Genomic DNA, 57,244 nt, shown 5'->3' with positions numbered 1-57,244 from the left:
CCAGAACGTTGGAGCATCGGGTTAGAATCGAAGGTTGGTCTGTGGAACGGGCTGCAAAGACACCATTGAGAACAAAGCATGATGAATTCGCGGATATAGCAGAGCGCAACGGCATACCTCGCACAACCTATCAGAAGCGGATTTATAAGCTGAAATGGACTCGTGAAAAAGCGTCCACTGTGCCCGTTAAAAAGCCAATGGTGCGTTGGCCTGAGGTTGCGGAGCAAAATGGAATCTCCAGAAACACATTTTATCAGAGGGTTAGTCGTTACGGTTGGGATGCCGAAAAAGCGGCCACCACGCCAGTAGGATCAATTTAATTAGTCGGGAGGCTTAGCCCTCCATAAGGGGGAGAGACACATGCAGTATGGAGTTTCAGGGTTCTTAGCTCCAGAAGGGACTTTGTATGAATGCAAATATGGGGGACATCGTAAATTAGCCGCCGATCTGGTTCTACAATATGATATTAGATTTTTCGACGGCGACAGCAATAAGATGCCGGATTTTATTAAATTCGGATGTTCTAACGATGCTGAAAAGGAAGGTAACGGTGCTTGCCATGTTTTCATGTGGTCAGAACCTACCAGCGAACAAATATCATGGATGCTTGAAAACTTGGAACGTATGACAGACGTACAGCGGCGATCGGTTTTGAGCCATCTGGATGCGTTCGGAATTGATGTATAAGGGGGTCTATCCCCTATACCAAAGGAGAGATAACACTATGAAATTTGAACTGTACTCAACATATCTTTTTGACGAGGCTCAGCCGCTAATGTGCATTGGGATTGACCATGAAGACGGATTTGCAGTATTGGCGCCGTTTTATGCCGATGACGAGGATTGCCTGCCTGAACTGCATTGTGAGGACGGCGTTATGGTATTCAACACACTGGATAATTACAAAACGTTAAAGCCACTGCGTATGAACGCCAAAGTAACCAAGATTGTAGCCGAATAAGGCCCACCAAAGGAGAGATATACAATGCATAAAAGATTAAGTAGAACAATTCAACGTGTTACAGGATTCCACAAAATACATCACATCTGGTATTCATACGGATACAAGATTCCTTTGGTAAAGCTGGCTTATTTCCGGCAGCACGGATTCAAACGGCTCGAAAAGGATAAGTACCACAACTGCACGATTACGGGCATAAATTGAGGCATAACAGCCTCTTACCCTACCCAATCAAATTAAAAGGAGCGAATAATCATGGCAAAAGAAATTTTGTGGAGCGAAGATCAGGAATTTGCATACGGAATTAAGGCAGAGTTCATCAACAAGGAAGACTTTATAGCTACTGTAAAGGCCGAGCACGAGGACCTGACAGGCGAAGAGTTCGATGTTGTAGATGTTGAGGTATGCACCGGACTGTACACAGATGAGACATTAGAGGCGGAAAAGATTATCCTCCTGAAATACACCAATGTCCAGATCGAAAACTGGTATGTCGGTCGAGTCGAAGAGAAGGAAGTATAGGGGCCTTCTGGCCTCTTACCCTATACCCCTATATACCTTAAAGGAGATGATAAGCAGTTGGCTAAAACAGATGTGACGTTGCAGTTGGAGCGCGATATTTACGCAGCCACGAATAAAATGGGGGTGTTCGGCTGCTTCGAGGTCACCATAGGCTGGTACGGAGAACAAAGAGTAGACTACATGACCTATGACACAAAAGGAGTTTTTCGCTGCTATGAGATAAAGGTTAGCAAGTCAGATTATAAAAGCAATGCACACAATACATTCGTCGGTCACTACAACTACTACGTAATGACCCGCGAACTTTACGATCAGGTTGTGTCTGAAATACCCGCTCATGTTGGTGTTTATGTTTTTGGTTCGTGTATGAAACGGGCAAGAAAGCAGGAATTAGGAGTGGGAGAAGAAATATTGAAAAACTCCTTGATACGCTCCTTGTCGCGGGATGTTGGTAAATTGTTGAAAAGCAATAATCCCGACTATGTGAATCGAATGAATAGGCTAATCAACAATGAGCGCAGAGAAAAGGAAAATTACAGAGAAAAATATTTCAACCTGCTGAGAGAATCAAGAAACTGAACCACTATAAGGAGAGTGAAAGGATATGAGTAAGACATATGAGTTGCAAATGGAGATATTTTAAAAGCTACTAAATTAGCTGGAGAGTTGGTTTTAGGGCTTGAAGGGAGAGTAATTTGCGGAGATAGGGTCATCGGGAGCGTGATTGCTTTGGGTAGATCGCTTGTAAGAGCAATTGTCAGAGAGGGACCGGACAATAGCCTACCTGACCGGGCCGGAGTATGAAGCAAACAAGAAACAGGCCGATAATGATTTGGCAGCCAGCTTGGTTGAAAAACAGGAAGAGGTCCGCAAGCTCAGTAAGGCACTGGAAGAAATAGCATCCGAAGAAATGATGATCGGTAGCGCTCCTGTAAAAATGAAGCACATTGCACAGTGGCATTAGGTAGGGGTTAACCCACTAATACAATACGCTCCTGCACTCTGCCTGAGCGTTGGAAGGATGATAGATATGGGCGATATTTTAGATAATCTTGCTTTTCGGCCAGGAGATAAAGTAAAGCTTACCGATTGGCATGAATTTTCGTGGTATTGGGATGGAACAGATATGGACGAACATCATACAGTGACGTTGGCGCCAGAAACGATACTTGAGATTTATTCATCCGGTCAAAGCGGACATACCCCACCATATTACACCTTTGAAATGTCGCATCCACAGCATGGAGATATATGCATTGATTTTGATACAACAGAGGCTTTGGGTATTTTTAAGCTGCATGAAAGATTTGAGGATTAAGCCTATACAGGGTACAGGGTGTCGGTCACAAAGCAAACATAAGGGAGGATAAATGAGAATGAATGAACTTCAGATAGCGGAAACAAAGGGTCTTGCGGATGTGCATGTGTACCAATTGTGTGAATGTGATGCAGTTGCAGCCTACTCGTTAGAGGAAGCTAAAGAATGGTACAAGAGTTTAACCGGGCTGGAGGACAGTGACCTGTATCCAGATGATGAAGTAGAAATTGTCAGTATGAGCTACCGGGTTTATGAGGATGAAGGCATGGGCGAGATGATAACAGTCCAAGAGATCATTAACAATCGTTGGCAAGGAGAGCCGTTGTTGGCATTCACATCGGGATTTTAAGCAAACAGGGTGTCGGTCACACGGCACCTTCGGGTTTGAAATAATGAACATCATTTAGTGTTTCCTTATAGTAAAGATAGATCGGCGGTTTGGCGTGTGCCGATATGTAAAATCTCGTTGTGCTTCGTCCATCCAAATTAAATCTAGTCGGCATCAAATTTGCTGTAACACCAAAAGCGGCGAAGTCCGTAGGTTCTCCATCTATCACGTTGTCAACCTTTACAGATGTATATTCATCTTTACTAAAATTCATCAACTCTCGTGCTTCTGGGGATACGTATACCCGACCTGTGCGTGTGACCTTTATAAACGCATCTTGCATATATACCAACTCCTTTAACCAAAGGATATACAAGCTGTTAAGGGATGTAAATATTTTAAAAGAGTTGTAGAGATTTAAACATATCGGGGAGGTAAACGGAATGATCAAACGTCAGTACCGCTCAGGCGGACAGATCAAAGAGCAACGCGGGCCCAAAGTTCCTGGTCCAGATGGTTACGATGCTCCTTCAATAGGGCCGGATCTGCTACTAAATAGCTTACAGACACCTTTGCCCAAAGAGACAGTTAAGGAGATTCGCAGATTGGACCGTGCTGGTGTACCTCGTTCGCACATTGCCAAGCTTACGGGATTGTCGAAGCTGCGAGTTGTCCATGAACTGGCTATGATGGGCGTGGTAAAGCCGGACCCTAGTAATAAATATGCTCATAAGAGCAAGCAAAAGGGGTGACCGTCAAGTATGTGGTTTAAGATCCTGCTGGGCTCAATTCTAGTAATCTCTTTCCTCGGAACAGTAGCAGAAGGGGACCGCAATAAAGAGTCTGCTCGCAACATGGCCTGCATCTGTGTTGCATCTATTATAGCGTTGTCGATACTGTTCATTTTCTATAAATAAAAACAACTGAGAGGGGTAACCACCCATGAACGTAACTATTAAAGCTCATTTCAATAAACAGACAAAAGATTCTAAAAAGGAACTTGTGCAGTTCTACGTTAAAGGTGACGACGAGCGCCGCCCAGAACTCAATCAAATGACCCGGGAAGTGGTGGAGCTCACAATATCCAGCCTAGAGGGCGTTAAGCTCACTGCCGAATTCAAAAAATCGGCAAAAGACTCCAAGAAGACTGTGCTAGAGTTCGAGGTTAAAGGTGATTCATCCGCATCACAGACATTTGAATTTTATAAGTTAGCTGGGTCGGATGTTGACTTGACTATCATGGAGTCTCAGATGGATATAGAAGATTTTCACGAGCAGCAAAAAGAGTACAGAGAGGGTAAGCGAGGTACGATCAATCAGGACGGTACAGTGGATGTGGATCAGTCGGACGATCCCAACCAGGCTAGTATTCCGCTAGATGACGACGAAGAAACCGCAGTCGCAGCAATTGCCGCCAGTGCTGCAGGTGGAGATAACCCGGACGACGATTTGCCTTTCTAAGCAGACCGCACTTATACGCTCCCCGGCTTCGGCCGGGGGGATTCAATACAGAGCATGAGGTGATTACAAGGTGGGTCAACAATCATTTGAAGATTTTGAGTTGGAAGAACTTGATCCTAAAAAAACAAAGTCAGCGGTGGAAGGCGTTCTCCAGAAATATAGGATGTACCGTTACCTTGTGTCTGAGGATAGAGAAGCCAGCACAACCGCAGCGTACAGCGATATGCCGCGCAGCAGCCCAACTAATGTGACAAGTGATCAGACAGCAAGTATAGCTATTCACAACGTGGATGCACAATCATTCCGTCGTTCTTTTGTTGAAAGAGTCGAGCGGGCCGTGAACGCATTGCCCAAGACGGAGAGATTCTTAATCCAAAAGCGATACATGAATAATGACGCGGAGTATATAACGGATGGGCACGTTTATAACTTTGAGTTTCAGCCTCCATGTAACAAAGACACTTACGGGAAGATACGCAGGAAAGCATTCTATAGATTAATACTCAAACTGGATGATCTCAAAATATTACGCATATCAGAAATTTTTAATCCCGAATGAAGGACAAGCAGTCTTGAATAAACTATACAACCAAGATCGGAGGGGAGGGAACGATGTTAAGTCCAAAAGGTTATGGCGAATCACACGCGCAAAAAAAAGTGGAAATTGAAAGCAAGGTCACAACGTACATCCAAGGAAAGAATGGACTCATCGGTATCATAGTCCCGCCCTGTGAGGGGCCGACAAGCGCATTAGAAGACCTTCACCGAACGATTGCTGAAATAGCGATCAAACAAGCAATAAAGAAAGAAGCCACTCCAGAATAGGGGCGGCTTCTTTCTTTTTATATAGGTAGCTTATTGAAAAAAGACTGATACAACAACGTTTTTATTTTGGGTGTATCATGTAATAACGTATGAGCTGATCGTTGCTCATACCAATGAATCGGAGTATAAAAGCTTTATCGCAAACAAAAAGAACGAGGCTCTGCAATCACGGATGATCGTGATGCCGATTCCTTACAACCTTAGAGTCTCGGAAGAAGAAAAAATTTACGCCAAGCTCATTGAACAAAGCGACATGAAGCATATTCACATCGCCCCTCATGCGCTGCGGACGGCTGCTATTTTCTCCGTGCTTACCCGCCTGAAGGAGACGAAGAAGCAGGGCATGGATCTGGTCAAAAAGATGCGCATGTATGATGGCGAAGAGGTGGAAGGCTACAAGACAGCCGATCTGAAGGAAATGCAAAGTGAGTTTCTGGAGGAAGGCATGTCCGGGGTAGATCCAAGGTACGTCATCAATCGCATTTCCAGTGCGCTCATTAAGCAAAATGTAGAGTCCATCAATGCACTGGACATTTTACGAGCCATCAAGGATGGTCTGGATCAGCATGCTTCTATTACGAAGGAGGAAAGGGAGCGCTATCTCAATTTCATTTCCGTGGCCCGTAAGGAGTATGACGAGCTGGCGAAAAAAGAAGTCCAGAAAGCCTTTGTGTACTCGTTCGAGGAATCAGCCAAGACGCTGTTCGACAACTATTTGGATAATATCGAAGCCTTCTGCAATTGGGTGAAAATCCGCGACCCGCTTACGGATGAGGAACTCGACCCAGATGAGCGGCTGATGCGTTCGATCGAAGAGCAGATTGGGGTATCGGAAAATGCGAAAAAGGCGTTCCGCGAAGAAATTCTCATCCGGATTTCCGCTTACTCACGCAAGGGACGCAAGTTCGAATATCATCATCATGATCGGCTGAGAGAAGCGATTGAGAAAAAGCTGTTCGCTGATTTGAAGGATATTGTGAAAATTACGACCTCGACCAAAACACCCGATGCTAATCAGCTCAAACGCATGAATGAGGTGATTAAGCGATTGATTGAGGAACACGGTTATACAGGTGCCAGCGCCAACGACCTGCTCAGGTATGTAGGCAGTCTGTTGAATCGATAAAAATCGGTAAGCTTAAGGTAAGCAAAAGCAATAGGCTGGAGTAATGAGTTGTGATGGACGGCGTCGTAGCTGAACAGAGATATCTATCGGCTGCGTAACCTATGAGGAATCCGGTAGTAAGCACTGGGAGTTTCAAGTGCTTGCTATCGGATTCTTTTTTTATCATGAAGGAGTTATTTCAGGTGCTTGTCCATCATTGATATGTGAAAAGTCACAATGAATCCACTAATTTATAACATTTTCCAAAAATGCGCCGAAAAATATGGTAATGTTAAATGGATGTAAACTATTTATTTGGAGGAACCTAATGATTGATGTAGCTGAAAGTAGATTAAAACAGATTCAATATATTGGAATCACGGATGATGATTTGGCTTTATTGCATCTCCATCAGGGTTTGTTCCAATCTATTGTGGATGAGGTGGTTGATCGATTTTATGATCATGTGGAAAAGGTCCCGCATCTCATGTCGATTATCTCCAAATGGTCCAATATTGAACGCTTAAAGGAAACACAACGAGAATATTGGCTTTCTCTGGCAGATGGAAAAATAGATGAGCCGTTTATTGAGCACCGTCTTTTTGTAGGGCAGGTGCATTCACGCATTGGCTTGTCCTCTGACTATTATTTGGGCACATACATAACTTATTTGGACATTGCAGTAGATATTTTGAAGCATTCGGGGATCGACGATTGGTATCCGATTGTTCACGCTCTTTCCAAAATGTTCAATCTGGACTCCCAGCTTGTGCTGGAAGCTTATCAGAAGAAGGAAAAGGAGCAAATTAACGAGCTGGCCGATGAGCAGACACAAGTATTAACCGTTGTTTCCCGAATTGCTCAAAATTTGACTGGTATGATTGCTGAATTGCGTGAAAATACAGATAACATTGCAGATAGTGCACGTACAACAGCCTCTTCGCAGGAACATACGGAAGAATTGGTACAGCAGTTGGGCGATGAGATCAAGCATATTGAGCAGATGAGCGGCACGATTCGCGAGCTGTCGGATCAGACGCATTTGCTGGGGCTGAATGCGGCGATTGAAGCAGCACATGCGCAGGAAGCAGGACGCGGGTTTCAGATTGTGGCACAGGAAGTACGCAAGCTGGCATCCAATTCCAAGCAGGCGCAGGAGCAAATTCAGCGCAAGGTACTGGATATTGCCCATATGCTGAACAGTGTGCAATCCGAAACGGCTGCCACAACAGCCAGCGCCCGACAACAGGCCTCCAGTTCTGAGGAATTGGCTTCCTTTACAAAGCTGATCGAAAATATGGTGAAGGAATTGGAAACGCTTCAGCATTCCAGCGAAATGATGTAGGTGTGAGAGGATAGAATGAGATATCGATACGTTCTTTCTTTGAGCATGACGGGAAAATAACGCTCTCCCTCCGTGGCGGTCCAATCAACGCACCGGAGGAAGAGCGTAATACTTATAAGGAAATGATTGATTTCTTCCATTCAGTATGAGCCGCAAATACCCTTTTCCATAACTCGTCCCGTTCCTGGTGACTATAGTTAACAAGCGGCTCACCAAACACATCTGCCAACACTTCCAGCCACTGCGATTTATGATCCAGCTCTATTTTTTCCAATCCGTTCAGCCCGTGTTTTTTCCAAATGCAGCCTCTTAGTTCATTCGTCTCTAATGCTTGTCTTTGCCGAATCAGAAACAGGTTGAACCATGGAGAATCCGCTGAGCGGCTATAGAAATGATGTTTTGGCATAAACTCTTCCAAATCCCGAACAACCGTAGGGTCATAATCAACGCCAACAAATGAAGCAAGCGAATCATGCTCTAACCGCCAGCCTTTTGCAACAACCCCAGACTCCGTAACCTTATATTGAAGAGGAGCTTGTTCATAAGTGCCCATATGGAGTGGAACAGGCTCATAGGGCATATCGCCTAAACCGACATCAACAATCCATACTTCATCTTCGTGCTGCTCATTTAACAAGTTCACGGTTAACCCAAGATGAAATGAATTGATGCGTGGCTCTGCCCCTAAAGGCTGAACCCCGGCACGATGCAGGCAGACCTTGTAGCCCAGTGAATGTAGTAGTGCGCTGAAGGCACCATTCAGATGAAAACAATAACCGCTTCTTCCCTGTAAAATAAGTTGAACGGATTCTTGAAAACCAATGGCTGCCGGCTTACCTGCAAAAATGTCCACCGTTTGCCACGAAAGAAGTTTCACATGGGCCTTATGCAGCTCAAATAAATAGGATTGGGTAGGAGGCTGAATGTCTTGAATTCCGATCCTGTTTAGATAAGCCTTTATTTCTTCTTTTGTCATGATGTACATGTGCAGTCACCTCTATTGTTAGTTTCTCAATTTATCTTTTCGGAACAAATGATCCCTGAGTCATAGCATCATTGTAGAAGGGGGGCGTATTGATTACAATGCTATAAACTTTTGATTGTACCGGTACAATCAGCAAATGGATTCGGTTCAGTGGCATGTAGATTTCCCATAGATAGTTGTCAGAACATAAAAAACAGACCGTTTCGTTCGGTCTGTTTTCCTGTTTAGTTCCAAGCCGACAGATTATAGCAGCGCTCTAAGTTCACGTCGGTATTTGTTTAACTGCACGAATGATGGAATAACACGTTTGGCAGAACGGATGCCGCCTATTCTGATGTTGCGGACCACATGATAGGGAGAGATCAAAAGTGTGTGAAGCAAATGTAAATCATGGGCGCTCAACGGACGATATCGTTGATAGTAGTCGACCGCGCGCAGCATCTTGGTCCCGTTCCAAAGACAATTTCTATGAAGAAGATGGGACAAGTCTTTCATTCTTACGTGCAGGGAGCAATTTTCAAAATCGATTAAATGAATCTTGAGCTGTCTGTCTTTAATCAGATTGGGATAATTGTAATCGCCATGTATAAATGCGGCAGCTTTTTGCTCCGAGTTAATTGCTTCTCGAACTTTGGGCTGCTGTAGATGCTTCGACGCTTCTTCACAGAGAGCCACGAGATGTGCTGTGCCTTTGTAGGGACTGAGGTGTTTTTTGTATCTAGCTATTTCATCACCCAAGCCTTCGTAACGTATTCTGTCTGCCGGAGCCTCGGTGACAGGAAAGCCTACGGCACTGGAGTGAAATTTGGCTAAGGTGGAAATTCCCTTTTTGAAATCTATTTTTTTTGTAAATTTTGGTCTTTCTCCATCAACCCAATTGGTTAATGTATACGAAATGCCTTCATGGGTCATATAAGCGGTTTGCTGCATTGTCGGATAGACCTTTTGGCTACGGGTAAACCCGCGCTCATCCAGGAAGGACAACACACGTGTAATAAAACGAATTTCATCTTCTGGGAATTTGTAAGGCTTTAAACAATAGGTCATGCCGGCGGTCTCAATCTTGTGTATGTCCTTCTTTTGACGAGTACGTTGAATTTTGATTCCGTACATCTGCTCAACGTTCGATAAAATCGACATTTTAATCCTCACTTTCTTTTATGCATGCACCCATTCCTGCAAAATATGAATGATTTGTAAACGAAGGGGCCACGATTGATCCCAATTGTTCAGGATCTCGCGGTTTCTTGAGCGATTCGGGTGTAGGGAGGCATGCCACGCTTCGCGTGGCAGTTTATACAAGGCTGTAACCATTTTTCGTTCAGTTCGGCTTAGTGGTTTGCGTTTTTGGTATCCCTTCAGCAAGGATTGCACCAATTCAGGATTGAATTGGGTCGTATTCATAAGGGCCTTTGCCAGATCTACATAGACTGAGCCGACCTTAACCCGATCCCAATCAATGATTTTGAGTTGACCATCATCTGAAATAATGACATTGGGGATCGTGATGTCGTTGTGTATTAAAGAGGGGAAACGGTTTTCCTTCTGAAGCAGCTTAACAATGGATGTGTCCTGCAAATCCTTCCATACCCGCTTGGCTAAACGTTTGCAGTCTTTGCCGTGAGCGTTGTACCAGTTGCCATATTCTTTGTCATGACGGCTGATTTGTGTTATTTTTCTTTGAAAAAGACGGTCCTGGTTTTTCCATATCCGCAATTGCTGAAACGTAGGGGATTTACCGCTTCCAATCCGATGCAAGCCAGTGGACGAGGCGTGAAGCGTGGCAAGTGCCCACCCAAGCTTTTCAAAATCTTCAGCATTCTCCAATCCCCGTCCTTTGATCCACTGACTTACATAAAATGGCGTTTCTTGATGTATAGTCCACAGCTTCCCGGAATGTGTTGGAAGCCACGCGGGCATGTAGCTGTACTTTCTCTTTTTCAAAAGCCTGATCATGCTTGCAGCCTGCTCCATCTGTTGGATTGTATTTGAGCGGACCATCTTAGTACGGCTAAAGGGCTTTAATGCATAAGTTCCCTTTTTCGTTTTCACCTGGATCACTGCATTTTTTCGGTACAGTGATGAGACTAAGCTTGATTTTATTGGGATCAGACCGAAACGACTGGTAATTTTGCGAATCTGTGCTTTGGTATAGGATTTCGTCATAAGAACCTCACTTGACTTGTGATTATAGAAAAAGGTAATCCTCTGTTAGTTATCAGTCTATTCATGATGAGGTAAATAGGTGCTGTTTTAAAGGGCTATACGCTTTCCTACTAGATTCATGTTATATTTCTTTACACAATAAAGGGATAAAATGTCATGGTAGCGCTATATATATCGTCTTTTATCCTGTATGCACAATAAACATGCCTTTGTTTTGGTCAGGACGAACATTGTTTATGGAAGGAAAGTTGCAGTAACATAAGTTAAACCTACTCAACAGAGGAAGAAATACATCACATCATGTCTAAGCCACAGGAGGGTCATATGGAAAACGAAAAAGAAAAACGCCACCCGAAAACGTTTTTCGGGAGGAATGCAACGATGGCACTTCAACAGACATTAACCGTATTCGAAGCGCTGGACAGCGCCCCAGGATGTGGCACCGGAGCGAGTCATGAGATTGATATCGCGGCTGCTGTACGTTTTTCCATTGAAACGGCCAAGGAATTTACGAATGGCACTTGTGCATTTTATGACCCGCAGGAATTTGTCAAAATTACCGAATTGTACGGCTCCATGAAGATACTTCAGACAGCAGGCAGTGCGCAAAACCACGGCTGATGCTAAACAGGGCAGGCCACAGGCTTGCCCTTTGCCGTCAGGAGCGTAAAATAAAATGGATGCGAAAGCAGGGGATTAAAGATGGATAAGCTTGGGATGATTACGATTGGGCAAGCTCCCCGGACAGATGTAGCCCCAATTGTGGAACGGGCTTTGGAAGGACGTGCAGAACTGGTACAGGCAGGTGCGCTGGACGGTCTTTCTTTTGCTTATATACAAGAGCATCTCACTCCGTCCCCGGGAGAATATGTATTGACTTCCCGTCTGACGACTGGAGAGTCGGTAGTTATATCACGCGAAAAAATCCAGCCGCTGCTTCAGGAGAAAATCACGCGCATGGAGGAACAGGGCATTCGTACGATTTTATTGCTGTGTACCGGCGTATTTCCGGGATTGCATACCCGAACCGCCTTTTTGATCGAGCCGGACCATGTGCTTCCTCCTGTGATTAAGGCGATGTCCGGCGGACGGCGGGTCGGCCTGATTGGTCCGCTGGAAGAGCAGAAGGACAATCTCAAGCTCAAATTCAATCCTCACGGAATGAATCCCGGGTTTGCGGCGGCCTCGCCATACAGCAGCAGTGAAGAGGAATTTCGCCAGGCTGCCGGGCAGTTCAAGGATCAGGCTGATCTTATCGTGCTGGATTGTATGGGGTATACGGATGTTCACAGAGAACTGGCGGCGCGTTATGCGGGGGTACCCGTAGTATTGTCCAATGCCCTGATCGGCAAGCTGGTATCGGAAATGGTGTAAGTGTATAAGCTGACTGAAAATAGGAGGTAAAGAATATGAGCCAACAACGTGTTGAAATTAGTAAAAATGTATTGCAAAAATGTTTGGGACTTACCGCTGGAGAGACGCTTCTGGTCGTAACGGACGATGATAAAAAGGAATTGGGCGAGTCCATTTATGAAGCTGGCAAGGCGCTGGGCGCAGAAGCTGCTATTTTAACGATGAAGGTACGCTCCAAATCAGGGGAAGAGCCTCCGGCACCTGTGGCCGAAGCCATGCTTCGCTCCAATGTTGTCGTATGTGTCACCCGGTATTCGCTAACCCATACCCATGCCCGCAAGCAAGCCGCAGCCGTTGGAGCGCGTCTGGCGACGATGCCTGGCATGACAGACGACATGTTCATGAACGGGGCGATTGCTGCTGATTATCCGAAGGTCAAGGCGCTGACTGAAGAGGTGACCGCATTATTGACAGCTGCCAAGCAGGTGCGCATCGAGAAGGATGGGTACAGCCTGAGCTTTGCCATTGAGGGTCGCAACGGCGTGCCCAGCACGGGCATGTATCTGAACCCTGGCGAATCCGGCAACCTTCCTTCCGGTGAAGCGTATATTGCTCCGCTGGAGGGGACGGCGCAAGGTCAGATTGTGGTGGACGGTTCTGTTGCAGGAATCGGTGCCTTGAAGGGGCCGCTGTTGCTGACGGTCGAAAACGGCAGGTTGACAGCCGCAGAAGGGGAAGCAGGACAGTCCCTGCTGGAAATGCTGGGCGAAGGTGACGGCAGAATGCTGGCAGAGTTCGGTATCGGAACGAATGATAAAGCACGTATTACGGGTGTCGTACTGGAAGATGAGAAGGTGTACGGCACGATTCATGTGGCTTTTGGCAGCAATAATACTTTTGGTGGGACCATCGCTGCGGGTGTACATATTGACGGTGTCGTTCAGCGACCGGATGTGTATCTGGATGACCGCCTGATTATGAAAGCTGGGCAACTGCTGGAGCGCTAGGTGGATGAGAAACAGCAGGAGCTGTAAAAACGGGGAGGGATTCATCATGCTCGGAATGATCAGAGTGCTTACCATGCAAGACGAAGTAGCTATTGGCCTTCACGGCCGAGTTATCGAGCAGCGCTACGGACTGCCTGTCACCAGTGTGTGTATCCCTGACCAGCCGCAGGGAATCTATGATGATGCAACGGATCGGGAATCGGTGCCTAAAATTGTGGTCGCAGCGCAACAGCTCGTCGAGCAGGGCTGCACGTCCATTGGCATTAGCTGCGCGGCTGATCCGGCACTGGAGGAAACCCGTCAGGCGGTGAATGTACCTGTATACGGCGCAGGCTCCTGCGCGGCGCATCTGGCATTGACAGCGGCTAGTCGTGTCGGTGTGTTAACCATTTTGGAGGAGGCCCCCCTGTTGATCCGCCGTATCTTGGGTGAGTCTTACATCGGCACAGAGCGCCCCGAGGGTGTACGTACGACGCTGGACCTGAACACTCCGCAAGGTAAGGAGGCGGCCATGGCAGCGGCGCTTCGGCTTCAGGAGAAGGGAGCAGAGGCCATCGTGCTGGCCTGTACGGGTTTTGTGACGATGAACTTCGCACCGGAGCTGGAGCGCAGGCTGGGCATCCGTGCCATTGATCCGATTGTGGCGCTCGGCGCAGCCGCATCGGTGCACTGGCAGCGGGAGAATGATGAAGTCCAGGCAGGATAAGCCTGACTTATAAAATAATAGGTTATTGAATTAAACCGCCTTTTCCTGAAAGGGCGGTTTATTTGCGTTCCATCCGGTAAAAGGTTTTGTTTTGTAAACTTTTTTGGTACACTATCCTGAAAATTAAGTTAGGCGAGAACTTTGCAAAATCCTGAATATATGTGCCGTTACCGCAAAATAAATAGCAAGGTGGTCTGTCCATATGAAAATACCGGGTGTAACCGTTCAGGAGCTTATGACAATGCCCGTATTGAAGGAGGCGAAGGTACTAAGCGGAGAGAAGGGATTAAATCGGATTGTCCGTTTTATTGATATTATGGAGGTCCCTGACTTGAAGGGCTGGATCAGGGAAGGCGTATTATTGATGACAACCGCTTATTCCATCCGTCATGAGCCTGAGGTATTGTGTCAAATTATTCAATTATTGCACGAGGGCGGGGCCGCAGCACTTGCGATCAAGCCGACCCGCTTTCTCAAGGGAATTCCCCGCAGTGCGCTGGAGGAAAGCAATGCCTGCGGCCTGCCCGTGATTGAGATTCCGGCCGATATTCCATATACGGATATTACACAACGAGTCATGGATATGGTGTTGAATCGGCAGGCAGAGCTGCTGCGACGCTCGGAAGAAATATATCGGAACTTAACAACAATGGTGCTGGAGAACAGCGGTATACAGGCTGTAAGCGATAATATAGCAGAGCTGCTTAAAGCCCCGGTTGCTTTGATTGATAATGGAGGCCGAGCCATCGTCACTTCACCACAGGAATGGAATTGGATGGAGGCGCAGGATTCCCGCCATTTTCCGATTAATGTCGATAAACGCACGGTTGCCAAGCTGGTCATTGCCCGCAATGAGCTGGATGATATGGAGCAGGTGGGCATTGAGCAGGCACGTCTGGTCATGGCACTGGAATTAATGCGTGAAAAGGCAGTAGAAGATACAGAAAGCCGACTACGGGGTAACTTTATCGACGAGTTGATGACCCCTCCGGTACCTTTGCGACATGAGGTTGAGCGGAGAGGGCGTCAACTGGGATTTAACCCGGCATATGATTGGGAGGTCGCTGTACTGGAAAGTGCTACCGCTCCGCCAGAAGAGATTCTGTCCGGATTGCTGAGTCAGGAATCCACCCGGCGGCGTGTGGTATCCCATATTGAGTTCCGTTCCAATCGGGCGATACTATTTTTACCTACTCTTCATCCGAATGACCACCATGACGGGGCTGGCGCTGATCAGGGACTAACCTGGGCTGAAACGCTAAAGAGCTGGAACAGTGAAAAAGCATTGGGAACGGGCGATTATTATATAGGCATTGGAAGTACCAAAAAGCTGTGGGAGCTGATGCAAAGCTATAATGAGGCACGACGTGCCATCACCGTCTCCCAGCGGCTGTACCCCGATAGACGTGTATGTAAATTCGGAGATATCGAAATGCACTATATGCTTGGAGAAGCAATGAACAAAGAGGAATTTGTCGATTTGTTTGAACGTAAGCTGGGCAAACTCCAGCAGTATGATCGGTCTCATGGCAGCGATTTGCTTAAAACGTTATTTTATTATTTGGAAAATCGGGGCAGTCTGATGGATACAGCGAATTATCTTTTTATACATCGTAATTCGGTCAAATACAGACTGGAACGGATTCGTGATATTGCGGATTTTGATCTCAACGATCCACGCGAGCAGTTCATATGCCATACATGTCTGATTCATTATTATTTGCGAGAACATAAGTAGGCTGAACCGGTTGGTTTTTGGGGCAGGGAGGAAAAGACATGGATAAAAAAATATTAATAGCGGACGATGAACCCAGCATTCGCAATGCGTTGGCCTATGCGTTGCAAAGAGAAGGTTTTTTGGTAGAAACCGCTGTTGACGGGGAGGACGCATTGGAAAAAGTCCGTTTGTTTCACCCCGATGTGCTGGTGCTCGATGTGATGATGCCCAAGCTGGGCGGATATGAGGTGTGCCGCCGTTTGGAAAGTCGGAAGGGCATCGGCATTCTGCTGCTGACTGCCAAAAACGATATCGTGGATAAGGTGCTCGGGCTGGAGCTGGGCGCGGACGATTTTATGAGCAAGCCCTTTGATCTGCGAGAGCTGCTCGCCCGCATCAAGGCGCTGGTACGGAGGCTGGAGCGGGAAGGAGCACCCGCACCGGAAGGATCAGAAACGATACTTGGCCCGTTGCGCGTGCGTCCGTCCAGCAGAACGGCTGAACTGGAGGGAACAACGCTGGATCTGACACCCAAGGAGTTTGATGTGCTGGCGCTTCTGGTGTCACACGCCGGGCGGGTGTACACACGGGACGAGCTGCTGGAGCAGGTATGGGGCTTCGATTATGCAGGTGGAACACGGACGGTGGACATTCACATCCAGCGCTTGCGCAAGAAGCTTGAGCCGCATCAGTCGCTATTGCAGACGGTGTATGGAATTGGCTATAAGGCGGAAAAGATGCTGTGAACGAATGCCAGTTGCTTGGCGCTTGGCCCACCCATTCACCACGTCGATTCTTGATCCAGGCGGACACGAGGTTCATCGTTAACGAGAAAGTCGTACCAGCGGTTGCGAAAACGAACCTGAGGCCCGTCTGCGGGTACGTGCGCCTCCATGCGCAGCGCCTCAGGGATAGGACGCGGATGCTGGCTTTCCACCACGGTTCGATCCTCTTCCAGCACTCTGCTGCTATATCTGGAAAAAATCCGGCTCATACCCGGTACAAATTTGGCAAAATTACGTCCAGCCAGCCCGTAGATGGCGGTCACTTCCTGCTCAATTGGGGTGAAGGTGACGAAATTAATAAACTTGCTGCGTCCCTCCTCAGCGGGAGTCAAAATCCATTGCTGCGGAAAGGTGTATTGCAGTAGCCCGCTTCCGTTTTTCACCCGAATATGATCGTGATCTGCTTCGAACTGGATATGGATGTCGGTAGACGATTTTTTACCAATGGTTTTGTTGTGCACAATCGGCAGGTGGGCGACATCCAGCACGCTTTCCACAACTCTTGTCAGATGCGCCTTCCATACAGAATCGTAGGGTGACATCACAAGATTCGGGTCCTCCAGCTCGGGAAAAAGCTCCAGCGGGGGAGGTGTCAAAGTGGATGCCCAACTCTCTGTACCCGGCCCGGATGCTGGGCCAACAGCCTGAGGATACACCCACAGCAGCCCGGCTTTTTCAATCGCAGGATAGGCGTAGGTATGAGCAAAATCGGGAATAGCACGCCCCGGATGAGCCGGGATATCCACGCACTGCCCATTCTCATCGAAGGACCATGCATGATAAGGACATGTGATGTGCCCGTTTTGGCAAAAGCCGAGCGACAAATCGGCTCCCCGATGCGGACAATACGCATGTATGGCACGTACCTGTCGATGGTTGTCACGGTACAATACGATATCCTTGCCGAGCAGCCGCTTTTTAAGCGGCTTATCCCGCAGTTCCTTAGACCAGCTGATGGCATACCAGGCGATGGGGAATACCTGCTGGTCACTTTCTCGTACTTCACGAAAGCCAGGATGGCTGTTCATCTATATCCACACTCCTGTTCTCATTTGCATATATGAACTTACATACATGACCCACGGGTCATTTCTTCTATAATTATAATACACCCCCCTCATCCGAACTGAAACAAGCGCCCTAAAATTGGAAAGGTTTTTTGGCTTCCATCACATATCGTACATCCCCGTGAATATACTTAATAACCAACAAGGCCAAACTGTGCCGTGTATCCACTTGGGGGGTGCCTAACAATGCCGGAACCACGTCAGCCATATTCATTCGTCGTATCCCGCGAAGATTGGTCGCTGCATCGCAAAGGGTACCAAGACCAGCAGCGTCATCAGCAGAAGGTCAAAGATGTGATTAAGCAAAATCTGCCTGATCTGATTACGGAAGAAAATATTATCATGTCAGACGGTAAGCAGATTATTAAAGTGCCGATTCGTAGTCTGGACGAATATCGCTTCATTTATAATTATCAGAAGCAAAAGCATGTAGGCCAAGGGGACGGCGACAGTCAGGTGGGGGATGTCATCGGACGCGATCCTGCTTCCCAGAAGCCCGGTAAAGGCGAGAAAGCCGGAGACCAGCCCGGACACGATATCATGGAAACGGAAGTCAGCATGGAAGAACTGGAAGATATGCTGTTCGAGGACATGGAATTACCGCATTTGCAGCAGAAAGACAAGGAACAGATTGAGGTTGAATCTATCGTATTTAATGATATACGCAAAAAAGGCATGCAGGCCAACATTGACAAGAAGCGAACCATTCTCGAAAATCTGCGCCGCAACGCCCGCGAGGGCAATCCGGGCATTCATCATATCAGTCCGGACGATCTCCGTTATAAAACATGGGAGGAAAAAACCATCCCCCAATCCAACGCGGTGATCATTGCGATGATGGATACTTCAGGCTCAATGGGATCTTTTGAAAAATATTGCGCCCGCAGCTTCTTTTTCTGGATGACCCGCTTTTTGCGCCGTCAATATGAAAAGGTGGAGATTGTCTTTCTGGCGCATCATACCGAAGCCAAAGAGGTTACGGAGGAAGAATTTTTCACCCGTGGAGAAAGTGGCGGCACCATTTGCTCTTCGGCCTATCTCAAGGCACTGGAGATTATCGACAAGCGCTATCCTCCTTCCAACTATAATATTTATCCCTTCCATTTCTCGGACGGCGACAATCTGACCTCGGACAACGAGCGGTGCGTGAAGTTAATCGAGGAGCTTATGAAGCGCAGCAACATGTTCGGCTATGGAGAAGTGAATCAATATAACCGCAGCAGCACACTGATGTCGGCCTATAAGAACATTAAAATGGATCAGTTTATGTATTACGTTATCAAGGAAAAGGGCGAGGTATACCAAGCCTTACGCACCTTTTTTCGCAAACGGGAAGGGGGAACGGTGGGATGAGCACCGACCAGAAAGAGCTGGAATACGCGATATCAGAAATTATGGAGATTGCAAATGGATTCGGGCTCGATTACTATCCGATGCGGTATGAGATTTGTCCAGCGGATATTGTATACACGTTCGGGGCCTATGGGATGCCAACGCGCTTCAGCCACTGGAGCTTTGGAAAAACATTTCATAAAATGAAGATGCAGTACGATTTTGGCCTGAGCAAAATCTATGAGCTGGTCATCAACTCCAATCCCTGCTACGCCTTCCTGCTGGAGGGAAATTCTTTAGTTCAAAATAAACTGATTGTCGCCCATGTGCTGGCGCACTGTGATTTTTTTTAAGCACAACGCCCGCTTCTCAGCTTCCAACCGCAATATGGTGGAGAGTATGTCCGCCACAGCAGACCGGATTAACGGTTATGAAATGGAATACGGCTCCAAGGCCGTTGAATCTTTCATTGACTCCGTGCTGGCGATACAAGAGCATGTTGATCCACAGCTGATCAAACCGCAGCATCTGGATAAACAGCGATATATGGAGCTTAAAATCCGTGAGCAAAAGGAACCGGGAAAACGGCAGCGCCCAGACGGTCCTTACGATGATCTGTGGTCACTGGACACGGTGAAGCCACAGCCGGATTCGACGGAAAGCGAAGGCATCCAGATACGACAGTTCCCGCCTGAACCGGAGAAGGATGTTGTATGGTTTATTCAGGAATTTTCGGAGGTGCTGGAGGACTGGCAGCGGGATATTATGACGATGCTGCGGGACGAAATGCTGTATTTCTGGCCCCAGATGGAGACCAAAATTATGAATGAAGGCTGGGCCTCCTATTGGCATCAGCGGATTGTCAGGGAAATGGATTTGACCGGGGATGAAACCGTTGAATTTGCACTGCTGAATGCTTCTGTCGTACAGCCTTCCAAGCAAAGCCTGAATCCGTATTATTTGGGGCTTAAAATATTTGAGGATATTGAAAAGCGATGGGATAACCCAACCCGTGAAGAGCAGGAGCGACAAGGACGCAAACCGGGCGAAGGACGCGCTAAAATGTTCGAGGTACGGGAGTTTGACTCAGACACCTCTTTTATACGCAATTACATGACCAAGAAACTGACCGAGGATTTGGATCTGTACGTATTTGAGAAAAGGGGACCGGATTGGAAAATCACAGATAAATCGTGGGAAAACATACGGGACCAGCTTGTGTTCTCCCGTGTGAATGGTGGTTCCCCTTATATTGTCGTTGAGGATGGAGATTATCTGCACACTGGTGAGTTGAAGCTCAAGCATCAGTTTGAAGGAATTGAGCTGGATTTAAAATATATGGAGCGTACGCTTCCGTATGTGTATCAGCTGTGGGGGCGGACCGTTCATTTGGAAACGATGATTGAAGGCAAGCTGGCCTTATTCTCATACGATGGCAAGAAGCATCATCGCAAGTTTGTATAAGGGAGCATGGGAATCGAATGCAATATGAATATCCAAAAAGGTGCAGCCGTAAAACGAGACTGCACCTTTTTTTCTATCCCAGCCATAGCAGCCGAACGACAGCCATACTCACAATACCGACAATAACGGTAGCCAGCAGGTTTTTGCTCCATAAGGCAGTCACTAGTGTAGGAAGGATCGCAATAAGCACTTGCCAATTAAAAGTGACGGAGCCTTCCGTTCGGACGAGCAGATGTTCCATGACGAGCGCCGTAAAAATGCAAATAGGGATGTAGGACAGCCATTGGAGCACTGGTTTGGGCAGAGCCAGCTTTTGCAGTACGACGAAGGGAATGATTCTCGGGATGGCTGTGACGACCATGCCGCCGATAATGATGTACATGACGTTGGGATCAATGTTCATTTGTCGGTTAACACTCCAATCGTTGCGGTCATCACAGTAGCTACAATGACGGCGATATGCGATGGCACCCACCAGGATAAAAGGTACATCAGAACAGCCATACACAGCACGAGCAGCAGACGATGCTTGAGCTTGGAGGTCTGGACGCTTTGCAGCTGGGAAATAAGCAGGGCCAGAAACATTGCTGGCAAGGCAAAGTCCAGACCAAATGCCTCCGGCCGGGAAATCCAGTTCCCGAGAATCCCTCCTGCCACACAGGAGGCAATCCAGACGAGGTAAGCGGTGATATTAAGCCCGTTCATCCAGCGATCGCTTACCTGCCCGCCTTTAGCCAATTTATCCGACGCTACCCCAAAGGATTCGTCTGTCAACAGTACGCCGATGCCTATGTTTTTCCACAATGAATATTTTGAGAAATAAGGAGCCAACGATGCGCTTAACAACAGGTGGCGGGTATTCACAATGAATGTCGTTAAAATAATGACAGAGGGGGGACTGGACGCAGCCAGCATCGAACACATAATAAATTGGGAAGCTCCTGCGTATACAAGTGCTGACATCAGAGCAATTTCCATCGTGCTAACCCCGGATGAGGCCCCCACAATGCCTGCCGCGAAGCCAATACACACATAACCGAGCAACGTAGGGATACAATCCTTGACTCCTTGTAAAAAGTGAAGTGGATCGCGCTCCGTTTCGCTCAACCCCGTAGCTATAGACATTTCAACCTTCCCTCCATTTTAAATTTCATTATAGTATATAACGGAATCACGAAATTGATCAATATATTATACAATTGTATGTTATGATGAACATCATCTATAGCAAACGGGCCTACTTTTGTGTCCGCTGTAATTAGTTTTGTCATTATATAGAATATGTTTTGTCATTAAACTTGAATTAGATGTCAGTGCCTGCGACCTTGATGGTTCAGGCATTTTTTACTTTCAGTTATTTATTTTCTTAATTAACGCTAACTTTTTTCGGCAACAATGGCTTATAAGAATGCAATTAAAACTTGATAATAAAATGTCATTTTAGAGGTGATAGCAGTGAACTGGGTTGGTAAAAGATCATGGTTACATGAGGATGAACTTTATTCACCAAAAAGAAAAGTGAGTAATAAAGGGAGTCGTAAATATACACATATCATAGGGTCATTTCCAAGCATTAAAATGAATCGTCATATTGGTTATGAATCGCTTTGGGGAGAATGTTTATTTTATTACTTTTTAGAACTTGACCCTATGACTATTCGTTATTATCCACAGCCAATTGATATACAACTTCAATTAATTAATAAGGATGTTGTTAAAGTGAAGAAGGAACACGTCCCCGAGGATATTAATTTTTATAATCGACAGCTTAACTTTTTTAGTGAAAATATTGTACAAAAGATTTTTGTTTTAAACCAACTAATAAAAATTTATGAGAAAAATAGAGAGCCTAAAATTAAGTGGTGCTCAGAGACTTATTATTCAAAACAACATGAGGATATTGAAAAAATAACAGATTGAAAGATTATAAGACCAGTGGGTGGTTTCATTTCAGCGTAATTGAAATATGGTTCTACATGAAATAAATAGACAAGCCAAAGCGAAAATATTCAAGAAAAGCAAAATCACAGATGAGTTCCCAGTTTGGGATTTGATTCTGTGATTTTTCTCTTATTTCACGAGCGAAGAAATGTTTGAATATGGAGGTTATTACAAAAAAATATAACGAAAACTACCGCTAGAAGCAGGCTAAATTGCTGCCCAAGAGCCTGTTTCTACAAGTAGTCACCGTAGTTTAGACCTGCAGGAGAAGTCCTCTGAAAAATGAATACGGGAAAGTAATACAGGTGCTGTAAAATGAACTTAAGTTCTGTTCTGAGATATAAAGAATAGATATTAAAACGTTGACTAAATTGAATTTCAAAAGTATAATTCAATTAATCTATTGAATAATTGATAAATTAATTGAGGGGGATTCTATTTATGGGAGCAGTATCTTTAACAAAACAGAATTTTGAATCGAACATTAACAGCGGAGTGACACTAGTCGATTTTTGGGCACCGTGGTGTCCACCTTGTCAAGTGCAACTTCCAATCGTAAATGAGTTAGCTGATGATTTGGCTGGACAAGCAACAGTAGCCAAAGTCAACGTTGATGAAGAAATCGAATTGGCTCAACAATTTGGAGTTAGAAGTATTCCTACGCTACTCTTATTTAAAGATGGTAAATTGGCTGAGACAATGGTGGGGATCGAGCAAAAGCAAGCTCTTAGAGAAAAAATTCTAGGATTGCTTAATTAACAGAGTATTCAACAAATCCATTTTTGTAATAATCATTGAAATACATGTCAAGAGAACGACGGATTTGGATTTTTCTGAACCGTCGTTTTTTTCAATTTATTAATTGAATTTTTGAGCTAGAACCAAAATGAAAGGAAAGTAAATGTTGGATTGCTATTTTATACTTGGACATACTAGTGAGTAATTCGAATGCAGGAAGGCATACCCGAAAATCTAAGGTATTGCAACAAAGAGGAGGTTCCAATGGAAAGTAGATGTCCTGAATCGGATATTAAAGAACGTTTATATCAGCAATTTGCTCGAATTGGAAAATGTTTATCCAGTGACAAAAGACTTGAGATTATGGATCTCTTATCAAACGGACCAAAATCTGTTGAAAGTTTGGCTACACAAACTGGTATGAGTGTTGCGAATGTATCCCGTCACTTACAAATTTTGCTGGAAGCGAAATTGGTTAGATTTCAAAAAAAAGGTACTTTCGTTATATATAATATCAGTGATTCATCTGTAACTCATTTTTTGTCCTCTTTATGGAATTTGTGTGAGGACAGACTCTCTGACATAAAACAGATTAAAGATGAGTTGAAAAGGCAATATATAGGTGTTCAAAGTATCACAAAAAACGACCTATTGGCAAAAATGAAGCAGGATAACATGGTTCTCATAGATCTCCGACCAGTTGAGGAGTATAAAACATCTCATATCCCAGGTGCTATATCTGTACCTTTAGAGCAGTTGGAAGAATACCTAAAAACATTAAATAAAGCTGATGTAGAACTTGCTGCATACTGTCGGGGCCCTTATTGTTCTCTTGCATCTCAAGCTGTTGATTATATTCAAAAACAGGGCTTCACAGCGTATCGAATAGAAGAAGGAGCCCGAGAGTGGAATGCTTACGATGGAGAATGAGGAACGAAATTTTAATAAAATGATTAGACTTAATATGACAGAACGGAATAGATGTAGGATGGAATCCTGAAAAATAGTTTTTTTGCTAATTTACTGGCTAATTCAACATTTTCGCTTCCTTCGCGGTGTAAGATGTTAACTTTAAAATCAAACCCAATCCAGGTGCCTGTTCATATTAAATGGCTTGACATCAAGAGATAGTTCCGATTATGAAAAAGAGCATGTTCTGGGATCCATCAATATTTCCCTAGGGCGATTTCCTTTTATTTGGGGAAAAGATTTGTCTCCAAAAGATAGCGTAATTATATTGACCGATTAATATTTTAAAGGAAAAAAAGCGGCACGTATTTTACGAAAACAGGGATCTCATGATTTGTATTTATTAGTAGATCCAGTTTCTCAATTAATTGAATGGAGTCAGAAAAGTAAATCAGAACAATATTGCATTGAATAATATTGGATCTGGAGCCATTCAGTTCCGAATAACATACAGTAAGGCGGGAGATTAATGATAAATGTCCAAGAAATAACTTCAGTGAATGAAATAGATACGTTTATCCAAAATAACCGATTAAGTATGCTATATGTATCTCAAGAGGATTGTAATGTATGTCATGCAATTTATCCCAAACTAAAAGAATTACTCAACAACTATCCAGAAATAAAACTTGCGCATATAGATGCTAGTCAGGTAGAGGCAGTTGCAGGCAAATTATTGATTTTTACAGTTCCCACGATCATCTTATTTTTTGATCAAAAGGAATATCTTCGTGAAGGACGGTTTGTTCAGTTTGAACAATTAGAAGCACGATTAGAACAGTTGTACAATGCGGTATAAATTCTAAGAAAATAAAACTATTTAATACGATGGAGAAAAGAATGAAGAATCCCGTGATTATTATTGGTGCTGGTTTAAGTGATCTGCGAGCTGCCAATTTACTTACAGAACAAGGAATCTGATGCCCGTCAGCAAAAAAAGTAAGGACTATTATTTATAAAGATTGGTCTGCGGATGTCGATACGGCTATATCCGAAGATCGTATTCCACTTCAAAATTTTCCACATTACGGACCTATACCTGCATCTGGGGAATGGAAAAATAAAATTGCTTTTGCTGGAACAGAAGCAAGTACAGAATTTGGTGACATCTTGAAGGTGCACTTCTGTCAGCTGAACTTTTAGTCTCAAAAATCATCAATCAGATAACAAAAATACAAAACTAACAAGAAGTTGCAACGAATCTATTCATTCGTAATGAAAATAATTAATTCAAACATTCAATTAATTAATTGAATGTTTGACCCGTTTAAACTATACTAATGGAGTTCCATCATTTTAAAACTATGGGGGTCTATTCATGAAGAAGATGAAAGCCATGCAAGTTCCAGCCAAAGGGGAAAAAATGAAACTAGTTGAGGTGCCGGTTCCGCAGCCTGCAGAAGGACAAGTATTGCTCCGTGTTGAAGCTTGCGGTGTATGTAACGGAGACTCGATGGCCATTGGCGGTGCTGCGTCAGCGTATCCCCGCATTCCTGGACATGAAGTGGTTGGAATCGTTGATGAGCTTGGAGCAGGCTCATCAAAGTGGAAAATAGGAGAACGTGTCGGCATTGGATGGCATGGGGGACATAGCCAAGTAACTGGATTAACAATGGACGGTGGATATGCTGAATACATGGTTGCTTATGAGGATAGTTTGTCCAGTATTCCAAATGAAATTTCGGCGTTGGAAGCTGCTCCACTAATGTGTGCTGGAGAAACGACTTTTAGTGCCATCAAAAATAGTAAAGCTCGTCCTGGTGATCTGGTAGCTATTCAGGGAATTGGTGGGCTAGGACACCTTGCCGTTCAGTTTGCAAACAAAGCGGGATATCGCACAGTGGCTATTTCACGAGGAAGTGATAAAGAAACGCTTGTACGGCAACTTGGAGCACATCACTACATTGATTCGGAAAAAGAAGACCCTGCTGAAGCATTACAAGCTTTAGGCGGAGCCAAAGTCATCCTGGCAACTGCGCCTAACGCTAAAGCCATTTCATCTCTGATAAACGGGTTGGGTCAAGACAGCGAACTAATCATTGTGGCGGGTTCTGGTGATCAATTAGAATTGTCAGCGATGGACTTTTTGAAAGGGCCTAACACTGTAAAAGGTACGTTTACAGGCGGAGCGAAAGAAATACAAGCAACGATTAATTTTAGTGTCCTGACTGATACCCGCCCCATGATTGAGACATTCCCATTAGATCGTGCTAGCGAAGCATACGATAAAATGATGTCAGCATCGACTCGATTCCGTGCTGTCCTGAATATTTCTGAGTGAAGATATATTCCTATGGGTGGGTAGCTTACGACTCGCGCGTTAATAGAACCACTTGTTCAATTTGAACAAGTGGTTTTTTTAATGTACTGTAGGATTTACCATACGCCTGTATAAGATACAGCGTTATGTCGATCTTCGCTCAACTAACTTGTATGTTAAAGTGTTTAGCCTGTTTTTGGTGTTATTCAGCTTATTTTGCAAAATGAGAAATGCATTCTCTGCTTGCTGGTCGATAGGATAGTCAATCGTAGTCAAATCGAGCAAGTGAGCCACCTCCGTATTATCGAAGCCCATAATCCCCAAATCTCCCGGAATGGAAAATCCCAATCGACGCAGGGCTGTCATAAGACCAGCCGCCACTTCATCATTGGCACAAAAAATAGCATCAGGTCGGTCTTCCTGCGATACCCACCATTTAGCAAGCTCCTCCCCATCACGAACTAAAGTTTTATCTTCGAAATGAGGAAATGGATACGCCATGAGATTGTGTTTTTTAACGAATTCTGTATGGGCACGAATGCGTTCCTTTGTATTCAGTCCTTTAGACATCGGATATATGCTAAGTATTTTTCGGTAACCTTTGGAATGAAGATATTCAAGACCTGTCCAATAGGCATGAAATTGATCCATAAAGACAGAAGGAAGATTCTCGTTTTGAAGACGTTGCCATATAACAATGGGGCCATACCGGGCATAGGATTCAATGACATCCCATTCATTGGACCGTATCAAACACACGATAGCATCTAATTGCTTCCGTTTTAGCATTTCCAGGGCGATAAGCTCCTTTTCAGGTTCTCCATTCGTGATAAAAAGAGTGATGATAAATCCGTTTTTCTCAGCAAAAAGAGTGAATGCACGAACAAAATTAATAATAATGGGACTAAAGGAGACCGTCATTATTCCAATCTGACGAGTTTTACCTTTTTTTAGAGAGATCGCATTAGCATTGGGGACATAATCAAGCTCCTCGATAATTCCTAAAACTTTTTGTCTGGTTAAATCACTTACGTAGCCGTGTTTATTAATTACTCGTGATACAGTTGCTGTGGATACTCCCGCTAAGCGTGCAATTTCTTGAATATTCGCCACTTCTAACCACCTCTTAAGAGAAATCATATTATGTTTCCTAAGTTTGTCTTAACTAAAAAGGACTTCAGAGCCTAATAATATTGGCCTTGAAGTCTTTTAGTTAAGAATTGGAGAAATTAATTGTTCTTCGTCTGTTCTTAGAAGTCAGCTTAGTGTAACTGAAAATGTTCTTGCCACTCATTCAAGCCCTCTTCCATGCGAAAAGCCCTAAAGCCTTCAGATTGTAATTTCTGTGTTGCCAGAGCTGAGTAGACACACAGTGGGCCTCTGCAGTATGCAATGATTTCTGTGTTTTTCGGTATCTCTCTTATTAATGTATCTAACTCTTCCATCGGCATCGAAATTGCTCCCGCAATATGATCCATGTCATACTCTTCTTTAGGACGTAAATCCACCAAAATTATTGAATCATTATTAATCTTCTCCCTAACCTCATCCATCGTAAGCGTTTGAACGTCATCAAGATTATTTAGGAAATCATCTTTCATTCTACTAATGTCAGGAAGTTGTTTTTCACTGATTCGCCATAAAGAGGAAAGAAATTCGATGATTTCTGGATCAGCCAAAGAATAGATCACATATACTCCTTTTTTTGTGAATTTAACCAGTTTTGCATCGAGCAGAATTTGAAGGTGGCGGGATACATTCGCAATATTCATGTCTGTGCAGGTAGCTATTTTTTCTACGGTTCTAGAACCATTGGATAGCACATTTAAGATCTCAAGGCGCTTATCACTGGATAAACATTTTCCGATTCTAGCCAATTGTTTATAGAGATCTTCCTTAAAAATTTTCGCAGAGTTCAGCATATCTTCCATTATTCTCAACCTCTATTCTAGTCGTATTATAAAACGGGAATCCCCAATTTCAATTCATGCATAGCAGAAGCCTTAGAATACACCTTAAACTATAATCCATAACTGAAGAATCATAATGAGGAAATTAGATACTCAAAAATTGACTCTACTCACGGAATCAAGCTCTTGGTCATTCAATTGAATATTAAAATTTTAACATGAACATCCCGAGTGGAGTCAAGTCAAAAGGATATAACTTGATAAAATTTATAAGAATACCCTATTTAGAAAGTTAAAAAGAAAGCTTTTCTATTTCATGTATCTTATTTTCTTTTATGACCAAGGCCCGCGGTATCGCCGCGGTGGCTGGCAAGCTGCTGCTCGATGACTATTGGGCGTGCAGAACAGCGTCCCGGTAGTCGAATATGTATATAAAAAGAAAATCTTAAATTCTGGATTACATATCCAGCATACAACTCATATGAAACATAAACTCTCACAAAAAAGTTGACACTGCCATTGCGCTCTGTCAGCTTTTTTCATTATGCAAAGATTAGTCAAATATCCGCCCCCAAATATATTTCTGCAATATGTGCCTCATTTGTAGTCATTTTCTATCCGTGTATTGACGAACAGATATCCTAATGCTATAATTCAATTAATCAATTGAATATTAAAAAACACTGTTATAAGCAACTGTAAAAACAATCAAATTTGGAGGGATGAATATGTATAAATCTGTAATTGTCGGAACTGGTCCAGCAGGATTGACCGCAGCGATCTACCTGGCTCGTGCTAATATGAATCCGCTCGTCATTGAAGGACTTGAACCAGGAGGACAGCTTACAACAACAACTGAAATCGAGAATTATCCTGGATTTCCAGAAGGCATCATGGGCCCCGAATTAATGGATAATATGCGTAAACAAGCGGAACGCTTCGGGGCTACATTTCTTAACGGTTGGGTAAAGATGGTAGATTTGGAAAAACGACCGTTTAAACTGGAAGTGGAGGGCAAAGGTGAAATCATTACTGAAACTCTGATCATTTCAACCGGTGCCAGTGCGAAATATTTAGGAATACCAGGCGAAACAGAAAATGTAGGCCGGGGAGTTAGTACTTGTGCCACTTGTGATGGGTTTTTCTTTCGAAATAAGGAACTCATTGTAGTGGGTGGAGGCGATACCGCATTGGAAGAAGCAAACTTTCTAACACGATTCGCTTCCAAAGTTACTGTGGTGCATCGTCGAGAAGAACTGAGAGCCTCAAAAATTATGCAAGATCGCGCTCGTTCAAACCCTAAAATTGAGTGGGCTTTAAGCAGGACCCCGCTTGAAGTTGTTGCGGAAGAGCGTGGAGTGACAGGATTGAAAGTCCGGAACCATATCTCAGGCGAAGAGGAAATCCTACATGCACATGGGGTATTTGTAGCCATCGGCCATCATCCGAATACAGACTTTTTAAATGGTCAAATTGAAACGGATGAGAATGGTTATATCGTCACAGTACCCGGCACATCAATGACAAATATTTCAGGTGTGTTTGCTTGTGGAGATGTACAGGATACTCGCTATCGTCAAGCTATTACAGCAGCAGGAACTGGAGCCATGGCGGCTATGGATAGCGAAAAATTTATCGATTCTTTGGAAAATAATTAAAAACGTGTTAACCGAATAGATCGTTGTGAAATTTTCGGAATCGAAGGATTTTAGTAACAAGTACAAGTGTTGAAATATGGGAAAAGGAGCATATTAAAATGCCGGATCAAAAAGTGAATATGAATACGGTTTGGTTCAAAGACGCGAAAGGTTTTGGTCGCATGAAAGGCGACAATTTACAAACCCAAATTGCTATCCCTGTTCTTAAAGGGGGAAGTGGAGAAGGTGCTAATCCACAACAACTCCTGATGTCCTCTGCCATTGCTTGTTATGCTCTGACACTAGCGTACATGCTCGATCGCAAGAAAGTACCCGTTGCCGGGTTCTTTATGGACACAGAAGGGAACATAGCTAGAGGGAAGCAATTGAGCATTACACATCGTCCGCATGTTGTTTTATCCTCGAGTGCATCAAAGGAAGATATCACTGTGGTCGAAGCATTATTCCTACAAGCAGAAGAAAAATGCCACATTGGTCAGCTACTTGTCAAAGCAGGTGTGCCGGTAGGTACCGAAGGTAAGGTATCGATTGATGCTGGAGATGATCTGACAAGTAACTATATTGAACAACATCAAATAGAATGGTAAACCATCCATTAAAAAAGGAGATATTAAAATGAAAAAAGTTACCTCTAAATCAGAATTTGATACAGCTATCCGTTCCCCCAAAATTACAGTTGCTGTTTTTAAAGCAGACTGGTGCCCGGACTGCAAATTTATTGATCCATTCATGCCTGAAGTTGAAGAAAAATTTGCGAATGATCTGGATCTCATTGAGGTGGATGTAGATCATGTAGGGACTGTAAGTGAAGAACAAAATATTATGGGTATTCCAAGCTTTGTAGCCTATGTCGACGGTAAAGAGCTTACTCGATATGTCAACAAGCTTCATAAATCACGCGAAGAGATTGAACATTTTCTGCAAAGTGCTGTTGAGGTATATAACAGACGTTCATAAGGATTTTTGCGCTATTGCGTATCTATATAAAAACTACTTACATTGGATGAACCAAAGAAAGGTAAGAAATAATGAATAAGAATGAACTATACGAAATCTTAATGAATCACCGATCTATCCGTAGTTACACGGATCAGCCAGTCAGCGAGCAAGAACTGACACTAATCATGAATTCTGTGCAAGCAGCTCCATCCTCTATTAATGGGCAGCAAGTGTCTGTCATAAGTATTGAGGATCGACAAACCAAAGAAAAAATCGCTGAGCTGACTGGAAACCAGCCATGGGTAGCACAAGCTCCAGTGTTCCTATTATTTTGTGCTGATTTTTTTAGAGCGAAACTTGCGGCAGAATTGAACGAAGAACACTTGGTTATCACCGAAAGTATGGAGTCCATCTTAGTAGGAGCGACTGATGTTGGACTGGCAATGGGCAATGCAATTGCTGTAGCTGAATCATTAGAACTAGGTATTGTGCCGATTGGAGGAGTGAGAAACCGGCCGCTTGAATTAATTGAATTACTTGGGCTTCCTGAATATGTATTTCCTGTAAGTGGACTTGTTATTGGACATCCTGCTGATCTCTCTGCGAAGAAGCCACGTTTACCTCAAAAAGCAATCTGGCATAAAGAACGGTACGACACCAACTTAGAAGGCCTCATTAAAGAATATGATCAAACGATCTCTAACTACATGGATAAACGTACAAATGGAAAAGAAACAAGAGGTTGGAGTCAAGAAATATCCTCCTTTTATAACCACATTTATTATCCTGAAGTGAGAAGAATGTTGGAGCAGCAAGGATTTGAATTTAAGTAATTTCATTGATGGAAGAGTGTTTTCCCAAATTACATGAAAATCAATGTCTTAGGTTAAACAAGCCCTAAGCCGAAGGTGGAGCCGATTTGGCTATCTGCTTTAATGGAGGAAAGCTGTCCTATTTAACAAACTTCTGTGGTGGTGCAGCCATAACTTGGTTCTCAGTTCATTTTATAAACGTTAGAACAAGAGTCTTTTTATATGCACTGTTAGGGATTAGATAAGTTGATTTAATTGTTGCTAATATACGAACGTCTACATTATAAAATGACAATAATAAAACTTGGAGGTTTTTATGAATAATTTTCAATCTGTTGAAGCTCTTTTTAAACCATTCGAAATGGGAAATCTCAAACTATCTAATCGTATTGTGATGGCACCTATGACTCGAAATTTTTCTCCAAATGGAGTGCCAGGGGAGGATGTCGCTGTGTATTATCGTCGTAGAGCCGAAAATGGTGTTGGACTTATTCTGACAGAGGGTACATTTATCAACCATCCTGATGTTGCATCCGAGGTGCCAGCATGGCAGGAGGACGTACCACACTTATACGGAGAAGAGGCGCTAAACGGATGGTCAAAAGTAGTTAATGGTGTCCACGAAGTCGGTGGCAAAATTTTCTCGCAAATATGGCACATGGGTGCACGTGGTAACGTCAATGATTACTCTAAACAAGAAATTTCGGAATTAGTTGAAGCCTTCGAGCAGGCAGCAGTCAATGCTAAAAAAGTTGGGTTTGATGGTATCGAGATTATGGCGGCACATGGATTTTTAATTGATCAATTCTTTTGGGAAAAAACAAACTCGCGTAACGATGAATACGGTGGAGACATGGTCAATCGTACGCGCTTTGCTAGTGAGGTTATCGCAGCTTGCCGACGTGCTGTTGGACCAGAATTTCCAATTGTGTTGCGAATCTCACAGTGGAAATATGATGCGTATACAGCAAAATTAGTAGAAACTCCAGAACAACTAAAACACTTCTTAACGCCATTAGTTGATGCAGGCGTTGACATCTTTCATGCCTCTATTCGTCGCTTTTGGGAACCGGCTTTTGAAGGATCTGACTTGAACCTTTCAGGATGGATAAAAAAACTGACAGGGAAACCAACCATTACAGTTGGATCTGTCGGTCTTGACGCTGATTTTTTGGATTTCTTTGATAACGGAGAAAATGCGAATGGCAAAGCAACCCAAATAGGGGCTTTAGTCGAGAGATTAGAACGTGAAGAATTCGATTTGATCGCAGTCGGGCGCGCATTATTGGCTGACCCTGACTGGGTAAACAAAATCCGCGATGGACGAACAGAAGAATTACTTCCGTTTACGCGTGAGGCACTGAATACATTATATTAAACGGAGTTTGAAAAATAACGAAGAACCTATATCGATTTGAAATGCACCCCCTAGAATACATTAGAAAAACCCTGGGTTTAACCAATGTATTCTAAGGGTGCATTTTTTTATGGCTATTCGCCTACATATTTTGGAAAGCTGGATTTATATAAAAGATTCATTAAATATCTGGTTATTCATGGCTTCCAAGGTTTCCCCCTCTTCGCATAAAAAGTACTTGACTTAAATGTATACACATTCTATAATTCAATTAATCAATTGAATAATGTCTTCTTGTTTTCGACTAAAAGGAGGCATTTAATGAGAGAAACTTTTTGATTCAAACGTAGGATCTATGAAAAAGCGAAAGTAAGAAAAAAATTCTGAGCGTGATGAATTAAAGCTCAGAGTACACTAAAATTTCTAATGAATAGAGGGGCTTTCTATGAGTCATCAAGACAGTTTATTTAAAAAATCGAATTTTAAACGTATTGGAGAATTTAACTCGGTTTCTCCAGAGATATTCAAGGCGTTTGTAGCATTTGAAAAGCTAGCATTGGCTGAAGGTAAACTTACGGCAAAATACAAGGAACTAATTGCAATTGCTATAGCCCACACCACGGGATGCCCTTATTGTATTGAGGTTCATGTAAAACAAGCTAAGAAACATGGTGTTTCAAAAGAGGAAATGGCAGAAGCTATAATGGTTGCCACCGCGCTCAAAGCCGGTTCGGCGATGGCTCATGGCGTTAATGCTTTAAATGCGTATGATGGTACCGATGACGACGAGTTATACCGTGCATCTTATATTAATCGACTGAGGGAGTTTACCCAATTAAGTGGAGATGCGTTTAAAGCCTTTGGTTCTTTTGATCAGCAAGCGTTGAAAGTCGGCATACTCAGTACCAAGGAAAAAGAATTGATTGCGGTTGCGGTTGCCCATACCACTGGGTGTCCATATTGCATTGATATTCATACGAAAGCAGCCAAAAAAGCCGCAGCAACCAAAGAAGAACTGGCTGAGTCGATTATGGTAGCTACTGCTTTAAAAGCTGGTTCCGCTCTTGCTCATGGAGTAAATGCACTGGTTGCATTTGACGAATAACTAAAACTGAGAAGGGGTAGAAACATGAAAATTGAAATCTGGTCTGACATTGCATGTCCATTCTGCTATATTGGTAAACAAAATCTGGAGCGAGCCTTAGATGGATTACCGTATAAAGATGAAATAAGTATTGAATACAAAAGCTTTGAGCTTGATCCGGGAGCTTCTTCGTATGATGGAACAAGTTTTGTAGAAAAATTAACCCCTAAGTTTGGCGGAAGAGAACAAGCGAAAGAATTTCTTAGCCACTTAACTCAACAAGCCAAGAACGTGGGATTATCCTTTCAATTAGATAGTCTTAAACCCACCAATACACTGGATGCTCATCGTTTATTAAAATGGGCAAAAACGAATGGCAGAGAAACAACGTTGAATGAAAAATTACTTATTGCACATTTCACTGAATCAAGGGATGTAGGAGATTATGATACACTGGCCGATATTGCAGAAGGGGTTGGATTAAACAGAAAAGAAGCCCTCGAAGTATTGAAAAATAAGGATCTCTATGCAGATCAAGTACGAAAAGATCAAGATGAAGCTCGTCGAGTTGGGATTAGCGGGGTACCGTTCTTTATATTCAACCAAAAATATGCAGTTTCAGGGGCACAGCCGACAGAATCTTTTTCTCAAGTGTTGGAGAAAGTTTGGGAAGAAGAGCATCCGGCAGCTAAGTTTGAAATTCTTTCTGATGAAACCTCTAGTGAAGGACTATGTACTGATGAAGGGTGTGCGATCCCGCCTAAAAAGTCATAAAGGACAAGCGAGGATTCAATTAAGATTGGTCTATGAAAAATATAAAATAGAGGAGTCCTAAATATGAGTAAAACGAACGGTATAGATGTGAATATGCTCGGAAGCTTGGCAGAAAAATATAAGAAAAATCCTGAGGATGCGATTACAAGTTTTACTTCTACAGTAAAATGGAAAGATGGGTTTTACTCGGAGGCCGAAGTTGGGGACTATAAGCCGGTACCCATTGATGAACCAGAGTGGCTATCCGGAACTGGAAAAGGGCCTAATCCCGTTGAGCTTTTGTTAAGTGCACTTGGCGCTTGTGTAGGTGTTGGATTCATTGCAACAGCTAGTGGTATGGGGATTAAAGTAAATTCGTTGGACGTTGATGTTACTGGCGAAATAGATCTGAACGTTTTCTTTGGCTTAAAAGAGGGGAATTCTGGCTTTGATGAAATAAACGTTCGATTCAATGTGGACAGTGACGCAGATGAAGCGCAGGTTGAAAAGTTGATTGCAAAAGCCATAGAAATATCACCTGTGAGAAACACCATTGAAAGAAACGTTAAAGTGACTTCGATGTATACACTTCACAGTTAAAACCATGAATACTTGATTGTTTTGCTAGAAAAGTAGACATTATGCGAGGAACACATAGCATAATGTCTACTTTTTTAGAATTAGAGGCCCCCCTTTCCCTAGTCGGCTATGTCGGTGAGGAACGTCCCCTATGAGTATTGCGAGACGGCTATTCCACAACCAATTTACATCGATAAGCCTGTAGGGTTACTGGCTTTCAAGGAGACTCATTAGAGAAATGTAATTCCACAATGAGCTGCTTTTTTTATTTCAACAAATTACTTAGCTAACTATTGACTTTGAATAAAAAAATGTTATTATTTTCACAAGAATAAGTTATTTTTTTCACAAAGCAAAGGGAGGCCATATCTATGTTAACTACGTTCAAAGCTACTGCCACAAAATTGCCAGAAGGTTTGCAGGTTGAGGCTCAATCCAGAGGTTTTAAAATCTTGATGGATGAACCCCAAGATTTAGGTGGAACAGATAAAGGGATGAATCCGGTCGAAGCGCTTCTGTGTGCGCTGGGAGCATGTCAGTCCATCGTTGCTGCTGCTTTTGCGGATGCGTATAACTTTTCGTATAAAGAGTTGTATGTTGAGCTTGAAGGGGATTTGGACCCGGATGGGTTCATGGGGCTGGCAGATGTAAGAAGCGGTTTCCAGGAAATTCGTTTTGTAATGCACTTCAAAACGACCGAAAGTCAAGAAAAAGCAGAAGCTTTTGCGGCATTCATTGAGAAGACCTGCCCGGTTGGAGACTGCTTGGCGAACGGGGTTAAACTGGTGCAATCCGGTGTAGTCAGACACTAAACTATTCGCTAAAAGCGGCGCGGCTTAGCCCTTTTTAGTAGTGAAGGAGCTTGAACATCATGGAAATTAAAATGTCAATGATTGCTGGGGGAAAAAAAGGGAAAGCAGGAACAATCAATGTGCAACTAGGGGAGAAGGTTTCTTTCGGAGACTTACTCGTCGAGGTTGAAACGGGAAAAGGCAATCGAGAAATTACAGCGACCGCAGAGGGGACCATCAGCCACATTTTCTTTGAAGAAGGTGGAGAAATTTCCTCCAACCAAGTTTTGTTCACGTTGGAAACCGCTGTAGAAGACACCGTTGTATTATCTGAGCCGCAGGCTGCTGCAATGGAACAGCCAGTCATGGCTAAGAAAGTTGAACTATTGATTATTGGGGCAGGACCAGGTGGGTATGTGTCCGCGATTTATGCAGCCAAAAAGGGGATTAAGGTTACATTAGTTGAAAAGGAAGAATTAGGCGGTACATGTTTAAATGTAGGTTGTATTCCAACCAAATCACTGGTTAAATCTGCTGAAGTTTGTCACCATGTCAAACAATCGTCTTTGTTTGGCATTCACACGGGAACGGACCTTCAAGTCGATATGAAGCAGATTATTCGTCGTAAAGATGAAATCAAGGAAAAATTAATTTCCGGGATTGACTACTTGATGGAGAAGAATGACATTGAAGTTATCCGCGGGCAAGCTTCTTTCTTATCCGCACATGAAGTGAGTGTAAAAGGGCAGAACCACTACCATATTTCAGCGAACGACATTGTCGTAGCGACAGGCTCCAAAATTGCCAAGGTGAATATCCCTGGCATCAATCTTCCCTTTGTGATGAACAGCACTGATGCGCTTGCATGCACCGAACTGCCGAAGAGCATCACGATCATCGGCGGGGGTGTCATTGGCATGGAGTTTGCTTTCATCTATCGTTATTTGGGCGCTGAAGTGCATGTAGTTGAATTTATGAGCCGACTGTTGACGATGATCGACAGCGATATCTCCGAAGAAATCAAACATTCGGCGGAGCAAGCAGGGATTCATATCCATACGAACTCGAAGGTAGCCAAAATCCAGCGTGCTGACGATGGACAAGCGATCGTAAATTATGAGGATTCCCAAGGCGAGCACCTCCTCGTTAGTGAAAAAGTGTTGGTGGCTGTTGGACGTGAGCCTAACTTGGAGGGTTTGGAGGTTGAACGAGCCGGAATTCAGCTTAATGAACGTGGGCGAGGCATTGCCGTGAACGAACACATGCGTACAAACGTCGAACATATCTATGCGATAGGCGATGTTACGAATATTATGCAGCTTGCCCATGTCGCCTCGCATCAAGGCATTACAGCCATCGATGGGATAGTAGGCGAATCGGGAGGCATGCACTATACGGCAATCCCGAACGTGATTTTCACTTCACCAGAAATAGCCAGTGTAGGTCTATTAGAGGATGAATGTAAACAGCAGGGGATGGATTACAGCGTGAGCAAGGTTTCCTTTGTCAGCAATGGTAAGGCGTTAACAATGAATGAACCGGAAGGTTTTATTAAATTGATAAAGGATAATCGCTCACAAAGAATAGTTGGAGGGTCGATTATTGGTCCCGATGCGTCTTCCCTGATCAGTAGCTTAACGCTTGCAATTGCCAATGAGCTGACGGAGCAACAAATCACGCACACCGTGTTTGCTCACCCGACTACGGGAGAAGTGATTCATGAAGCTGCATTCGGCTTTAGCATTGGGGCGCTCCATCAAGCGTGAAACACGCTGATGTAGCCATACCATTTCACAAAAAGTGAAATGTTTGCTATCATACTAAGAATAGAGGAGAAATACACGGAGATAAAACTGTTGGGATTGGTTGGTGTGTCTATTGTTTAATATAGAGGATTGCCTTGCTTTTGTTACAAACCGTAGTGGGAAAGTCTTTGCGGAAGCATTGGAGAAAGAGTTTCGACCCTACCACATCACCAGGAGTCAATGGATCGCTATGTATTACATCTATATTCATGAATCCATTACCCAGCGAGAACTAGCAGAAAAAATGTCGATTAAAGAACCGAGCGTAGTCCGTTTGCTTCAAAAACTGGAATTCGATGGGCTTTTATATCGCTCCGCTACTAATACAGATAAACGAGTCAAGCAGTTAGAATTGTCCGATAAGGGCGTAAAGGTATGTCTCGATTTAGTGCCAATTGCCGAAAAGTTCAAAAATGATACAATCGCAGGTATCTCCAAGGACGATCTTGAGACATTCAAACATGTGTTGAGTATTATGGTTGAAAATACAACAAAATAGCGAAAATGTTCTGACTTCGTTTTTGTAATAATAAAGTTAAAACAAATCCTTACATGTCGTAGGAAAAGAAAATGGTCGCTTAAAAAGTCGCTATATTGATATTATTCTTTCAAGGTAGGAACGTAAAAAGACATCTGTTAAGATGATCTAAAACGTGGAACTGATCCTATAGCATGAGACAAATTAAAACACCTTCAAGAAAATGCTTCCATGTCGTAAGATGTGGAGGACAACTTTGGAGGTGTTTTTGCGTTGGCAACAAGAGTGAGTTATCCGTCGGTTGATATTCGTCTTTTTCCGTTCCTATGCCTATCACAAAAAGTTATCCGGCGCAGTTATTTACGTACTGCGCCTATTGGTTTTAAAGAAGTTTGGAGATAATGAACAAGTGAAACAGAATGATGGTAACGCTGGAGGTTACCGTCTAAGAAGCTCCTCCAAACAGAGTTCCAACCGAAATACTTGTCAGGGGTCTGCTGCTGACTGAGGAACTTCATCAACGGTTACACTGCCCATTACTGTTAAAAGTCTGTCATCTCAGCCTAACCTATGATAATTCTTCAGGTGATGTAACTCCTGTTGACGATATCAGTTTTGCAGTGCGCAAGGGGGAGGTACTTGATAATGTCGGCGAGTCTGGAAGTGGTAAAAGTATTACTTCATTGGTTTTGGTAAACTTGCTGGGCGCAGCCGGAAAATTCAGCGCGGACAATTGGATTTCAGTGGCAGGAATGCCAGGGAGATTCTCGACTGGGAGATGCAACAGTCAAAAAGGAAAGAAACTCCTTTTATATTCCAAAAACCAATGACTTTACTTAATCCTTTGTTCACCATAGGAAACCAGTTAGTCGAAATGATTATGCTCCATTTGCAATTGAAGAAGAAAGCTGCAGCTCATCTTGCCATTCAGATGCTGGACAAGGTGGGAATTAGAGAGCGTCTATTATAGAAATCAAGGAGTGATTAACCGTATGAACTGGATCGAATCATTACAGATCGCTATTCATTATATGGAGACCATTTACTCGAAAAACGATTGAGCAGATCTTTTCATAGGACATCAGATACCTATAATCTTGGGATGTACCCAATTCAGAATGCTGGACTGTGATAGATATTGTTGAAGAGCATTAAGGACTACTCCAACTCAACTGAAAATTGATACAACCATTCGTCAATGCTGTGGTCAGGTACATTTAAAGCACGGTAGGTCGCTGGAACATCTGGGTATCCCCCTACATCTTCCTGACTATCAATTATCTTTCCTCTACCAGCCAGAAAATCGGAGATAATTCGTTGATCTGTTGCATCCCGGTCCTCCGGCCTTGCTCCTGCATGCTCAGTGACCTCCTTTACTACTGCCGAGGCAGCTAGTGCTTCAAGTCCTTCAACCCAAACAGGTGGATTGTCAAGCTCCTGAATTCCGCCAAAAGTCAGCGGGACTGACTTACCATTTCGGTCATAAGCAAGATTATCTTTGAGGTAAGCCCAGCCGCTTTTACTGTTCGTTCCGACAATTCCTAACCCTTTAATCGTATCTACTCCATGCTGCATGTAATTCCCGACGATACTGACTCTAGGGCCCTCCGGTTTGATCCCCGTATTCGCCCATTCATTCTCCACGAATCCGAGTCGAATAGCCCATTTTCCCGGATTATAAATGACATTATTAACAATTACGCCCGTTGAGAATGCTTTGAACCACGGATTACGTTCCATGTTATGGGCATAAAGGTTTCCGATGACTGCCACGTCCTGGACGTAGTCATGAACGAGCGTGCCCATGGAATGGGGGCCCTTCTCATGAACGGAATTATACAGGCCCTCGGCGATAATACTGTTGCTGAGTGTTACACGGTGGGTAGTCGCCTTGGTTCCGCTGGTACGAGGACCTGAGAAGGACATGTTCTCATCCACTCCCCATGAAAAGGAGCAATGGTCAATGACAATGTTATAAGCGGAGGCTCCGTAAGTGGATACATCTGGCTCAAAGCCTGCACCTTGAGTGCTGTCACCGTTGCCCATCCGAAACCGGACATGCTGCATCAACACATCATGCGTTCTGATCTGCAAACCTCCCTGGATGAATGTAATGCCAGGGGAGGGGGCCGTCTGACCTGCGATGGTCACGTAGGGTTCTCTCAGCTCAAGACGCTCCTTTTCTAGATTTATGACACCGCCGACTTCAAATACAATAATCCGCGGTCCCTTGGTTTCTAATGCCGCACGAAATGAGCCTGGTCCGTCATTGTTCAGGTTGGTCACTTTGATTACCTTTCCTCCCCGGCCTGCTGGAGTGTCAGTCCCGTATCCCACGGCTCCCGGGAACACCGGTTGTGCTCCGGCTTCACCCGCTGTTACAGCCCCCATCATCCATACCCACAACAACAACATACATAAGCCTACCTTCCATCCTTGTTGCAAACAGCTTCGTACATCCATTTAGAATATTCCTCCTTTTTTTCTTATACTAAAGATAATATATATATCCTAATATAACTTTTTTTGAGATTAATTCCAACTATTTTAGCACAAAAGATTATGAACCAGCCACTATTGTTGTCGATTTTGTGTTTTCTATAAAACTAAAAATACCCTATCAACTTAATGCTGCTGGTAGGGTATTTACTATCAAGCGCTTGGGATTACTCCGTAGTAACGGACGATTGGGTAGCCGTAACTGGAGTTTGCCCCTTAGAATCAACCGCAGGCGCAACATAAACTGGGAGCATTCGTCGCGTTCTATCACGATCTGTTTCGTTCTATCAAGGAGCCGCCGTTCCTGTTGATGGAAAGCACGCCGAGCCTGACCGACTGGCAGCCGGGCATGCACAAACTGTCCTCGTTGCAAGCCGTGGCGCACGGCTTGCAACGAAATGCCAATGCCAATGCCAATGCCAATGCCAATGGCAATGGCAATGGCAATGTGTGCTGAAGGTGGCAAAGATACTGATATTTGATCCATAAGCCCTAGTGATAACCGGGGAACTGGATAAGATAAGGATTCTATCTGCCAAAATCTGATAGAATATTTCTTAGCAGGACAAGTTTCCCCTTACTTCGACACGCTTGGAATAGTAGAATTATTAGGTAATCATAACGATATTCTAGTAGGTTTTACTGTATGAAAAAGTTTAAACCTATGTTGCTATATAAGTTGAACTAAAGAAACAACTGACTAGAACCTGACACAGAGACGGCTAGACAATTTTTTTGTGGTGCCTCTGCTTGAACTCGGCCGGACTCAAGTAATCCAGAGAACCGTAAATCCGAATATGGTTAAACCAGTGTACATAGTCATGTAATTCTGTGGTTAGCTCAGCAAGACTTTCAAAATGACGTTTCTTCACAAACTCTGTTTTGAAAATTTTAAACGCGGCTTCCGCAACGGTGTTGCCATAGGGGCAGCCTTTCATACTTAAGGAACGCCCAATCTGAAAAGTCTCCAGCGCATCGTCGATGAGCTTATTCTTGAATTCATTGCCTCGATCGGTGTGGAAGAGCTGAATGTCATTCAGGTTGCCCTTAATCGAAGCCAAAGCACGGTAAACTAGCTTGGCATCCTTGTGTGCCCCCGCACTGTAACCGATAATTTCGCGGTTAAACAGATCCACAAAGAAGCATACGTAATTCCAATATGAACCTACTCTAACGTACGTCAGATCGCTTACGACGACAGATAACGCCTGCTCTTGTTCAAATCTCCGGTCCATTACATTCGCTTGCTTGGCTTCATTGCATCTCGTGGGATGAGGCTTGTACTGAGCGACCGTATACGAGGAAACCAACCCGTATTGATTCATGATTCGTCCAATTCTCCGCCTGGATACCGTAAAGCCTTGCTGGTACAGCTCTTTTTTAATCTTACGCGTACCGTAGTTTTGGCGGCTGCTTTGAAAAATATCCATAATCAGGAGGGAAGCTCATCCTCCGATGTCACTTCCACTTTGTTTTCTTCATAATAATACGTGCTTCTAGGGAGTTTTAGGACGTCGCACATGGCTGATACCGAGTATTTATGTTTATTCTGGCGAATGACATTTACTTTCGTCCCATGATCAGCGCGGCTTGTTTTAAAATGTCATTCTCCATGAGCAGTTACTTGTTCTGTTTTCGAAGTTCGATCAGTTCTAATTCCTCTGGAGTCCGGTTGTCTTTCTCTTTTCTTGAATGATATCCTTTCGTGCTTTGCCACTTTGATAGAGCTGAACCATCTGCGCTTTAAATTCAGCGCTAAAGGTACGTCTTTCTTTTTTTGTCATGATCCGTTTGCTCCTCCTAGGTTGGTCTGTAGTCTACTATATTAGACCACAATTTTTCTGTCTAGAAGAGTGTAGCCGATCCAAATATTTCTTAGAAAATTAAAAGTGAATTTATTCGCGCCAATAAATCTCTCTAGTGAAGTAATAATTAGAAATCTATCTCAAGAATTACTAAGCTTTTTCAAGACGGAGAATGAGGATTATGAGGCTGAGGATAAATGATTCTTTTATGCGGTGTGGTGCTAAATATCATGTCCATGATTTCGAGCCTCCTGATATCTATATTTATAGATAAGATGGGAGTGCCTTGTTTTGTGAAATTTGATGTAGCTATTATTTGAAACAAATATAGTTACAAGTTGGATGGATGTCAAAAGATGCAGCTGTTTCTTTCAAATGATGAATAAGATCAAAGATACTCAATATATAACCATTCTTTTCCGCAATTTCTGAAGCTTTGTTTAGCTGATTTTCAAATTGAAAATATGCTCTTATTAATCATTTGATTAAAATATTCATCCATTTGAACAGCCGATACATCCCTGCTATTTTGAATCCACCATATATTAAGGGAAGAAATAACGCTGGCATAAAACTCCGCAATGATTTCAAGAGGGACTGTGAAATTTTTGCCTCTTTGATTTAATTCTATGAAATCAAGCATGAGAATTTCCTTAATATGATTTTTCAAAAGATTCATTAGAGTATCATCTTTTTTCTGTTTTAAGACAATCATATCTAACATTTTTCGTTTAGAGTTCTTCTCAATAGTTTGAAACGGTTTTTGTATACGTTCTTCTAAGCTGTTTTTCCTCAATTCATCCTGAAATTGTAAAAAACCTAAATTTAATAAGTCATATTTGTCCACGAAATGCTTGTAAAATGTAGTTCGATGCACCATTGCCTTTTCGCATATATCCTTAACGGTGATTGAGTTGAAATCTTTCCTCGGATAAAGAAGAAGCTCCTCTAGTGCATTCCAAAGAAACGTATGTGTCCTTCTGACACGGAGATCTTTAACTTCTTCATTATATTTCATCTACACTTCACCCTTTGTTGTAGTTTAAATATACATTAGTAGAAAATTGATTCTTTCATTAATAATGCCGTAAAAGTATACTTCTCTTCAAGCATATGTATACATACTGCATAAGTATAGCAACAAAAACCGAACCGAAAAAACTATTAATTCTTTCAGGAGTTTCAGGCTAGGAATAGCTTAATCATAGAAATGTCAAGTGTTTTAAAACATATAAAGGAAGTGCTCCTATGTCTAATAATCGCGTGTGCAAGGTTTTAGGAATTGATAAACCTATTATCCAAGGACCCATGGCTTGGGTGTCTACCGCCCCATTAGTAGCTGCTGTGTCTGAAAGTGGAGGCCTGGGAGTGTTGGGTGTCGGATTTGCTCCTATTGATTTTATCAAAGAACAGATTATTGCGACAAGATATTTAACAGATAAGCCCTTTGGGATCAATGTCATTATGAATTCTGAATTGTTGGATCATGTAACTAAGATTGCGCTGGAGGAGAGACCGGCAGTCATTTATGCAGATACGTTAATCGGGCTTGATCTGGAGCTATCTAAAATATACTTTGCGAAATGGCATGAAGCTGGCTTAAAAGTAGTTGTAAAGGCAAGTACGATTCAAGACGCCGTTACTGCGGAAAGAGCAGGAGCTGATGTAGTGATCGTAAAAGGATGGGAGGGAGGAGGACATACGTCTTATGAAGCTACAACTGTGTTGGTTCCGCAAGCTGCGGATGCGCTATCGATCCCGATTATAGCGTCGGGTGGAATTGCAGACGGAAGAGGAATGGCGGCAGCGATAGCCCTTGGTGCTGAAGGAATTGAGATGGGAACGATTTTCATGTGTGCAGAGGAGACCCCTGTGCATCAAAACGTGAAGGACATCATGATTTCAGCAGATGATATGCAGACGGTGATTACTGGAACTTGTACAGATGAACCATGTAGGCAGCTAAAGAACAAGCTTTCGGATGAAATGATTGATATAGAAAATAGCTTTCCTAAAGCAGACGCAGCTATAAAACTGAAGGCTGTAGCTGAAAGCTCATTACGGAAAGCCATGCTCGAAGGCGATGTCCATGAGAAGGGGGCTGTAATGGCAGGACAAATCGTTCCATTAGTCAAAGAGATTAGGACTGCTAAGGACATTATGAATGATGTGATCCGTGGATATCATGAAACCGTATCTCATATCACAAAGTTTGAAATTTGACTATTTTGACAATAGTGGAGGAACCGGCAATGATTAAACAAATGGCAATAGTCACAAGAAGACCTGATATGACGCATGAAGAGTTTATTGATTATGTAAAGCATATTCATGGATATAAAATCACATCCTCCAATCCCTTGGGCATAAGTGAATATATACAAAATTATGTATATGATGCTGCATATGGTGCTAAAAGTGATGTGCTAGAAGGTGGATATAAAATTGTATATGGGAGAGACTCCGTCACTGAATTGTATTTTGAAGATACCGAGGCTCTGGCCAAAACATTTTCCGATCCGTATGTACACAAAGTAGTTGGTCCTGATGGGCCTAATTTTAGTGATCTCGGGAAATCGTTACCCTTTTTAGTCACCGAACAGGAGGTGGAGGTGACCAATCCTTCACCTGGTGGCATTAAGATCTTTTATTTTATCAAGAAGAACGATACCTTGAGTAGTGAGGAGTTTAATCGTTTGTGGTTTGAAGCCCATAATGAGATTATGGCGAGTCACGAAGCTGTGAGAAATCAATTGAGAAGATTTATTAACAATGTACAAATATCTGCCGGAGAATCAAATTACTTCGGTTCAACAGAAACCATATCTTATGATGGAGTGGCTACCATGTGGTTCGATACTACAGCGGCGTTTAGAATGTATCAATCTGAACTGGCATTGATTGCTCAAAGAAAGGGCGATTTTATCAATCAATCTGCGACATTTTTCTTGTAGACGGATCCACTCACAATTTTTAAAAAGGCAGATGGAGAATAATTCGCTCCGACAGACATACTGCTCGAATGGTCAAAATAGAAACGTTATACAGCCTGGGTCCTGAATAAGAGGGTCCAGGCTGTTTTGGTTTAATGCTGCAAACATCTTGTAAATTATGTGACCTAGAATTTAGTTATCCTTGCATTTACTTCGTTCAAGACTCAGTTAATTTTCAGTTTTTCAAACTGAGGTAAAATTCACGATCAAGAAAAATATATATCAGGAGGAGTTTAGTGGATCGTAGTCTTCATAAAATACGATCTTCATTTAGTATTAAGAGTAACAGGCCCTGTAGATTTCCACGCTGACACTTGGGGTGACACAGAAATGGCAGCTGGTATTGTTTCAGGCGGCGTATGTAAAAAAATCACACTGGAAATGATCGAAAGTGGAGAAGCAGAGGATATACTCAAAGGAGTATTGCAAAAAGTATTTTGGGTCATACCCTTGTCACATAGACAAAACTAAATAGACATCTATTAATTAGCAACCGTTCCTCAGAATTCTGTAGGGGACGGTTGCCTTAATTTTTCTAAAAGCTCTACTAGCTATAAAACAAACAATATAGCAGTAAACCATTTCTATATTCGAAACGAATTATTCATTCCCTGTTCAAAACACTGATTGATCAAGTCAGACACTTCATCTACGGTTAGATTATTGTTTACTTCAATCCACCATTTAATCGTTGTCAGACAGGATGAAGTAAATAAACGCAAAAAGTATTCACCCGCCCCCTCAGATTTTTCTTTGATTTCATACCGAGCAATCCAATTCTTGCATAATTTTTCAAAAATCCGTTGTATCTCGGCAGCAAAATTCAATGTTTCCGTATTTATTGAAATTAAGGCCCTGTAAGTCGTTGCATTAGTTTGAATGTGCCTCACCACTCTTAAAATGCTGTTGTATTGTTTGATATCGTCAAATTCAATGCAACTGGAAAACTCATCTATAATGCGATTCCCGAGCTTGTCTAGAAGATCATACTTATCTTGAAAATGTAAATAAAAGGTCGACCGATTAATCATCGCCTTATTCGCTATGTCTTGAACAGTAATAGAGGAAAAGGAACTCATGATTAGCAATTCTGTAAATCCACATTCGATAGATTTTTTCGTTCGTAGTACACGCAAGTCTTGTTTAATAGACAATTTTTTGCCTCCTGTCTTTTTAATCGACAAAGCGTATTAATCTGCCAGTTATCCAGCATTTCAAACTTATTTAGTCATATTATACATCTACTTTTTTGATTAAAATTAGTAATGTAGAAAGATATTACATAAAGAAATGGAGGTTTATGCAATGTCTTACAAAGAGAATGGCAATGTCGAAATTACATATCGGCAATCAAAACCAGTTTCACAGTCAGAATATCCCGGGTTTGAACCAAGCGCAAGTATTATAAAGAAAGGAACCGTGCATCGTACAGATGGACAGCCTATTCCATGTGATATTCTCTGTGAACGTGATGTTGCGGTGAAATTAAGGGATGGTACAACTATGTACACTGATATATTTCGTCCTCTAGATGAAAAGAATGTACCGACACTTGTTGCATGGAGCCCTTATGGCAAGAGGGGCAGTGTCTTATCCCTCGATATTTTTCCTTGGCGTATGGATGTTGCTCCCAAAGAGGAAGACGGTCTTAATAAATTTGAAGGTCCTAATCCGGGATATTGGGTAAGCCTTGGATATGCCATCGTTCATCCTGATCCACGTGGCGTATTTAACTCAGAAGGGAAAATTCATGCTTGGGGCAAACAGGAGGCTGAAGATGAATACGATTTAATCGAGTGGGTTGCAGAACGTGAGTGGAGCAATGGTAAGGTAGGATTAACGGGAAATTCGTGGCTAGCCATTTCACAATGGAATGTTGCTTCTTACCGTCCGCCTCATCTTTCGGCTATTGCCCCCTGGGAAGGCGCTTGTGATATATTTAGGGACACCTGCTTCAAAGGCGGGGTACCCGACTTCTCTTTTACTGAAACGATTTTTAGCTCCTTTACCGGAAATACAAGTTATGAAGATATTCCTGCCATGATGCGGAAATATCCGCTAATGAATGAATACTGGGAAGAAAAAGCGCCAACTTTAGAAAACATAGAGGTGCCTGCCTATATTGTTGCTAGCTATACGAACCTTCTACACACTTATGGTACCTTGGAGGGCTGGCAACGAATATCATCTAAGGAAAAGTGGCTTCGGATTCATAACACTTTCGAATGGCCCGATTACTACAATCCACAACATGTTGAAGATCTAAGAAAATTCTTTGATTATTATCTCAAGGGTGAGCAGAATGGCTGGAACAACACCCCCAAGGTCCGTTTAGCTGTGCTCAATCCAGGTCACCAAGATATTTTGAATCGGGTGGAGGAGGACTTCCCACTAGAGCGACAACAATTATTGAAACTATACTTGGATGCCAGTTCCGGCACGTTAAGCCAGGATACTGCAGGGAAAAAGGCCAAAATAAAATATACTCCTGATGAGAAAGGGGTATCGTTTAAGGTATCCTTTGAACAGGATATAGAAATTGTTGGGTACATGAAGCTGCATTTATGGGTATCCACAGAAGATTCTAATGATATGGATGTGTTCGCTTATGTAAGGAAGCTAGATGCAAGTGGTAAGGAACTCCCAATCAAAATTGTTAACGACAGTTATTATGCCGGTGCTAGCGGGCGGATGAGAGTATCTCTTCGCCAACTTGATGCAACGAAATCAACACTGGAAAAGCCAGTACAAAGCTTTAAAACGCAAGAAAAACTTAAACACGGAGAGATTATTCCTGTAGAAATTGGATTCTGGCCAATGGGGATGAAATGGCATGCCGGGGAACAACTAGAATTGCTTATCACCGGAGTCGAACTTTTAAAGCGTCCCGAATTTCCTGAGATGTCAAGTGGTCCCTATATTAATCAGGGAACGCACACCATATATACTGGGGAGGAATACGACTCTTACTTAATAATTCCCGTTATTCCTTCCGTTTGAACGTGTACAACAGCAATACGAGTTGGAACTCGAAGCTGATCCGTTTATTCTTACGGAATAAGCATTTTGATTCTAGGAACGTTAATTTGAACCGGCTTCTAGAAACCTTTGAGTGTGTGTGAATCAAAGCTTCATAATAGGCATCACTAAAATAAATGCCAAATAGGTTAAAGCCTGTTTGGCACAGCTGTTTTCTCATCTCATTCTTTCCCCAAGACTCTCCAACGTAACACGCCATTTGAAGTTGAAAAGCGACTTCATCCGCAAGCGCTTCAGTTGGAAGCTCCATGATTAATTCTTCAGAGCCCCCCCATCTCTTAACACCACACGGTATCTGCTGTTATGAACGATTGAATAGTACGATCCAGAATGACGAATCTCTACATAAAAAGGTGTCCAGCGACCTTAGGATCGTCAGACACCTTTTGCTGTTCTTACGCTTCAATCCTTGATTCACCCTGCTCTACGAAACGCTTAACTTCTTCCATTGACGGCAAGGCTGCAATCGCTCCAACTTTGGTGCACACGATGGCGCCGACTTGATTGGCAAGTGTTACAAATTCCTGCTGCTGCTTCCGGTTGGTGGTAAATGCCTTAGGCTGACTCAGCTGACTGATTTGATACAGCATAGCTCCGACGAAGGCATCGCCGGCACCGGTAGAGTCGATCGATTTGACAGCAATACTGCCGATTAGCGAACGGGAGACACCGCTTGAGATGAGGGTTCCTTCTTTCCCCAAGGTAACTGCCACCGTCTTGGCTCCCAACCCATGCAAAAGATCCAATGAAGCATTGCGGTCAGCCAGCCCTGTAATGATGTTTAATTCCTCTTCGCTTACCTTTACCAAATCCGCATTGTGTATTCCTCTTCTGGACAGTGCGATAAATTCCTCCAGCCTGTCTTTCCAGAGGTCCCCCCGGTAATTGGGATCAAAGGAGGTGAATTGCCCATTGGCCTTCGCCTCGTCCAATAAAGATAAATACGCTTCCCGGAAAGGATCAGCGAGCAAGGCCGTTGCCGAGCCAAAATGCAGAATGGCAGCCTGTCGGGTCCATTCCCTATCAATGTCCTGCAGAGACAACTGACGGTCAGCTCCACGGTTGAACACGAAATCCCGTTCGCCGTTAGCGGCAAGGGAAACAAAGGCCAGTGTAGTCGGCGTTGCCGGATCAAAAAGGAGCATGGATGTATCCACGTACTGCTCATCCAGAGTTTGCTTCAGGTACATGCCGAACGGATCGGCTCCGACTTTTCCCAAGAATGACGCTTTTCCTCCGAGCTTGGCTACGGCTGCGCTCACATTTGCCGGAGCACCGCCGGCCTGCTTGGAGAAATGCTGACCCTTGGCAAGATTGACATCAATATCCGTGCAGAAAAAATCAATGAGCAGCTCGCCCACACATAGAACCTTTCCGACATTTTTCACTTTGATTCACCTCTTGGCAGATTTAGTTTAAAACAGGCGTCGAGTCCCGGTATACGATATCCGTTGCAACATGGGTCACTCGGTACGGCATGGTGTTATCTTTGATTCTGGACAATAACATTTCGGCTGAAATAATACCCATCTGACTACTGTAAATATGTACGGTAGTCAGATGGGGCTCGACTACCCGGGATTCTGAAGCATCATCGAACCCGCAGACAGCAACATCTTCCGGGACTTTAATCCCCTTGTTTTTCAAAGATCTTATCACGCTGATGGCAATGAAATCATTGGCACAAATAAAGACGGAGGGGCACTCCCTCAGGGCATCCAATTGCTGCTCCATCCAGTTCTCCTCTATAAAGAAATTGCGGTCCGGCGCTACAATGCTATGGGCAGGATCCAAGGTGATTCCGGCTTCTGCCAGGGCCTTATTGAATCCCGTCCAGCGTTCATTGAAGCTTTTGCAGTGATTGTAATCGCCTACAAAACCGAAGCTTTCGTATCCATGATCTATTAATTTCCGGGTAACACAGTATGTGCTGTGCTCATTTTCCATCAATACCAGATCTGCCTTCAATTCCGGATACACCATATCTGCAGCGCAATCAATAAAAATGGTTGGGATGCCAAGATCCGTGATCAGCTTGCTGTATTCCTTGCTGAACATCTCGATGCAGAAGATGCCAGCCACATTCGAAGGCTCGAAATTACCGGGTAGGGTCATCGTATTGATATCGTTCTCACGGACAAAATAAATGGATAAAGTATAGCCCTGGTTGCTGATTTCCTTCTCCAGCCCGCTGATCAGCAGTGATCCAAAGTGTGAGCTATTGGGAAGATTACAGGTCAAAAGTGCGATATTGCCCTGTTTTTCAGAGGCTGTTTCCATATAAGAAAATTGTTTGTATTTAAGCTCCACTGCTTTTTTGATCACCTTGTCCCTCGTAACGGCAGGAATATTCTCTACTCCATTAAGCGCCTTGGATGCAGTGTTTCTGGAAATTCCCAAGGCATCAGCGATGTCTTGAATAGTAACTTTTGACTTTCTAGTCATATTGTTCCACCTTATTCTCCCGAATTAAGATTCTTCATATTTCTAAATATATAGTATTTTCATGCTTTTAACAATGAAATTATTCAAATGAACAAAAAAAGTTTACATTTATTCATTTCTTGGGTGCATTTTTAAGGGATTTGGTGCTAAAAATATTACATTCCTCTTGAATCATGCATTTTAAATGAATTTAGTTGCCGAAATGTATTGACTTATTCAATGATCACCTGTTAAATTGTAAGAGAAAAAATGTTCAAATGTAAAATGTAAACCTATTCATCTTGGGGAAGTGTAAATTTCTAGTCATGTTGGAGGTGGGTGAATTACCAGTAAGGCATTTGCAAAACATCTTGCGTAATTATGTCAGAGAGATGACGTAACATGGCTTATAACTGTCTTTAATAACAAGCCGTGAACAGTAGGGGGGAAAAGATTGGCAAACTCGATCGCTCAAAAAAGGGGAGTTAAGGCTTCAGAAACAAAAAAAAGAAACCATTGGCTAAGTTACATGGTTCGAAATTATATATTGTATTTGTTTCTGGTTCCGTCCATAATTCTTACCGTCATTTTCAAGTATGTTCCCATGTACGGCTCGATCATTGCGTTTAAAAATTTCAGTCCAAGAAAAGGCATCATGGGCAGCGAATGGGTTGGATTTGAACATTTTCAGCGGTTTCTTTCATCACCAAATTTTTATGACATTTTAATGAATACGCTTAAATTAAGCGCTTACGGTCTTATTCTCGGTTTCCCAGTACCCATCATTCTGGCCTTAATGCTAAATCTGATCAGAGGAGCGAAGCTCAAGAAGAATATTCAGCTTATTGTTTACGCACCTAACTTCATCTCGGTTGTTGTTGTTGCCGGTATGCTGTTTGTTTTTCTATCGCCGACTGGAATAGTGAACGCTTTGGTAACAACCTTCACCGGCAAGCCGATTTCTTTTATGACTGATCCCGCCTATTTCCGAACGGTATATATATTGTCCGGTATATGGCAAACAGCGGGCTGGTCCTCTATCATTTATGTGGCCACCTTAGCTAACGTGGACCCGCAGCTACATGACGCTGCAACAATTGATGGCGCTTCTTTGATGAAGAGAATCTTCCACATTGATCTGCCAGCTCTCAAACCCGTCATGGCCGTCCTATTCATTCTCGCTGCAGGAGGCATCATGTCGATCGGCTATGAAAAGGCTTACCTGATGCAGACGGCTCTGAACACGCCAACCTCGGAAATCATCGCGACTTATGTATACAAGGTGGGGTTGCAATCTGGCGATTATGCTTATTCTACGGCAATCGGGTTATTCAATTCCGTGATTAATGTGGTCCTGCTGATTTTCGTAAATACCGTCGTCAAGAAGCTGAACGAAGGGGAAGGGCTGTATTAAAGAAGGAGGTATTTATGGATATTCATTACACCGGGAAGGACCGGATTCTGATCATCATCAATTATATTCTGCTTGGTTTGTTTGTTCTCGCTATTCTGTTACCGCTGGTTTATGTGGTGCTTTCGTCCTTTTTGACTCCAAATACCCTGATTAGCAAAGGGTTTGCCATTACATCATCCGACTGGACACTCACGGGATATGCCAAAATCCTAAGCAACGGTGCCATGATCCGCGGTTTTTTTAATGCCATTTTTTATTCAGCAGCCTTTGCGTTCGCAACCGTATTGTTTTCCGTCTTTGCTGCTTACCCGCTTGCGATTGAAGGGCTGGTAGGGAAACGGTCCATTATGATCTTTTTCCTGATAACGATGTTTTTCGGTGGCGGTCTGATTCCAACCTATCTGGTGATTAAGGATTTAGGCATGTTAAATACGGTGTGGGCCATTATTCTGCCCGGCTCGATCAGCGTATTCAATATTATTCTGGCAAAGACTTATTTCCAAGGACTTCCCAAAGAGCTGTTCCAGGCGGCGAGCATAGACGGAGCTTCCGAACTCAGTATTTTCTTTAAAATCGTCCTGCCGTTGTCGAAGCCTATTATTTTTGTTCTAGCTTTATACGCTTTTGTCGGACAATGGAATTCTTATTTCGACGCCATGATTTATCTGGATGATCCGAAGCTGTTTCCGCTTCAACTGGTGCTGCGCTCCATTTTGATACAGAATCAGGTTCAGCCCGGTATGATTGCCGATGCGCTGGCGCAAGCGGAGCTTAAGAAATTGTCCGAAATGATTAAGTACTCTGCCATTGTCATATCAAGTTTGCCTTTGATTGTCATGTATCCATTCTTCCAGAAGTATTTTGAAAAAGGTGTCATGGTAGGTTCGATCAAATAACAAACCGGGGGAATAGAGATGAACAAAACATTACTAACCTTGTCTGTGCTGGTGCTTTCTACTTCGCTGCTTGCCGGATGTGGCGGTTCAGGCAATAATTCTGCGGCATCCGAAGATTACAAGCTGGAAAATGTCACTCTGCCGCTTAAAGAGAAAGTTACCTTGCATTTTATGACTCAAAGCTCGCCGCTGGCACCTTCCGATCCAAATGAAAAGCTGATTTATAAAAGACTGGAAGAAAAAACAGGTGTGCATATCGATTTTACCAACTTCACCTCCGATTCCTTCATTGAAAAAAGAAACCTGGCTGTTGCCAGTGGAGATCTTCCAGATGCCATACTGGATGCCGGATATTCCGATTACGATTTGTTGAACCTCGGAAAGGATGGAACTATTATCCCTTTAGAGGATTTGATTCAAAAATATATGCCGAATCTGCAGAAGGTATTGAAGGAAGCACCTGAGTACAAATCCATGATAACCGCACAGGACGGGCATATTTATGCTTTTCCTTGGATTGAGGAGCTAGGGGCCGGGAAGGAGAGCATTCATTCTGTAAACGACATGCCATGGATCAATGTGGAGTGGCTGAAAAAACTGGGTCTTAAAATGCCAAAAACTACTGAGGATTTAAAAAATGTTCTGCTCGCATTTAAAAATGGCGACCCTAACGGAAATGGCCAAGCGGATGAAATCCCGCTGTCCTTTATACTCAATAACGGCAATGAGGACCTGAATTTTCTGTTCGGATCATTTGGTCTTGGGGACAACGGCGATCATACTGTAGTGACCAATGAGGGGAAAGTGGTCTTCACTGCCGATCAGGACGGTTATAAAGAGGGGATCAAATATCTTAATGAGCTGTATAAGCTGAACCTGATCGACGAAGAGTCATTCGAGCAGGATTACAATACGTATCTGGCCAAAGGCCAGAATGAAAAATACGGTCTCTACTTTCAATGGGATAAGGCGAATATTTCAGGAGACAACGATAAATATGAATTGATGAATCCGCTCGCGGGGCCAAGCGGTAAAGTCAATGTGACCCGCACGAACAATCTCGGCTTTGACCGGGGGAGAATGGTGATTACCAGTGACAACAAAAATCTTGAGCTTACGGCAAAATGGATTGACCAGCTGTATGATCCCATCCAGTCCGTACAGGACAACTGGGGCACCTACGGCGACAAAACTCAGCAGAACATTTTTGAATACGATGAAGCGAGTCATATGCTGAAGCATCTTCCGCTTAAGGGAACGGCTCCTGTCGAGCTGCGGCAAAAAACGAATATCGGTGGTCCATTGGCAATTCTTGACGAGTATTACGGAACTGTAACGACCAAGCCCGATGATGCATTAGGGCGGCTCAAGCTCATGAAAGAAAGACTTGTTCCTTATATGAAGGCTGACCACAATTTCCCGAAAGTCTTCTTCTCGCTGGAAGATCAGAAGCAGATCTCTACCTTGGAAACAGACTTATTTGCCTACGTTAACCGCAAACGGGCGGAATGGATCAAAACAGGCAAAGTGGAAGAAGAATGGGCGGATTATAAAGCCGAGCTTTCCAGACTGGGACTGGACAAATGGCTGGAAATCAAACAAAAAGGCTACGACCGATATCTTAAAGATCAAGGCTGAAACATATAAAAGGTGGTTGGGGCTGTTAGACACCTTATCAACAATCAATAGGAGAGTGGATACCATTAAAGACATGCACCTAACGAATGACAATAGCAGCAGAAAAGGATCACGAAACAGTTGTTATAGGGAGACATACAGGCCTCAATTTCATTATTCACCGGAGAAAAATTGGATGAACGATCCCAACGGCTTGGTTTACTTTGAAGGAGAGTACCACCTGTTCTACCAGCATACACCCCATGATACACGGCCTGACTTTGGCAACATGCATTGGGGGCATGCGGTAAGCAAGGATCTAGTGCATTGGACTGAGCTTCCACCGGCAATTCCACCTGGGGAGGACGGAGCGATCTTCTCGGGGAGTGCGGTGGTGGATAAGAACAATACCAGCGGATTTTTCGACGAGGAAGGATCAGGATTGGTTGCCATTTATACCAATGAGGGCAACAAGGCTCAGCCTGGAAAGCCGCAGGTGCAAAGCATTGCTTACAGCAAGGATAAGGGTCGAACCTGGACAAAATATGAAGGTAACCCGGTTTTATTTCCAACGGACACGCTAGACTTTCGTGATCCGAAGGTGATTTGGCATGATGAATCATCAATGTGGATCATGGTTCTTGCCGTAAGAGACCATGTAGAATTTTACACATCTCCAAACCTTAAAGAATGGTCTTTTGCAAGTGATTTCGGTTCCGACATCCCGCATATCCACCGAGGGATATTTGAATGTCCTGATGTAATTCGAATCCAAGTGGATGACGATCCCAATACCACGAAGTGGATTTTGATGCTAAGCATCGGGGACAGAAATGGCGTGAATCCAGACGATCCGGAACCACCGGCAGGCGGTTCTGGCATGATGTATTTCATAGGCAACTTTGACGGTAAGTCGTTTACGCCGGATGAAACATTGGAATCTATCGATACTATCAAATGGGTAGACTATGGATCAGACTTTTACGCGGCCGTGACCTGGAATGGCATTTCGAACGAAGACGGACGAAAGATTTGGATCGGCTGGATGAATAATTGGCGTTATGCTACCACGCTTCCTTCAAAGGAATGGCGTGGCAAGACATCAATTCCCCGGGAGCTACAGCTAAGGACTTATCCGGAGGGACTTCGCCTAATCCAAACACCCATAAATGAATTAAGTCAGCTCAGAAAACCGATTTTGTCTCTGCAAGACTTGACGATTAAGCCAGGTATGAACGTGTTGTCTGATATTTCCGCAGCCAAGGCAGAAATTATTGCAGAATTTGAAATCGGTACTGCCGTGGAATTCGGGTTTAAAGTACGGAAGTCCGCCAATCAGGAGACGATCATCGGATATAATATCTCGAATGAGGAGTTGTTCGTCGATCGGACGAAGTCGAGCGCCACTGATTTTCATTCTGACTTCACAGCAAAACACAAGGCCCCTATAAAGCCAGAGCATGGAAGGGTACAACTGAGTATCTACGTAGATTGGTCTAGTGTCGAGGTTTTCGGAAACCATGGAAAAACAATCATTTCAGACATGATTTTCCCGGACTTGGAGAGTAAGGGGCTAGAACTCTATGCCATTGGCGGAGAACTAAGGCTCGTGTCGCTTCAAATCAATGATCTGGTAAGTATTTGGGGAAATGAGACTGTTTAGACTTAAGTTACCGTTATCATTCAAATTAAAATTATCTCACGACAAAACTCGTTCAGCAGCGGCTTGATTCGACGAAGTGGTTACAGCCCGGTTGCGTGCATCCATATCTGAACTTGGTCCCCAAAACTAATTAAAGTAACATTTTTCTGCCTGGAGACGTAACACCCGATCGGTTCACAACCGTATCGGGTGTTTTCATGTCCTTGTTTTTCCATTTAAGAGAAGGTCCTTTCTTCTGACGATATTTCTATATAAATAAAAGATATAATTACACAAAATAAACAGAAGTGGTGATATTATTATACTCAGTTCAGTTTATCATTCAATTATTCTGTGCACAGACAATTGGCAAAAACATCTTAGAGGGGTCAGT

Annotated in this window: 58 protein-coding genes and 5 pseudogenes (1 of these 63 cut by a window edge); 48 read left to right on the top strand and 15 right to left on the bottom strand. The window is 43.4% G+C overall.

Translation table 11 applies throughout. The features are described from left to right. The 8 genes from QD47_RS18550 to QD47_RS18510 all read left to right on the top strand — a co-directional run. Positions 1 to 320, top strand: partial view of a hypothetical protein gene (locus QD47_RS18550; RefSeq protein ID WP_044647524.1) — the 3' portion only. Its footprint begins 52 nt before the window's first position; the window shows 320 of its 372 coding nt (coding positions 53-372); its start codon lies off the left edge, out of view; the stop codon is at positions 318 to 320. A gap of 40 nt (positions 321 to 360) precedes the next feature. Next, on the top strand, positions 361 to 687 hold the full coding sequence (locus QD47_RS33275) for a hypothetical protein (RefSeq protein ID WP_044647523.1): 327 nt from the start codon (positions 361 to 363) through the stop codon (positions 685 to 687). A gap of 37 nt (positions 688 to 724) precedes the next feature. Next, complete coding sequence (locus QD47_RS18540) at positions 725 to 961, top strand: hypothetical protein (RefSeq protein WP_044647522.1); 237 nt, start codon at positions 725 to 727, stop codon at positions 959 to 961. A gap of 255 nt (positions 962 to 1,216) precedes the next feature. Then, complete coding sequence (locus QD47_RS18530) at positions 1,217 to 1,483, top strand: hypothetical protein (protein WP_044647520.1); 267 nt, start codon at positions 1,217 to 1,219, stop codon at positions 1,481 to 1,483. A gap of 57 nt (positions 1,484 to 1,540) precedes the next feature. After that, entirely contained in the window at positions 1,541 to 2,062 is a 522-nt protein-coding gene (locus QD47_RS18525) for a hypothetical protein (RefSeq protein WP_044647519.1), read from the top strand. A gap of 175 nt (positions 2,063 to 2,237) precedes the next feature. Beyond that, positions 2,238 to 2,447 carry a hypothetical protein gene (locus tag QD47_RS18520; RefSeq protein WP_044647518.1) on the top strand — a complete coding sequence of 70 codons (210 nt, stop codon included), beginning with the start codon at positions 2,238 to 2,240 and terminating at the stop codon, positions 2,445 to 2,447. Positions 2,448 to 2,513: 66 nt separating this feature from the next. After that, positions 2,514 to 2,801 (top strand): hypothetical protein, encoded by a 288-nt coding sequence (locus tag QD47_RS18515; protein ID WP_044647517.1) that lies wholly within the window; start codon positions 2,514 to 2,516, stop codon positions 2,799 to 2,801. 58 nt (positions 2,802 to 2,859) lie between these two features. Continuing rightward, positions 2,860 to 3,150 carry a hypothetical protein gene (locus QD47_RS18510; RefSeq protein WP_044647516.1) on the top strand — a complete coding sequence of 97 codons (291 nt, stop codon included), beginning with the start codon at positions 2,860 to 2,862 and terminating at the stop codon, positions 3,148 to 3,150. A 16-nt stretch (positions 3,151 to 3,166) separates the two neighbouring features. Here the strand turns inward: QD47_RS18510 and QD47_RS18505 are convergent, their stop codons facing one another. Next, complete coding sequence (locus QD47_RS18505; protein WP_044647515.1) at positions 3,167 to 3,472, bottom strand: hypothetical protein; 306 nt, start codon at positions 3,470 to 3,472, stop codon at positions 3,167 to 3,169. A 100-nt stretch (positions 3,473 to 3,572) separates the two neighbouring features. Here QD47_RS18505 and QD47_RS18500 point away from each other — a divergent pair, with 100 nt between their 5' ends. From QD47_RS18500 to QD47_RS18475, 6 genes and pseudogenes are all read left to right on the top strand, one after another. Then, entirely contained in the window at positions 3,573 to 3,881 is a 309-nt protein-coding gene (locus QD47_RS18500; RefSeq protein ID WP_044647514.1) for a hypothetical protein, read from the top strand. Positions 3,882 to 4,071: 190 nt separating this feature from the next. Then, positions 4,072 to 4,590 carry a hypothetical protein gene (locus QD47_RS18495; RefSeq protein ID WP_052646800.1) on the top strand — a complete coding sequence of 173 codons (519 nt, stop codon included), beginning with the start codon at positions 4,072 to 4,074 and terminating at the stop codon, positions 4,588 to 4,590. Positions 4,591 to 4,660: 70 nt separating this feature from the next. Next, positions 4,661 to 5,149 (top strand): ArpU family phage packaging/lysis transcriptional regulator, encoded by a 489-nt coding sequence (locus QD47_RS18490; RefSeq protein ID WP_044647513.1) that lies wholly within the window; start codon positions 4,661 to 4,663, stop codon positions 5,147 to 5,149. A 53-nt stretch (positions 5,150 to 5,202) separates the two neighbouring features. Beyond that, positions 5,203 to 5,415 carry a hypothetical protein gene (locus tag QD47_RS18485; protein ID WP_044647512.1) on the top strand — a complete coding sequence of 71 codons (213 nt, stop codon included), beginning with the start codon at positions 5,203 to 5,205 and terminating at the stop codon, positions 5,413 to 5,415. Between the two features lie 91 nt (positions 5,416 to 5,506). Beyond that, positions 5,507 to 6,541: pseudogene (locus QD47_RS18480) on the top strand (protein prkA); the annotation flags it as partial. A 307-nt stretch (positions 6,542 to 6,848) separates the two neighbouring features. Further along, positions 6,849 to 7,865, top strand: a complete 1,017-nt coding sequence (locus QD47_RS18475; protein WP_044647511.1) for a globin-coupled sensor protein — start codon at positions 6,849 to 6,851, stop codon at positions 7,863 to 7,865. Positions 7,866 to 7,977: 112 nt separating this feature from the next. Here the strand turns inward: QD47_RS18475 and QD47_RS18470 are convergent, their stop codons facing one another. From QD47_RS18470 to QD47_RS18460, 3 genes are all read right to left on the bottom strand, one after another. Next, positions 7,978 to 8,850 carry an arylamine N-acetyltransferase family protein gene (locus tag QD47_RS18470; protein WP_044647510.1) on the bottom strand — a complete coding sequence of 291 codons (873 nt, stop codon included), beginning with the start codon at positions 8,848 to 8,850 and terminating at the stop codon, positions 7,978 to 7,980. A 243-nt stretch (positions 8,851 to 9,093) separates the two neighbouring features. Then, on the bottom strand, positions 9,094 to 9,990 hold the full coding sequence (locus tag QD47_RS18465) for a phosphotransferase (RefSeq protein ID WP_044647509.1): 897 nt from the start codon (positions 9,988 to 9,990) through the stop codon (positions 9,094 to 9,096). Positions 9,991 to 10,008: 18 nt separating this feature from the next. Next, on the bottom strand, positions 10,009 to 11,016 hold the full coding sequence (locus tag QD47_RS18460; RefSeq protein WP_044647508.1) for an aminoglycoside phosphotransferase family protein: 1,008 nt from the start codon (positions 11,014 to 11,016) through the stop codon (positions 10,009 to 10,011). A 423-nt stretch (positions 11,017 to 11,439) separates the two neighbouring features. On the opposite strand from QD47_RS18460, the pseudogene QD47_RS30930 reads away from it, so the two are divergent. From QD47_RS30930 to QD47_RS18430, 6 genes and pseudogenes are all read left to right on the top strand, one after another. Further along, a pseudogene (locus QD47_RS30930) lies at positions 11,440 to 11,637 on the top strand (DUF1177 family protein); the annotation flags it as partial. A gap of 81 nt (positions 11,638 to 11,718) precedes the next feature. Continuing rightward, a complete protein-coding gene (locus tag QD47_RS18450) occupies positions 11,719 to 12,390 on the top strand; it encodes an AroM family protein (protein ID WP_044647506.1) in 672 nt (223 codons plus the stop codon). A gap of 35 nt (positions 12,391 to 12,425) precedes the next feature. Further along, positions 12,426 to 13,376, top strand: coding sequence for an aminopeptidase (locus QD47_RS18445; RefSeq protein ID WP_044647505.1), 951 nt, complete (start codon positions 12,426 to 12,428; stop codon positions 13,374 to 13,376). 46 nt (positions 13,377 to 13,422) lie between these two features. Next, entirely contained in the window at positions 13,423 to 14,082 is a 660-nt protein-coding gene (locus QD47_RS18440) for an aspartate/glutamate racemase family protein (protein ID WP_044647504.1), read from the top strand. Between the two features lie 202 nt (positions 14,083 to 14,284). Continuing rightward, positions 14,285 to 15,820, top strand: coding sequence for a PucR family transcriptional regulator (locus tag QD47_RS18435; protein WP_044647503.1), 1,536 nt, complete (start codon positions 14,285 to 14,287; stop codon positions 15,818 to 15,820). A gap of 38 nt (positions 15,821 to 15,858) precedes the next feature. Further along, entirely contained in the window at positions 15,859 to 16,545 is a 687-nt protein-coding gene (locus QD47_RS18430) for a response regulator transcription factor (protein ID WP_044647502.1), read from the top strand. A gap of 35 nt (positions 16,546 to 16,580) precedes the next feature. On the opposite strand, the gene QD47_RS18425 is transcribed toward QD47_RS18430, so the two are convergent. After that, positions 16,581 to 17,612, bottom strand: coding sequence for an aromatic ring-hydroxylating oxygenase subunit alpha (locus QD47_RS18425; protein WP_044647501.1), 1,032 nt, complete (start codon positions 17,610 to 17,612; stop codon positions 16,581 to 16,583). Positions 17,613 to 17,837: 225 nt separating this feature from the next. On the opposite strand from QD47_RS18425, the gene yhbH reads away from it, so the two are divergent. Together yhbH and QD47_RS18415 are read left to right on the top strand one after the other, a co-directional pair. After that, a complete protein-coding gene (gene yhbH / locus QD47_RS18420; RefSeq protein ID WP_044647500.1) occupies positions 17,838 to 19,004 on the top strand; it encodes a sporulation protein YhbH in 1,167 nt (388 codons plus the stop codon). After that, positions 19,001 to 20,447: pseudogene (locus QD47_RS18415) on the top strand (SpoVR family protein). Before yhbH ends, QD47_RS18415 begins: the two are co-directional and overlap by 4 nt. Before the next feature lie 73 nt (positions 20,448 to 20,520). Here the strand turns inward: QD47_RS18415 and QD47_RS18410 are convergent. Together QD47_RS18410 and QD47_RS18405 are read right to left on the bottom strand one after the other, a co-directional pair. Beyond that, entirely contained in the window at positions 20,521 to 20,850 is a 330-nt protein-coding gene (locus tag QD47_RS18410) for an AzlD domain-containing protein (RefSeq protein WP_044647499.1), read from the bottom strand. After that, a complete protein-coding gene (locus QD47_RS18405) occupies positions 20,847 to 21,572 on the bottom strand; it encodes an AzlC family ABC transporter permease (protein WP_044647498.1) in 726 nt (241 codons plus the stop codon). Before QD47_RS18405 ends, QD47_RS18410 begins: the two co-directional genes overlap by 4 nt. Positions 21,573 to 21,902: 330 nt before the next feature. Here QD47_RS18405 and QD47_RS18400 point away from each other — a divergent pair, with 330 nt between their 5' ends. The 5 genes from QD47_RS18400 (at position 21,903) to QD47_RS18380 (ending at position 26,376) form a co-directional block, all read left to right on the top strand. Further along, positions 21,903 to 22,367, top strand: coding sequence for a hypothetical protein (locus QD47_RS18400; RefSeq protein WP_044647497.1), 465 nt, complete (start codon positions 21,903 to 21,905; stop codon positions 22,365 to 22,367). Between the two features lie 462 nt (positions 22,368 to 22,829). Beyond that, positions 22,830 to 23,147: a thioredoxin gene (gene trxA, locus QD47_RS18395; RefSeq protein ID WP_044647496.1), complete on the top strand. Its 318-nt coding sequence runs from the start codon at positions 22,830 to 22,832 to the stop codon at positions 23,145 to 23,147. 243 nt (positions 23,148 to 23,390) lie between these two features. Beyond that, positions 23,391 to 24,056 (top strand): ArsR/SmtB family transcription factor, encoded by a 666-nt coding sequence (locus QD47_RS18390; RefSeq protein WP_044647495.1) that lies wholly within the window; start codon positions 23,391 to 23,393, stop codon positions 24,054 to 24,056. 508 nt (positions 24,057 to 24,564) lie between these two features. After that, positions 24,565 to 24,894: a thioredoxin family protein gene (locus QD47_RS18385; RefSeq protein WP_044647494.1), complete on the top strand. Its 330-nt coding sequence runs from the start codon at positions 24,565 to 24,567 to the stop codon at positions 24,892 to 24,894. A 519-nt stretch (positions 24,895 to 25,413) separates the two neighbouring features. Continuing rightward, positions 25,414 to 26,376, top strand: a complete 963-nt coding sequence (locus QD47_RS18380) for a zinc-binding dehydrogenase (RefSeq protein ID WP_082067224.1) — start codon at positions 25,414 to 25,416, stop codon at positions 26,374 to 26,376. Positions 26,377 to 26,499: 123 nt separating this feature from the next. On the opposite strand, the gene QD47_RS18375 is transcribed toward QD47_RS18380, so the two are convergent. Both QD47_RS18375 and QD47_RS18370 read right to left on the bottom strand, forming a co-directional pair. After that, positions 26,500 to 27,468: a LacI family DNA-binding transcriptional regulator gene (locus QD47_RS18375; protein WP_044647493.1), complete on the bottom strand. Its 969-nt coding sequence runs from the start codon at positions 27,466 to 27,468 to the stop codon at positions 26,500 to 26,502. A gap of 149 nt (positions 27,469 to 27,617) precedes the next feature. Continuing rightward, positions 27,618 to 28,286: an ArsR/SmtB family transcription factor gene (locus tag QD47_RS18370; RefSeq protein ID WP_044647492.1), complete on the bottom strand. Its 669-nt coding sequence runs from the start codon at positions 28,284 to 28,286 to the stop codon at positions 27,618 to 27,620. A gap of 707 nt (positions 28,287 to 28,993) precedes the next feature. Here QD47_RS18370 and trxB point away from each other — a divergent pair. The 12 genes from trxB to QD47_RS30100 all read left to right on the top strand — a co-directional run bounded on the left by trxB (position 28,994) and on the right by QD47_RS30100 (position 39,491). Then, positions 28,994 to 29,923: a thioredoxin-disulfide reductase gene (trxB, locus tag QD47_RS18365; RefSeq protein ID WP_044647491.1), complete on the top strand. Its 930-nt coding sequence runs from the start codon at positions 28,994 to 28,996 to the stop codon at positions 29,921 to 29,923. Positions 29,924 to 30,021: 98 nt separating this feature from the next. Beyond that, on the top strand, positions 30,022 to 30,510 hold the full coding sequence (locus tag QD47_RS18360) for an OsmC family protein (RefSeq protein WP_044647490.1): 489 nt from the start codon (positions 30,022 to 30,024) through the stop codon (positions 30,508 to 30,510). 28 nt (positions 30,511 to 30,538) lie between these two features. Further along, positions 30,539 to 30,880 (top strand): thioredoxin family protein, encoded by a 342-nt coding sequence (locus tag QD47_RS18355; RefSeq protein ID WP_044647489.1) that lies wholly within the window; start codon positions 30,539 to 30,541, stop codon positions 30,878 to 30,880. Between the two features lie 71 nt (positions 30,881 to 30,951). Beyond that, positions 30,952 to 31,695: an NADPH-dependent oxidoreductase gene (locus QD47_RS18350; protein ID WP_044647488.1), complete on the top strand. Its 744-nt coding sequence runs from the start codon at positions 30,952 to 30,954 to the stop codon at positions 31,693 to 31,695. A gap of 295 nt (positions 31,696 to 31,990) precedes the next feature. Further along, complete coding sequence (locus QD47_RS18345; RefSeq protein ID WP_044647487.1) at positions 31,991 to 33,052, top strand: NADH:flavin oxidoreductase; 1,062 nt, start codon at positions 31,991 to 31,993, stop codon at positions 33,050 to 33,052. 424 nt (positions 33,053 to 33,476) lie between these two features. After that, positions 33,477 to 34,136: a carboxymuconolactone decarboxylase family protein gene (locus tag QD47_RS18340; protein ID WP_044647486.1), complete on the top strand. Its 660-nt coding sequence runs from the start codon at positions 33,477 to 33,479 to the stop codon at positions 34,134 to 34,136. 24 nt (positions 34,137 to 34,160) lie between these two features. Beyond that, on the top strand, positions 34,161 to 34,889 hold the full coding sequence (locus QD47_RS18335) for a DsbA family oxidoreductase (protein ID WP_044647485.1): 729 nt from the start codon (positions 34,161 to 34,163) through the stop codon (positions 34,887 to 34,889). Positions 34,890 to 34,952: 63 nt separating this feature from the next. Beyond that, complete coding sequence (locus QD47_RS18330; RefSeq protein ID WP_044647484.1) at positions 34,953 to 35,468, top strand: OsmC family protein; 516 nt, start codon at positions 34,953 to 34,955, stop codon at positions 35,466 to 35,468. A gap of 350 nt (positions 35,469 to 35,818) precedes the next feature. Further along, positions 35,819 to 36,259, top strand: a complete 441-nt coding sequence (locus QD47_RS18325; RefSeq protein ID WP_044647483.1) for an OsmC family protein — start codon at positions 35,819 to 35,821, stop codon at positions 36,257 to 36,259. 59 nt (positions 36,260 to 36,318) lie between these two features. Beyond that, entirely contained in the window at positions 36,319 to 38,004 is a 1,686-nt protein-coding gene (gene lpdA / locus QD47_RS18320) for a dihydrolipoyl dehydrogenase (protein WP_044647482.1), read from the top strand. Between the two features lie 103 nt (positions 38,005 to 38,107). Further along, positions 38,108 to 38,542 (top strand): MarR family winged helix-turn-helix transcriptional regulator, encoded by a 435-nt coding sequence (locus tag QD47_RS18315; protein ID WP_268794253.1) that lies wholly within the window; start codon positions 38,108 to 38,110, stop codon positions 38,540 to 38,542. A gap of 757 nt (positions 38,543 to 39,299) precedes the next feature. Further along, the gene (locus QD47_RS30100; protein ID WP_052646799.1) at positions 39,300 to 39,491 is read left to right on the top strand and encodes a hypothetical protein; all 192 of its coding nucleotides are present in this window, start codon (positions 39,300 to 39,302) and stop codon (positions 39,489 to 39,491) included. A gap of 188 nt (positions 39,492 to 39,679) precedes the next feature. On the opposite strand, the gene QD47_RS18305 is transcribed toward QD47_RS30100, so the two are convergent. Continuing rightward, the gene (locus tag QD47_RS18305; RefSeq protein WP_052646798.1) at positions 39,680 to 40,984 is read right to left on the bottom strand and encodes a pectate lyase family protein; all 1,305 of its coding nucleotides are present in this window, start codon (positions 40,982 to 40,984) and stop codon (positions 39,680 to 39,682) included. Positions 40,985 to 41,261: 277 nt separating this feature from the next. Between QD47_RS18305 and QD47_RS31715 the strand changes: the two are divergent. Next, positions 41,262 to 41,408: pseudogene (locus QD47_RS31715) on the top strand (beta-galactosidase); the annotation flags it as partial. 334 nt (positions 41,409 to 41,742) lie between these two features. Here QD47_RS31715 and QD47_RS18300 read toward each other — a convergent pair. Beyond that, a pseudogene (locus tag QD47_RS18300) lies at positions 41,743 to 42,804 on the bottom strand (IS3 family transposase). A 472-nt stretch (positions 42,805 to 43,276) separates the two neighbouring features. Beyond that, positions 43,277 to 43,843 (bottom strand): TetR/AcrR family transcriptional regulator, encoded by a 567-nt coding sequence (locus tag QD47_RS18295; RefSeq protein WP_044647481.1) that lies wholly within the window; start codon positions 43,841 to 43,843, stop codon positions 43,277 to 43,279. 230 nt (positions 43,844 to 44,073) lie between these two features. On the opposite strand from QD47_RS18295, the gene QD47_RS18290 reads away from it, so the two are divergent. The 3 genes from QD47_RS18290 (at position 44,074) to QD47_RS32175 (ending at position 46,289) form a co-directional block, all read left to right on the top strand. Further along, positions 44,074 to 45,048: an NAD(P)H-dependent flavin oxidoreductase gene (locus QD47_RS18290; RefSeq protein WP_044647480.1), complete on the top strand. Its 975-nt coding sequence runs from the start codon at positions 44,074 to 44,076 to the stop codon at positions 45,046 to 45,048. 29 nt (positions 45,049 to 45,077) lie between these two features. Then, complete coding sequence (locus QD47_RS18285; protein ID WP_044647479.1) at positions 45,078 to 45,779, top strand: EthD domain-containing protein; 702 nt, start codon at positions 45,078 to 45,080, stop codon at positions 45,777 to 45,779. Positions 45,780 to 46,148: 369 nt separating this feature from the next. Then, positions 46,149 to 46,289: a hypothetical protein gene (locus QD47_RS32175; RefSeq protein WP_161797183.1), complete on the top strand. Its 141-nt coding sequence runs from the start codon at positions 46,149 to 46,151 to the stop codon at positions 46,287 to 46,289. A gap of 113 nt (positions 46,290 to 46,402) precedes the next feature. On the opposite strand, the gene QD47_RS30095 is transcribed toward QD47_RS32175, so the two are convergent. Next, positions 46,403 to 46,972 (bottom strand): TetR/AcrR family transcriptional regulator C-terminal domain-containing protein, encoded by a 570-nt coding sequence (locus tag QD47_RS30095; RefSeq protein ID WP_052646797.1) that lies wholly within the window; start codon positions 46,970 to 46,972, stop codon positions 46,403 to 46,405. Between the two features lie 151 nt (positions 46,973 to 47,123). On the opposite strand from QD47_RS30095, the gene QD47_RS18275 reads away from it, so the two are divergent. Then, positions 47,124 to 48,818, top strand: coding sequence for a CocE/NonD family hydrolase (locus tag QD47_RS18275; protein WP_044647478.1), 1,695 nt, complete (start codon positions 47,124 to 47,126; stop codon positions 48,816 to 48,818). A gap of 434 nt (positions 48,819 to 49,252) precedes the next feature. Here the strand turns inward: QD47_RS18275 and QD47_RS18265 are convergent, their stop codons facing one another. Beyond that, positions 49,253 to 50,245 carry a carbohydrate kinase family protein gene (locus tag QD47_RS18265; protein ID WP_044647476.1) on the bottom strand — a complete coding sequence of 331 codons (993 nt, stop codon included), beginning with the start codon at positions 50,243 to 50,245 and terminating at the stop codon, positions 49,253 to 49,255. A 22-nt stretch (positions 50,246 to 50,267) separates the two neighbouring features. After that, positions 50,268 to 51,302, bottom strand: a complete 1,035-nt coding sequence (locus QD47_RS18260) for a LacI family DNA-binding transcriptional regulator (RefSeq protein WP_044647475.1) — start codon at positions 51,300 to 51,302, stop codon at positions 50,268 to 50,270. A 508-nt stretch (positions 51,303 to 51,810) separates the two neighbouring features. On the opposite strand from QD47_RS18260, the gene QD47_RS18255 reads away from it, so the two are divergent. The 4 genes from QD47_RS18255 (at position 51,811) to QD47_RS18240 (ending at position 56,871) form a co-directional block, all read left to right on the top strand. Beyond that, positions 51,811 to 52,695 carry an ABC transporter permease gene (locus QD47_RS18255; RefSeq protein WP_235332299.1) on the top strand — a complete coding sequence of 295 codons (885 nt, stop codon included), beginning with the start codon at positions 51,811 to 51,813 and terminating at the stop codon, positions 52,693 to 52,695. A 14-nt stretch (positions 52,696 to 52,709) separates the two neighbouring features. After that, entirely contained in the window at positions 52,710 to 53,591 is an 882-nt protein-coding gene (locus tag QD47_RS18250) for a carbohydrate ABC transporter permease (protein ID WP_044647474.1), read from the top strand. An 18-nt stretch (positions 53,592 to 53,609) separates the two neighbouring features. Beyond that, positions 53,610 to 55,229, top strand: coding sequence for an ABC transporter substrate-binding protein (locus QD47_RS18245; RefSeq protein ID WP_044647473.1), 1,620 nt, complete (start codon positions 53,610 to 53,612; stop codon positions 55,227 to 55,229). A 73-nt stretch (positions 55,230 to 55,302) separates the two neighbouring features. Continuing rightward, positions 55,303 to 56,871: a glycoside hydrolase family 32 protein gene (locus tag QD47_RS18240; RefSeq protein WP_044647527.1), complete on the top strand. Its 1,569-nt coding sequence runs from the start codon at positions 55,303 to 55,305 to the stop codon at positions 56,869 to 56,871. Positions 56,872 to 57,244 lie beyond the last annotated feature (373 nt).

The organism is Paenibacillus terrae (genome assembly GCF_000943545.1).
Classification (GTDB): domain Bacteria; phylum Bacillota; class Bacilli; order Paenibacillales; family Paenibacillaceae; genus Paenibacillus; species Paenibacillus terrae_A.
This window is presented reverse-complemented; position numbering and strand designations above follow the sequence as displayed.

Excerpts from the sequence above, each read along its gene's own strand:
- QD47_RS33275 (WP_044647523.1), top strand. The coding sequence starts at position 361 with ATGCAGTATGGAGTTTCAGGGTTCTTAGCTCCAGAAGGGACTTTGTAT.
- QD47_RS18540 (WP_044647522.1), top strand. The coding sequence starts at position 725 with ATGAAATTTGAACTGTACTCAACATATCTTTTTGACGAGGCTCAGCCG.
- QD47_RS18530 (WP_044647520.1), top strand. The coding sequence starts at position 1,217 with ATGGCAAAAGAAATTTTGTGGAGCGAAGATCAGGAATTTGCATACGGA.
- QD47_RS18515 (WP_044647517.1), top strand. The coding sequence starts at position 2,514 with ATGGGCGATATTTTAGATAATCTTGCTTTTCGGCCAGGAGATAAAGTA.
- QD47_RS18510 (WP_044647516.1), top strand. The coding sequence starts at position 2,860 with ATGAATGAACTTCAGATAGCGGAAACAAAGGGTCTTGCGGATGTGCAT.
- QD47_RS18505 (WP_044647515.1), bottom strand. The coding sequence starts at position 3,472 with ATGCAAGATGCGTTTATAAAGGTCACACGCACAGGTCGGGTATACGTA.
- QD47_RS18500 (WP_044647514.1), top strand. The coding sequence starts at position 3,573 with ATGATCAAACGTCAGTACCGCTCAGGCGGACAGATCAAAGAGCAACGC.
- QD47_RS18495 (WP_052646800.1), top strand. The coding sequence starts at position 4,072 with ATGAACGTAACTATTAAAGCTCATTTCAATAAACAGACAAAAGATTCT.
- QD47_RS18485 (WP_044647512.1), top strand. The coding sequence starts at position 5,203 with ATGTTAAGTCCAAAAGGTTATGGCGAATCACACGCGCAAAAAAAAGTG.
- QD47_RS18475 (WP_044647511.1), top strand. The coding sequence starts at position 6,849 with ATGATTGATGTAGCTGAAAGTAGATTAAAACAGATTCAATATATTGGA.
- QD47_RS18470 (WP_044647510.1), bottom strand. The coding sequence starts at position 8,850 with ATGTACATCATGACAAAAGAAGAAATAAAGGCTTATCTAAACAGGATC.
- QD47_RS18465 (WP_044647509.1), bottom strand. The coding sequence starts at position 9,990 with ATGTCGATTTTATCGAACGTTGAGCAGATGTACGGAATCAAAATTCAA.
- QD47_RS18460 (WP_044647508.1), bottom strand. The coding sequence starts at position 11,016 with ATGACGAAATCCTATACCAAAGCACAGATTCGCAAAATTACCAGTCGT.
- QD47_RS18450 (WP_044647506.1), top strand. The coding sequence starts at position 11,719 with ATGGATAAGCTTGGGATGATTACGATTGGGCAAGCTCCCCGGACAGAT.
- QD47_RS18445 (WP_044647505.1), top strand. The coding sequence starts at position 12,426 with ATGAGCCAACAACGTGTTGAAATTAGTAAAAATGTATTGCAAAAATGT.
- QD47_RS18440 (WP_044647504.1), top strand. The coding sequence starts at position 13,423 with ATGCTCGGAATGATCAGAGTGCTTACCATGCAAGACGAAGTAGCTATT.
- QD47_RS18435 (WP_044647503.1), top strand. The coding sequence starts at position 14,285 with ATGAAAATACCGGGTGTAACCGTTCAGGAGCTTATGACAATGCCCGTA.
- QD47_RS18430 (WP_044647502.1), top strand. The coding sequence starts at position 15,859 with ATGGATAAAAAAATATTAATAGCGGACGATGAACCCAGCATTCGCAAT.
- QD47_RS18425 (WP_044647501.1), bottom strand. The coding sequence starts at position 17,612 with ATGAACAGCCATCCTGGCTTTCGTGAAGTACGAGAAAGTGACCAGCAG.
- yhbH (WP_044647500.1), top strand. The coding sequence starts at position 17,838 with ATGCCGGAACCACGTCAGCCATATTCATTCGTCGTATCCCGCGAAGAT.
- QD47_RS18410 (WP_044647499.1), bottom strand. The coding sequence starts at position 20,850 with ATGAACATTGATCCCAACGTCATGTACATCATTATCGGCGGCATGGTC.
- QD47_RS18405 (WP_044647498.1), bottom strand. The coding sequence starts at position 21,572 with ATGTCTATAGCTACGGGGTTGAGCGAAACGGAGCGCGATCCACTTCAC.
- trxA (WP_044647496.1), top strand. The coding sequence starts at position 22,830 with ATGGGAGCAGTATCTTTAACAAAACAGAATTTTGAATCGAACATTAAC.
- QD47_RS18390 (WP_044647495.1), top strand. The coding sequence starts at position 23,391 with ATGGAAAGTAGATGTCCTGAATCGGATATTAAAGAACGTTTATATCAG.
- QD47_RS18385 (WP_044647494.1), top strand. The coding sequence starts at position 24,565 with ATGATAAATGTCCAAGAAATAACTTCAGTGAATGAAATAGATACGTTT.
- QD47_RS18380 (WP_082067224.1), top strand. The coding sequence starts at position 25,414 with ATGAAGAAGATGAAAGCCATGCAAGTTCCAGCCAAAGGGGAAAAAATG.
- QD47_RS18370 (WP_044647492.1), bottom strand. The coding sequence starts at position 28,286 with ATGGAAGATATGCTGAACTCTGCGAAAATTTTTAAGGAAGATCTCTAT.
- trxB (WP_044647491.1), top strand. The coding sequence starts at position 28,994 with ATGTATAAATCTGTAATTGTCGGAACTGGTCCAGCAGGATTGACCGCA.
- QD47_RS18360 (WP_044647490.1), top strand. The coding sequence starts at position 30,022 with ATGCCGGATCAAAAAGTGAATATGAATACGGTTTGGTTCAAAGACGCG.
- QD47_RS18355 (WP_044647489.1), top strand. The coding sequence starts at position 30,539 with ATGAAAAAAGTTACCTCTAAATCAGAATTTGATACAGCTATCCGTTCC.
- QD47_RS18350 (WP_044647488.1), top strand. The coding sequence starts at position 30,952 with ATGAATAAGAATGAACTATACGAAATCTTAATGAATCACCGATCTATC.
- QD47_RS18345 (WP_044647487.1), top strand. The coding sequence starts at position 31,991 with ATGAATAATTTTCAATCTGTTGAAGCTCTTTTTAAACCATTCGAAATG.
- QD47_RS18340 (WP_044647486.1), top strand. The coding sequence starts at position 33,477 with ATGAGTCATCAAGACAGTTTATTTAAAAAATCGAATTTTAAACGTATT.
- QD47_RS18335 (WP_044647485.1), top strand. The coding sequence starts at position 34,161 with ATGAAAATTGAAATCTGGTCTGACATTGCATGTCCATTCTGCTATATT.
- QD47_RS18330 (WP_044647484.1), top strand. The coding sequence starts at position 34,953 with ATGAGTAAAACGAACGGTATAGATGTGAATATGCTCGGAAGCTTGGCA.
- QD47_RS18325 (WP_044647483.1), top strand. The coding sequence starts at position 35,819 with ATGTTAACTACGTTCAAAGCTACTGCCACAAAATTGCCAGAAGGTTTG.
- lpdA (WP_044647482.1), top strand. The coding sequence starts at position 36,319 with ATGGAAATTAAAATGTCAATGATTGCTGGGGGAAAAAAAGGGAAAGCA.
- QD47_RS30100 (WP_052646799.1), top strand. The coding sequence starts at position 39,300 with ATGCAACAGTCAAAAAGGAAAGAAACTCCTTTTATATTCCAAAAACCA.
- QD47_RS18305 (WP_052646798.1), bottom strand. The coding sequence starts at position 40,984 with ATGGATGTACGAAGCTGTTTGCAACAAGGATGGAAGGTAGGCTTATGT.
- QD47_RS18295 (WP_044647481.1), bottom strand. The coding sequence starts at position 43,843 with ATGAAATATAATGAAGAAGTTAAAGATCTCCGTGTCAGAAGGACACAT.
- QD47_RS18290 (WP_044647480.1), top strand. The coding sequence starts at position 44,074 with ATGTCTAATAATCGCGTGTGCAAGGTTTTAGGAATTGATAAACCTATT.
- QD47_RS18285 (WP_044647479.1), top strand. The coding sequence starts at position 45,078 with ATGATTAAACAAATGGCAATAGTCACAAGAAGACCTGATATGACGCAT.
- QD47_RS32175 (WP_161797183.1), top strand. The coding sequence starts at position 46,149 with ATGGCAGCTGGTATTGTTTCAGGCGGCGTATGTAAAAAAATCACACTG.
- QD47_RS18275 (WP_044647478.1), top strand. The coding sequence starts at position 47,124 with ATGTCTTACAAAGAGAATGGCAATGTCGAAATTACATATCGGCAATCA.
- QD47_RS18260 (WP_044647475.1), bottom strand. The coding sequence starts at position 51,302 with ATGACTAGAAAGTCAAAAGTTACTATTCAAGACATCGCTGATGCCTTG.
- QD47_RS18255 (WP_235332299.1), top strand. The coding sequence starts at position 51,811 with ATGGTTCGAAATTATATATTGTATTTGTTTCTGGTTCCGTCCATAATT.
- QD47_RS18250 (WP_044647474.1), top strand. The coding sequence starts at position 52,710 with ATGGATATTCATTACACCGGGAAGGACCGGATTCTGATCATCATCAAT.
- QD47_RS18245 (WP_044647473.1), top strand. The coding sequence starts at position 53,610 with ATGAACAAAACATTACTAACCTTGTCTGTGCTGGTGCTTTCTACTTCG.
- QD47_RS18240 (WP_044647527.1), top strand. The coding sequence starts at position 55,303 with ATGCACCTAACGAATGACAATAGCAGCAGAAAAGGATCACGAAACAGT.